Genomic DNA, 53,943 nt, shown 5'->3' on the forward strand with positions numbered 1-53,943 from the left:
AGGCATCTGGTCAGCATATTTTCAGATAGCTGCAACCACAAAGCCCTCCAAGGTTGAGCCGATGTTCCAGAACTTCTTCTATATTATGCTGATACTTCTGGTGCTTATGGTCATCGTATCGATCGCAGTTCTCTTCCTTGTCGGAAGACCTGAGAAAGATGAAAAGTTCGAGATGGAAACAAGGTTCAAACTTTTCCTGATGTTCCTTCCGTTCATAGTGCTGACCTTCGTGTTCTGCTATCTGCCTCTGTGGGGCTGGAGATATGCATTCTTCGATTACAAATCCGGAGATACGCTCAGCATGTCGAACTTCGTGGCCTTCAAGTGGTTTGCTCAGCTCGTTAGAAACAAGTCCACAACAAGAGACATTGTAAACGTTATGAAAAACACTCTTGCAATGAGCGGACTTGGAATTGCAACAAGCTGGATGCCCATGGCCTTCGCGATCTTTTTATCTGAAATTAAAAACAGCAGATTCAGAAGATTTGTACAGACCTTTACGACAATCCCCAATTTCATAAGCTGGGTTCTCGTGTTTGCAATAGCCTTCTGTATCTTTTCAACAGACGGATTCATCAGTTCAATGATGATCAACCTTGGCATATGGACCGAGGGTAAAAACTTCCTTATGAGCGGCTCTAACACATGGCTGAAGATGCTTCTGTGGGGCCTGTGGAAGGGACTTGGCTGGAGCGCAATTATCTACATTGCCGGTATCTCAGGTATTGACCAGCAGCTTTACGAGGCTGCAACAGTTGACGGCGCAGGGCGTTTTCAGAAGATGTGGCATGTAACTGTTCCCGGCTTGATGCCTACCTTCTATGTTCTGCTCCTGATGGCTGTGGCAGGAATCCTGTCCAACGGAATGGATCAGTACCTGGTTTTTGAAAACTCATCAAACACAACACAGATCATGGTTCTTGATCTTTACGTTTACAAGATGGGTATCGTAAAAGGAGCTATTCCGCTTTCAACTGTAGTCGGAATGCTGAAATCAGTAATAAGCGTAACGCTTTTGTATGTAGCTAACACAATCAGTAAGGTGCTCCGCGGTGAGACCATAGTTTAAGAATAAATCCTTCATGCCTTCCGAAGTGTCGGATGAGGGGAAAAGGAGTGAGAATGAGTAGCATGGCAAGTGCGGCAAGACTCGAGGCCAGGGCCGAGAGAGAGTATGAAAAAAGACGCAGCAGGATGATGAAAAAGACACCTGGAGACATAATCTTTAACATCGTCAACTATACAGTATTTGCGATTTTTACAATAATATGTATTTTCCCGTTTTACTATCTTTTCATAAACACGATAAGTGATAACGAGCTTGTAAGAAAAGGACTTATCAACTTCGTTCCGAGGGGAATACATTTTGAAAACTATATAAGACTTCTTCAGGTAAACGACCTCTTTGGAGCATTCGGAATAACCCTTGCGAGAACTATAATGGGAACACTTTTCATGGTTCTTGCATCAGCCTTCGTTGGTTATCTTGTTACGAAAAAAGAGATGTGGGGAAGAAGCTTCTGGTACAGATTCCTTGTGATCACAATGTACTTCAACGCAGGAATTATTCCCTGGTACCTGAATATGGCAATGCTTGGTCTGACCAATTCTTTCTGGGCATATATTATCCCGGGAATTGTGGCACCCTACAACATCATCCTGGTTAAGACCTATATTGAGTCAGCAATCCCCGGAGAGCTTGAGGAGAGTGCATCCCTTGACGGAGCATCACATCTTACGATTTTCGGTACAATAATTCTTCCGCTTTCAAAGCCGATTCTTGCAACCATCGCAATTTTCGGTGCGGTTGGACACTGGAATTCCTTCCAGGATTCACTGATCCTGATGCAGTCTGCGCCTAAGCTTTACACATTACAGCACAGACTTTACATCTACCTTAATACAACAAGTAACCTGTCAGCACTCATGAGCGCCGGCAGTACTTCCGGAATCAGTAAGAGCGTTCTCGACTCAGCGCTTAACGGAAAAGTTATTAAATACACAATAGCAATGGTAACAATCATACCGATTCTCATGGTTTACCCTTTCATGCAGAGATACTTTGAAAAGGGAATCATGATCGGTGCAGTAAAAGGTTAACTCACCCATATGGGTATAAAGGAGGAAAGTATGAAAAAGAAGGTATTATCAATCTTACTTGCATCCACTATGGCTTTTTCCATGGCGGCATGCGGAACAAGTAACCCTGCAGGAACAACAGATGCAGGTGCAGATTCAGCTGACGCAGAGGATGCTGATGACACAGCAGATGAAGCAGGAGATGCAGAAGGCGAAGCAGAGGATGCTTCAGACGATGCAGAAAGCACAGATTCTGAGACAGAATCAAATGATGCAGACAGCGCAGACAGCGCAGACGCAGGCGAGACATCAGGAGAACTCGAGGGAGATTTATCTGACATCATCCCTTCAGAGACAGTAACACTTGATGTTTATGATCAGCTTGCTAACTACTCAGGCGAGCAGACAGGCTGGTTTGCAAAAGTTATGCTTGATAAGTTCAATGTTAAGCTCAACATCATCCCTGAAAATGACGGTGTCTATGACACACGTATGGAGTCAGGAAACCTCGGTGACCTTGTAATCTGGGGTAGTGATGGCGATCAGTATCAGCAGGCAGTTGATAAGGGAATGCTCTTTGACTGGGAAGAGGATGACCTTATTAAGGAATATGGTCCTTACATCCAGGCAAACATGGGACCTGCACTTGAGAAAAATAAGGGCATTTCATCTGATGGAAAGCTTTACGGATTTGGTTTTGATGTAACAAGATCAGCAAAGGATCCCGGATCTTTCATGTATACATGGGATCTTCGTTATGACCTTTACGACCAGATCGGTTCACCTGAAATCAAGGATCTCGATGGACTTGTAGATGTTCTTGCACAGATGAAGGAAGCCTGCCCCACAGATGATAACGGCAATCCGACTTATGGCGTATCACTTTTCAATGACTGGGACGGCGACATGGTTATGTTCGTAAAGTCAACAGCAACAGCTTACTATGGCTATGATGAGTTCGGTCTTGGACTTTATGATTCTTCAACCCAGACCTTCCATCCTGTACTTGAGGAAAATGGTCCTTACCTTACAACTCTTAAGTTCTATAACACACTTTACCAGAAAGGCCTTCTTGATCCCGACTCACAGACACAGGGCTTCAATGGTATGCAGGAAGACTATCAGAACGGAACAGCTTTCTTAAATGTATTCAACTTCATGGGTTCCGCTCTTTACAATACACCTGATCACCTCGCTGACGGCAAGGGAATGTTCCCTGTAAAGCCCACAGATGCTACACCTATCAGATATGGTCTTAACATTTACGGCGGAAACAGAATCTGGTCAATCGGTGCAAACACAGAGTATCCTGAGCTTTGCATGGCTATCATCAACTGGCTTTCAACTCCCGAGGGACGCATGATTTCTGAGTATGGTCCTAAGGACGTATGCTGGTACTATGATGAAAATGGCAACACATGCTTTACAGAGACAGGTCTTGCATGCAAGACAGACATCTCAACAGAGATGGGCAACGGTTATGACGGAACCTATGATGACGGTTCATTCAAGATGAACAACTCTACATGGGCACTTGATGCTCCTAACCCTGACAGCAACGGTGAGACCTTCAACTATCGTAATTGGGCTAGCTACTCTACAGAGGCAGGCTCTGACATTGAGAAAAAGTGGAGAGAGTTCGCAGGCGCTAACACACCTGACGGATATCTTGATAAGCAGGATTACATCCTTGCACCCGGCACAATGTACACAGGCGGCGTTCATTCAGATGAGCTCCAGGTAGTTTGGGATCAGGTTTCAACCTGCGTAAAGGACAACTCATGGAAGGCTATCTATGCTGAGTCTGATGAAGAGTTCGACAAGATTGTTGCTGACATGATCCAGCAGGCTGAGGAGTATGGCTACGACGAGTGCATTGCTTTCCAGGAGAACGAGGCTAAGCTTCGCGCTGATGCAGAGAAGGCAGCTCTTGCAGAATAAAATTGTTAAACCCACCTCCTAATTTTGGTGTTTAGTTGTAGGAAAAGCTGCGGCTTAGTTGGTCGCAGCTTTTTCATTTAAAGCCTTCCCCTTGGGGGGAAGGTGGCACGAAGTGCCGGATGAGGGGATTTTTATACATATTTAACGAATAAACAGCATCCATTGTGATAGAATGTTAATTAGCAGACTGGAAACTAATCGGAAGGAGCTCTGCATGCAAACCGTACTAATTGCGGATGACGAAGAAAATATCAGAGAAGGCATAAAGCTGATAATAGACTGGGACGAGCTTGGTTTTGAAATCGCAGGCACAGCATCAAACGGCGAGGAAGCCCTCTCAGCAATAAAAAAGCTTAAACCCACACTTGTAGTGATGGACATGCAGATGCCCAAGATACACGGAATAGATGTAATAAAAAAGGCCAGGACCGAAGGTTATGACGGGTACTTCATTATATTATCGGGGTATTCCGATTTTTCCTATGCCCAGGACGCAATCAGAAACAGAGTAACCAACTATATCACAAAGCCCATCGACGAGGATGAGCTCTACGATACGGTTAAGAAGATAAAAGAAGAAATCGACAAAAACGCCAAGGAAGGTCGCCGCTCCGGTCAGATGCGAAACAAGGCCAAGAGCGTGGTGACGAGCGAACTATTACTTGGTACATATTTTGAAAAAGATGGAGCTGAAAACATCACTCTGACTGAGGACATCAAGGAAGAGCTTGATTCGATGCACCTTCTGGCACCTTTGTATCAGGTGGTGATCCACGAGACCTATCAGTCTGGATTAAAAAAGGAGAGCCAAAAGGATTATAAACTTACAGATTTGCTCTCGACTTTTCTTGATGAAAACAGCTTGGAAATTTTAAACGTCGAAGGCTACGACTGCATTCTTTTAAAGGGGAAGGCAGCGGTTTCGCGCTTCGAGGATTTTATATCACATTATGAAAAATCGCCGATAGAATCAGACAGCCCGCTTGATGAATTTTTCATAGCAATCGGGACTGCGGTGGATTCACCGGTTAATATAGAGGATTCTTACGAGTCCGCCAAAAAACTTGCAGGCAGAAGGTTTTTCTGCGACGAGGGCGAGCACTTTGTAAGAGCGAAAAATGAGTGCGTAGGAGATTCCTACGGCGCTGGAAATGACAGATACAAAGACTCGTTTGGCACAGATAAAGGGAGTAAAGATATTTCTTCCGGTGAAGAAAAAGATAATTCATCAAATTCAGATAGAACCGGAAAAGAAATTGATTCGAGCCCTGGAAGTTCCGGAAATAAAAAAGAATCGGGATCCGGAGGTTCCGGAAATAATTCAGGCAGCACGGACATCAAAGAGACGCAGCGCCGAATCACAGAAGATATTCTGGATGCTCTGATCTCCGGAAACCGAACAGCCATGATAAATTCCACCGAGGAATTGTACGATTATATAAAGGAAAACATCGCGGATAACTCGGATGCCTGCCTCTGTGCCACGGAGATTCTCCTTGGAATAAAGGACAGACTGACGAAGCAGTACCCGATGATTTCTGAGATTTTTGACACACATGCAGGGATAATCGAGTTCATAGAGGGGCGTTTTTACCTCCATGAAATCCTGCAATACATGGTCGAGACTCTGGACAAGGCGCTCGGAAAATTGCATGAGCACACTGCTTCGGAGAACATAATTGACGACATCATTTCCTATACAGACAGAAATTACGCGCAGCCACTGACTCTTGAAGATCTGGCTTCAAGATTTGGATATAACAGCGGATATCTGGGGCGACTTTTCACCAGGACCACGGGCACCGGCTACAACTACTACCTAAACGAATGCCGCATCGGCAAGGCCAAGGAATTCTTGTCCGAGGGTAAGTACAAGGTGTACGAGGTTGCACAGCTTGTGGGCTATAACGACGTGGACTATTTCAGTAAAAAGTTCCGCAAGCATGCCGGAATGACACCCGCAGAATTCCGCAGACAGAATAAAGATACTAACCACAATTAAATACAGCAAAGAAGAAACCACAACTAAATACAGCAAAGAAGAAACCACAACTAAATACAGCAAAGAAGAAACCACAACTAAATACAGCAAAGAAGAAACCACAACTAAAGACAGCAAAGAAGAAACCATAATTAAAGACAGCAAAGAAGAAACCACAACTAAAGACAGCAAAGAAGAAACCATAATTAAAGACAGCGAAGATGAAACCGCACATAAAGCCTTCCCCCTGAGGGGGAAGGTGTCAGCGTAGCTGACGGATGAGGGGAGCAAAGGAGGCGAAATGAGCTGGAATGACAATTTGAAAAAAGTACCCTACGGGGGCGACTACAATCCTGAACAATGGCCGGAGGACATCTGGGAGGAGGACATGAAACTGTTCAAGCAGGCAGGCATCGACACTGTCACGCTTAACGTTTTTTCATGGGCATCCCTTCAGCCCTCTGAGGACGAGTACAACTTCGAAAAGCTTGATAAAATTGTAAAGCTCGTCACGGAAAACGGCATGAACATAATCATGGCAACATCAACCGGTGCACATCCTGCCTGGATGGCAAAGCGCTACCCGGATATTCTGCGCACGGATTTTGAGGGAAGAAAAAGAAAGTTTGGCGGACGACACAACTCTTGTCCGTCGAGCCCAACCTACCGCATGTATGCAGGAAGACTCGCAGCAAGACTTGCCGAGCACTACAAGCATCAGGAGAACATCCTCGCCTGGCATATCTCCAACGAGTTCGGTGGAGAGTGTTACTGTGAAAAGTGCGAGCAGGCCTTCAGAGAATGGGTCAAGGACAGATACAAAACAATAGATGAAGTAAACAAGGCGTGGAACACCTCATTCTGGGGCCATACCTTCTACGATTTTGATGAGATAGTTCTACCTAATGCGCTTTCAGAGGAGAGCGTGTGGGGCGGAAGACTTCATACAGATTTTCAGGGAATCTCCATCGATTACAGGAGATTTAATTCCGAGGCGATCCTGTCCTGCTATTGCCTTGAGAGAGATGAGATAAAAAGGATAATTCCCGAGGCAAATGTGACAACTAACCTCATGGCATTTTTCAAACCTCTCGATTACCGCAAGTGGGCAAAGGAAATGGATTTCGTATCCTGGGATAATTATCCGCAGCCTTCGGATTCACCTGCAAGAATCGCCATGAGCCACGACCTCATGCGAGGTGTCGGTGACGGTGCACCCTTTGCACTTATGGAGCAGACGCCAAGTGTTACAAACTGGCAGCCATATAACTCACTTAAGAGGCCTGGAGTTATGAGGCTTTGGAGCTATCAGGCCATGGCACACGGTGCTGACAGCGTGCTCTTTTTCCAGCTGAGAAGGAGCATAGGTGCTTGTGAAAAGTACCACGGAGCTGTTATTGATCACGTCGGAACAGGTAATACCAGAGTTTTCCGTGAGGTTACGGAGCTTGGAAAAGAGCTTTGGGAAATTGGAAAAAGCTCGATTGGAATGGAAACAAAGTCTGACGTAGCAGTGATGTTTGACTGGGACAACTGGTGGGCTACAGAGCTTTCCGCAGGTCCGACCAACGACATGAACTACAAGGAAACAATTACCCAGTACTACGAGTCCCTGCGTAAGCTCAACGTAAATGTGGATATAATTTCACAGGATTCCGATCTTGGAAAATATAAAGTTGTCATTGCACCGCTTCTTTACATGGTTAAGGATGACCTTGATCAGAGGATCCGTTCCTTTATTGAGGGCGGCGGAAGCTTTGTGACAGGTGTGTTCAGCGGTTATGTTCAGGAGAGCGATCTTGTTATAACAGGCGGATATCCTGGAAAGCTTCGCGATATCCTAGGAATCTGGGTTGAGGAGACGGACGCTTTTCCTCCTGAAAAGCACAACCATTTCAGCTATCACGGACAGAGATACTTCGCAAGAAAAATGTGCGATCTGATACATCTTGAAGGCGCAAAAATGCTTGATGATTACGGTTATCTTGAGGACTTCTATCAGGGAATGCCGGTAATTACTTCACGGAAGCTGGGAGGCGGAAGAGCCTACTACGTTGCTACGGAGACGGATGAGGACTTCAGGGCAGTATTTTTAACAGATGTCCTTACAAAAGCAGGAGTTCACCCGCTCACCTTCACATCCAGCGAGGTTGAGGTCACCAGCAGAGAGAATGATGAGGAAAAAATCCTTTACGTCTTAAACCACGGTGACAGCGAAGGAATCTATGAACTTCATGAGGACGGCACAGAGCTTATAAGCGGCATCGAGCTTGCCTCCGGAATGCACAGAATCGCTGCGAAGGATGTACACATAATCAAAAGACCGAAATGAGGGCAAAACATGGAAGGATCAATACAAACACTAAAATACCGCGCAGAAGAAATACTTGAAGCGCTCACACTCGATGAAAAGCTTGGCATGATTCACGGCAATGAACTTTTCAAGACAAAGGGCGTTCCTCACATGGGAATACCGCCACTTGTTATGTCTGATGGCCCCATGGGAGTGCGTGCCGAGTTCCATCCCACTGAGTGGATACCTGTGGGCAACACGGATGACTACGTGACCTATCTTCCCTGCAACAGTGCAGTGGCAGCAACCTGGAACAGAAATCTCGCAGCCAGAACCGGTAGCGTTCTTGGAAGCGAGGCAAGAGGCCGAAGAAAGGATGTCATCCTTGCTCCCGGTATGAACCTAAAGAGATCACCTCTCTGCGGAAGAAACTTTGAATATTTCAGCGAAGATCCCTATCTGACTTCTGAACTTGCAACGGAGTATGTAAAGGGCGTTCAGAGCTGGGATGTGGCAGTGTGCCTTAAGCACTTTGCCCTTAATCATCAGGAAACTATGAGACTTGAAGTGGATGAAGAGATTGATGATGAAGTTCTTCGCGATTTATATCTTCAGGTTTTCAAGGATGTCATCGACAATGCAAATCCATACAGCATAATGGTTGCCTACAATAAGTTGAACGGCGAATACTGCAGCCAGAGCAAGTATCTGCTCAACGATATTCTCAGAAAAGAGTGGGGATACGAAGGCTTTGTGGTTTCAGACTGGGGCGCTGTTCATGATACAGTAGCTGCTGCCGAGGCAGAAATTGACTGTGAAATGTCTGTGACGGACGATTTTGATAATTACAAATTCGCGGATCCTTTAAAGGAGAAAATCCTTAGCGGTGAAATCGATGAAGCTTTGATTGATAAGAAGGTTATTCACATACTTATCCTTATGCTTCGTCTTAACATGCTGGATGAGGATGTGATGATAAGAAAAGATGCATCCTATAACTCCTTTGCAGCAAGACAGGACTGTCTGGATATCGCCCGTGGCAGCGTTGTTTTACTTAAAAACGAGGACAATACTCTGCCTCTTACACGCTACAATATTAAGAATAAACGAATTCTTGTTATCGGTGAGAATGCAAACAGAATTCATTCAAATGGTGGAGGAAGTGCGGAAATCAAGGCCCTTTATGAGATTTCTCCTCTCATGGGATTAAAGTCACGCCTTGGAGGCTCTGCAGAAATCGACTATCTGCGTGGCTATGCAAGCACAATCGTTGAGAATTCCACTCCTAACGGAACTAACTGGCAGGCGTTAAGCCTTGAGGATGGTGGCGGAAAAACCGCGGAGGATGTAGACGGAAGCGGAAGTGCAGATTGTTCCGTAGACGCAAGTGTTGATGGCAACAGCTGTGAAGACGGAAGTGCTGTTGGCAATAGTTGTGAAGACGGAAATGCTAATGTCAACAGAAATGCTGATGGCTCAGCTACCTGGAAGAATCTTGCAGAATACAGGAAGCATCTGCGTGAGGAGGCTCTTGCAGCCTGTGAGGAATACGACCATATTATCTTTGTAGGCGGCCTTAATCACGATATTGATTCTGAAGGAATAGACCGTAAAAATCTTGATCTTCCTTATGAACAGAACGAGCTTCTTGAGGCACTTTTAGAGAAGCGTCCTGATACAATAGTTGCTATGGTCGGTGGCGGAGCTGTAGACATGACAAGATGGCTTGATAAGTGCAAGGCTCTTGTCTGGATGTATTATAACGGCATGGAGGGTGGAAATGCCCTTGCAGAGGTAATCCTTGGTGACATCAATCCCTGCGGCCATCTTCCGGAAACCTTCTATTGTAAGGCTGAGGATTCATCAGCAATCAGTGTTGGTGATTTCGGAGATGAGAAGCTGGTACATTATCGCGAAGGCTTCCATATTGGTTATCGCCACATTTATAAGGAGAAGATACCTGTACAGTTCCCCTTCGGATATGGAATCACCTATTCAGACTTCGAGATTTCAAATCCTTCCTACAACACCGGAAGACATGCTGTTAAGGGTAAGCTGACCAATAAATCAGATGTGGATGGCGCTGAGATTATTCAGGTTTATCGTCTTCCTGACGAGCAGCATGATTATCTTGAGCTTGTTGGTTTTGACAAAGTATATCTTCGCGCTAATTCCGAGATCGATTTTGAAGTGAATGTCCGCGACAGAGTTGGAATCGGTAAGTACGCTGTGGGATTTAACAGTGCGGAGTTGATTGAGATTTAAATTTGTGCCTGTCTCTTAAGGGTTTTCCTTGATCAGACTAAATAGCTGCCTGTCACTCTTGAGTTTTTCATGAGGGGCAGGCATTTCTTATGCTTCTTGCATTTAATTACCAATGATAAGCAGGCACTGATAGATGGTTGTTATTCCAAGTAGTGCCCTATAGCTGGATTTGCTCATGATAGGGTAGCTATTAAGTGAGTGAGTTGTAGATGGTTATTCGGATTTAGTAATAATAAAGCAGATCGATGCAAGCGAGTTTTTGTAGGGTAGCCCGATATGGTTATATTAAGCTAGATTGACGTAAGTGATTTTGAGCCCGTAGCCCAATGGGGGTTAGATGGCGGAAATTGACTGATGCCATTTGGACTGCGGGAGCTTGCTATAGAAATGAATTCAGTCAATTCGCGAACAAATTAGTGAAAAGGTGTAACGGTATTTTAGGGTGGTAAAGCAATAACAAATTATTAGGGGATATAGACTGAAAAGTGCTAATACGCGGGAAATACCTAATTGAGAGAAATTAGTCAATTCGCGAACAAATTAAGAGATTGGTGTAAGGGCTGTTTTTTATGGTAGCCCAAAAAGCATTTTGAAGATAGGATTGACTGAAATGCCCTATGTACGATTGGAAATTAACTTTTTGTCATACGTCAAAGTTAATAAAAAAGAAAGCGTTGACGTAAGAGGTATTTTTCAGTTAGCCCAGAATTATCAAAATGGCAAGGATAGACTGAATTGTTCGCGAATCTCCCTGGCACAAACCGGAACTATAATCCCGCAGAGGAAGTAATATAGAATTGTTCGCGAACCTCCCTGGCACAAACCGGAACTATAATCCCGCAGAGGAAGTAATATAGAATTGTTCGCGAACCTCCCTGGCATAAACCGGAACTATAATACCGCGGAGGAAGTAATATAGAATTGTTCGCGAACCTCCCTGGCACAAACCGGAACTATAATACCGCAGAGCAAAGAAACAATAAGTTCTCTATACCTCAAAACTATAGATTTCCGTTTTCATGAGGAAAAACAGGAATCTATGGTAAATTCTCAAAAATCTGCTATCATGTAGTAGAAAAAACAGCAATTCAATTTGCTGGTTATTACTAAAACAATGTATCAGCAATAATTTGAATATCCAATCCAAGGGGGCTATATGCTAAGTATCAAATGTGATCTGCATACACATACGCTTTACTCTGCGCATGCATATTCAACAATAGAGGAAAATGTACGGGAAGCTGAGGAAATTGGGCTTGAGCTTCTTGCAAGCACCGACCACTTCAGCTCAATGGTAATTGCTGAGGATGAAGATCTACGCTCATATCAGTTCTTTACCAATCAGGGATGCTGGAAGAGAACCTGGCATGGAGTTAAGTTGCTTAGAGGTTGCGAAGTAGATATAGTAAATCCCGACGGATACCTGTTTGGAATGGGACTTCCAATAAAAAGATCAATAGTAGGTGATCCATACAAGGACGATAAGGATTTGTTCTCGAGGACCACTGAGAAACTTGATTTCATAATAGCCAGTGTTCACGGAAAATGGGGACTTCAGGGAATAACCAAAGCACAAGCTACACAGATGTATATTACAGTTCTTGAGGATCCAAGAATACTGATGCTTGGACATATAGGAAGAGCAGGAATTCCTTTCGAGACCGATGAGGTCCTCCTTAGGGCGAAGGAACTGAATAAACCAATAGAAATAAATGAGCACAGTGTAATATGGAGCGGAGACATTGCTGAAAGATGCAAGGAGATTGCAGTAAGATGCGCGGAGCTGGGGACTTCGATCTGCGTAAATACTGATGCTCATATTGCAACAGATATAGGAAGATTTCCTACAGCAATCGAAATGCTGGAGGAAATACATTTTCCGGAGGAGCTTATAATGAACCGCGACAGCGATAGCTTCTTAAAGCAATACTACGCTGCGGGATTCAGACATATAGAATTTGGCGAGGATTAAGGGGAGTATGAAAATAGTTTTAGAGAATCTTACAAAGAAATTCCCAAACAGAGATAAAAAAATGAAGGAAGATGTCATAGCCGTAAACAGCTTTTCGCATGAAATAACTGACGGAAAGCTGATAGGGCTTCTGGGCCCTTCCGGGTGTGGAAAAAGTACCGTTCTTAATCTTATCAGCGGACTTGAAAAGCCTACATCCGGAAAAATATTTTTCGGAGATGATGATGTAACAAATCTTCCTCCTGAAAATCGCGGAGTTGGACTTGTTTTCCAGAATTATGCGCTTTATCCGCACCTGAACGTAATGGAAAATATCCGCTTTCCTCTTGAAAATCTGCGCGGAAAGGATAAGCTCACAAAAGATCAGATGGAAGTCAAAGTCCTTGAGACTGCAAAGCTTGTACAAATCGAGGGTCTTCTTGACAGAAAACCCGGAGAAATGTCAGGTGGTCAGCAGCAGCGAGTTGCTATAGCAAGAGCACTTGTAAAAAAGCCCCGTGTACTTCTTCTTGATGAGCCACTTTCAAATCTTGATGCCAGACTTCGCCTGCAAACCAGAGAAGAGCTGAAGCGCATTCAGCTTGAGACAGGAATTACTACACTTTTCGTAACGCACGATCAGGAAGAGGCGATGAGTATCTGTGACTCAATCGTTGTGATGAAGGAAGGCCGCATAATGCAGCATGGTGCACCTCAGGAGGTTTATGATCATCCGCAGAATCTTTTCGTTGCAAAATTCCTTGGAACTCCTCAGATAAATGTATTTAAGGGGCAGATCCGTGATGGGGGACTTTTCATAGGAAAAGATCGTGTGATGGATGTGAATGCCACCGCTGCGAATGGGGCAAATGACAATCGGGTACAAAAGGAAGAAAATATCGACCGGGTACAAAAGAAAGAAAATAGCATCCGTATACAGAATAAAGAAAATGAAAAAACAGTAGCAAGAGATGTCTACGTGGCTGTGAGACCTGAGGGATTCGTTGCCGTATCGGATACAGATTTGAAGGATATCCTTCACTGCGATTTTATGAAAATGGAAGTCATGGGGCGTGACACCAGCATTATCTGTACCCACGAGGCTTTTGAAGGAACTGTCATCAGGGCAATTGTTCCTTCGGAATCAAGGCCACAATTCATAGGTGGTGAGGTTTGCTTTAAACTGAAGCCTTCCAAGGTGCATGTGTTTGATGCAGAGACGGAAGAGGTTTTGTAAATAACAGACATCTATACAAAATAAATGATTTGGGTTGGGGAGCCATGACTAATAAAAAACAAACTTTGACCGCTTGGCTGTGTTTACTGCCGGCAATTATTTTCCTGGGGATTTTCCTGGTCTATCCCATGATAGACGTTTTCATATATTCATTTGAAGAGGGGTATAACTTTGCTTCTCAGAGCTACTTTGGACTTGGTAGCTATAACTATTCTTATGTGCTGCATGATCCGTATTTTATACAGGCTCTGAAAAATACCTTCATAATAGTTCTTATTACAGTGCCACTGTCGACGGGAATTGCGCTTATAATTTCACTTGCCCTAAGTTCTATCACTAAGCTCAGGGAGCTTTTTCAGACGATTTTTTTCCTGCCATACGTAACAAATACTCTGGCTGTCGGACTGGTTTTCATGATTCTTTTTCAGAAAACCGCATACACAGACGGAATGGTAAATGTACTGATAAATCTTTTTGGTGGTGAGAGCATTGATTTCATTGATGGTCCTTACCCTGCGAAAATGTTTGTAATGTGCTTTTACACTATCTGGGTGGTGCTTCCCTTTAAGATTCTTATTTTGACAAGTAATCTTGCGTCAGTTGATCCGATTTATTACAAGGCGGCGCAGATTGATGCAACTCCAAAATGGCGTGTTTTCTTTAAGATTACATTGCCTATGATTTCTCCCATGATTTTTTATCTGGCAATTACAGGCTTCATTGGCGCTTTCAAGGCATACAGTGACGAGGTTGCCCTTTTCGGAACGGACTTGAATGCAGCCGGTATGAATACCATTGTTGGTTACATCTACGACATGCTTTACGGAAACAGCGGCGGGTATCCGTCATACGCGTCGGCAGCAGCTATCATACTGTTTGCAATTGTTTTCACGATTACAGTGATAAATCTTTTGGTCAGCGAGAAGACGGTATATTATCAATAAACCATTACTGAATAGAAAATATTATCAGCAGACTATGGCTGAATGAAAGTTTATTATCAGTAAACGGTTCCTGAATGAAAGGTTATTACCAGTAAACAATTGCTGAATGAAAGGTTATTACCAGTAAACAATTGATGAATGAAAGGTTATTACCAGTAAACAATTGATGAATGATATGCGAAAAATAGACAGTGGGAATATAAAAAGAATTATGCATATTTTTGAAAATGGAGTATAAAATGTCAGATACTAAAGACTTGGAAAAAATAGAAAAAAGGGATAAGTCCATAAAAATAGTCAGGGGAGCGGCGCGTTATCTTTTCCTTACATTTTGGGCCCTGATAGTGCTTTTTCCTTTTTACTGGATGATAATTACATCCTTCAAAAGTTACAGCTCCTACAACAGTGAGTATGTCCCAAGACTCATAATAACCTCACCTACACTACAAAATTACGTCAGTGCTTTTACAGAGGTTTCGTTAGGAAGATACCTTATCAATACATTTATTTTCACGGTGATTACAACGGCGATAATGCTCGTGATTGTTGTGCTTTCCGCCTTTGCTTTTTCACGACTGGAGTTTCCCGGAAAGAACATTGTGTTTGCACTCTTTTTATCACTGATGATGATTCCTAATGAGCTCGTTATCATCACCAATTACGTGACAATTACTGATCTGGGACTTCGTAATTCATTCCCCGGTCTCGTGCTTCCGTCCGTGATTTCGGTTTTTTATATTTATCTATTAAAAGAGAATTTTGAGCAGATTCCCGATGAACTCTACAAGGCTGCAAAGGTTGATGGAACAAGTGATATGAGGTATCTGCGCCGCGTCATGATTCCTATCGCAAAGCCGACAATTATAACTATCATAATCTTGAAGGTTATCGAGTGCTGGAATTCATACGTCTGGCCGCGCCTTATTACTGATGATGAGAGCTATTTTCTGGTATCAAACGGAATACAGGAGATTCGTGAAAACGGATTCGGTCGTGAAAATATTCCTGCCATGATGGCTGCTGTTGTGGCAATTTCAGTGCCGCTTATGGCATTGTTCCTTATTTTCAGAAAAAAGATAATGGCCGGTGTTGCAAGAGGAGGCACCAAGGGATGATTGTGAATTTATTTGCGGGGTCTTTATGTAGGAAAAAAGATGCAAGAGTGCATAGAGATAAAGGATGGACAAGAGGCAAGGATAGCGACATAAAATGGCAGATGACTGGAAATAAAGATATTGTTGTATCTCAAGGTAGTGACAGAGAAAAAGATAAAGGATTATCCAAGTGTGCTGACAGAGATAAAGGATTATTCAAAGGTAGTTATATAGATAGAGAATTACCTAAAGGTAAGATAAGAGATGAGAGGGTACGGAAAAGACTCATGGCAATTGGAGTGGCTTTAACTCTTGTCTGTAGCTCCCTATCACTTACCGGATGCCATGGGAGTAAGGAAGAGCGAGGCTTTGACATACCCGGGCAGTTTGATGAATCCGCTAAATACGAAATAACCTTCTGGGCGAAGAATGATACAAATAAAACCCAGACAAAAATCTACGAAAAAGCGATTAGCGACTTTGAGAAGCTTTACCCGAATATTGACGTAAACATCAGATTATACACTGATTATGGCAAGATATATAACGACGTAATTACAAATATTTCTACAGATACCACGCCAAATGTTTGTATAACTTATCCGGATCATATTGCGACATATCTGACAGGGGCTAATACGGTTGTGCCGCTTGATGATCTTTTCATGGATGATAAATACGGGCTTGGCGGATCAGCGCTTAAGTATGAGGCACCCACGAAGGAAGAGATAATACCTGAATTCCTGTCAGAGTGTATGATTGGTGAGAATCATTATGCTGTTCCCTACATGCGTTCCACAGAAGGCTGCTATGTTAATAAGGATTTTGTAGAGAAGCTGGGGTTTGAGATGCCTGAGGTTTTGACCTGGGATTTTATATGGGAGGTCTCTGAGGCTGCAATGGCGAAGAATGAGGATGGGACATTTAAGCTAAACGGGCAGAAGGTCCTGATTCCTTTTATCTACAAATCAACTGACAATATGATGATTCAGATGTTAAGGCAGCAAGGCGCAGATTACTCAGATTCCCTGGGGAATATCCTTCTGTTTAATGATGTAACCAGGCAGGATCTTAAGACCATCGCGGGGCATGCTAAAACCGGTGCGTTTTCAACTTTCAAGATTTCCGGATATCCTGCTAATTTCCTAAATGCAGGACAGTGCATTTTTGCTGTGGATTCTACTGCAGGCTCTACCTGGATGGGCACTAATGCACCCCTTTCAGACATAGCAGCGGATAAGATTGTTGATTTTGAGACGGTGGTTTATCCAGTACCGCAGTTTGTGGGCGCGGATGGAAAAGCTAATATTGCCATGATTTCACAGGGTCCTTCAATCTGCATTTTTAATAAGAAGGATCCTCAGGAGGTGCTTGCTTCCTGGCTTTTTGCGCAGTATATGCTCACAAATGAGGTTCAAATCGCCTATGCGGAGACGGAAGGTTATGTTCCTGTGACTTCTAAGGCTCAGAATTCTGCAGAATACCAGGACTATCTCTCAAGATCAGGGGAAGATAATTCAAAATATTACGATGTGAAGATAGAAGCTACCAAGATGCTTCTTGAGAATCAGCAGTACACCTTTGTTACAAATGTATTTAACGGCTCAGCCTCACTTCGCGACGCTGCAGGCCAACTTATTGAGAATGTCACCAAATCCGTTCGCAGAAAGAAGGAAGTTGATGATGCGTATATAGACAATCTTTACTCTGACACACGTAGTCTTTATCACCTTGACCAGAGCGGCGCTGTGAAGGCTGGCAAGGCTGAACTTGGACCACTCCCTGTGGAGTCACGGAGATTGTTGGAATTACTGGTATTAACATGGGTACTTATTGGAATTTATATTGTGCATTCAAGAAAAACCAAGGCGAGATGAGCCTTGGTTTTTCTCTTTCTTATGAAAATTTGCCGTGGGTAAATCATATTGTTCTATTGTTCATCCAGAAAATTGTTGCTGGTTATAATGGGTGACCTATAAGGATCCCTATATTCATCCATTAATATAATTATTATAATACTGAATGAAAACGTAAGTTGTCCTATTCATACTTTTTTTGATTTGTTCGCGATTAGGATGAATGACAACGTAAATGTATTTCCGCAGACTAAAGATAATTCACCTCAATATTAAAAAAGTATATATGTGTATGAACAGTCCATATAAATTGTACATACATGTTTGGGGAAGGTACAATTATGGATGAATAGATACTATATTTTTTTCATAAGAAAATGATAAAACTATAATAATGGGTGAATATACAGATGCTCATAATAAAAAAGGCGCCATCATAAGATGACGCCCTAAAGAAATTTAATTATTCAACTGTAACACTTGTGATGTGAGGGTTAACGCCCTGATACCAGTAAAGGAAACCTTCCATATTTACCTTATCACCAACATTGAGTGCCTCAACAGCCTTGTATACATCAGAATCCTTATCGCAAAGATAAGACTCAACAGTAAATGTATATGTCTTGCCATCAGCAGAAACGTTGAAGTAAAGGTCATCACCCTGAGAACCTGAACCATCATAGTTGTAAAGGAATGCAACATCGTTTCCATCAGCATCCTTAGAAGCTTCAACTACCATATCTTTGAAAGATACATATTCATTCTGGTGATCGATAAGTGAAGCATCAGCAAGAAAAGATGTTACATCTTCGGGTTCAGCAACATAGTTTCCATCCTCAATTTCAAAAGTAGCATCTGTGATTTCTACTTCACCTTCCCACTCTGACTTGTAACCTGTAACCTTGATCTTTGTACCTTTCTCAAGCTTGTCGTAATCTTCCTGTGAGCAAGGCATGTTGTAAAGGAAGTAAGCTCCATCCTCATCCTGTGTGTAGATAGTAGCGTTACCAACGCCTTCGTTCTCCCACCAGCCTTGCTTAGCCTGAACATAAGTCTCAACTGTAACTTCTGAATCAAGATCAGCTGCAACATATTCATCGTGGCTCATAACTTCACCGGTAGCCACTTCTGAGCTTTCATCATCTGCTGTTTCTTCTGCATTTTCATCTGCTGCATCAGCTACTTCTGAGCTCTCTTCAGTAGCATCAGCTTCTTCTGAATTTTCTTCAGTAGCATCTGCCACTTCTGAACTCTCCTCAGCAGCGTCTGCCTCTTCTGCATCAGAAGCCTCTGCTTCAGCAGTAGTCTCTGTCTCTGCAGTCTCAGTCTTAGCACCACATGCTACCATGCTAAATGCAAGGCCAAGAGCTAATAAAGTTGCGATAGTCTTCTTTTTCATAATTTTCATCCTCCTTAAAAATTGGTCAGCTGCCAATATCCGGCTCACTGCCATTTTTTGTTACCGTCGCTTATTATACCACAAATTAGAAAATTGCAAGAAAAAAGAGTATGATTAGCAGAAACTTTATAAAGAGGATTTGTTGTAAACACTCTGTCAATCTGGGCAGCTGAAAACTAATAAGCATTGGATTATGTCTGCATAAGATATTTTATAGCAGATAATGTTCTATTAGTCTTAAAACATGCTTGGTATTAAGCGGTCGGTCGCTTGTTTCGCGTGTAATAATAAGATTGTCTCCAAGAAAAATTCCATTTGATTCATAGTTATCGAGTTTATGCATGCTTTTACTCAGATAATCATGGTCATCTAAAAGTCCTAAATGTTCCCAGTAAATGATTTTTCTTTGGGGCATTTTCATTATTGTAAAATCCGGGTATATCTTTTGCTTCCCTAAAAAAGTCGGACATTCGTATTTATACGGTATTCCGGCCTTAGATAAAGCGTTGGCAATCATGACTTCTGACTTTGAGCGTACTCGCTCATTCTTGTTTGTGTAGTGTTCGGCCGTTCCTTCTTCAAAATATAAAGGCTCATATGGTTCTGAAAGCCAGGTTTCCAGAAAGATATCATCTGGAAGAAAGTGAGGCGTTATTAGAATTTTTCGTCCCGAAACCAGATGATCATATACTTCTTCATAAGTTATATCCGGCATGGATTTTGAATATCTGGATATAGCGGTCATCTCTTTTTTTATGGATTTCTGTATTTTTTGTTCATAATCTCGTTGTGCTAGTTTTTTTATAGTATCAATCTCTTTTTTCTGAATGTACTTATCTCGGATATCTTTCCCATTTCCCCGAATATAATAGTAGGGATTACCTTTTTTATGGATGATTTTTAGACTCCCGACGGGTAGATCGTTAATAGTACGGTCGCATTTTTCGAGAATGGCTTTTAGCTCCTTTTCCCTTTCGTCAAATTCTTTCTTCATATATGTCTTTTTGTCCTTTCATATGTAGTATTTATGATTGTGGTTGTAGATGTAGTTGCAGGTGCAGAAAATAGATATCAGTGCATAAAGCAATTACCTATGCATAAAGCAAATATCAATGCATATAACAAATAAGTACAAAATGGTTATTGTTCACAAATGCTAAATTATTAAAAAATGGAATGTATGCGAAATACGCATTTTTGGAATCAGTATTAAAAACATTAGAAGTGCTTTTAAGCACGGTTAAGAATAATATCACCAATCATAATAAATGTCAAATGTGAAAATGAAGGCTGACAATATGATAGCTTTGAGAGGCATAAACCTTTTGCATACGTGAATTTAGATTGGATTAGTCATATTTATGAGTATAGTTCTATAATATTCATCCAATATTTATAACTTCAATATTACGAATGAATAGTTTCATAATGATAGTTCATCCCTAAAATAGTAAAGGGAAATATTGAATGAATAATAATAAAATATGTTCATCTATATTTTGTGTGGTTTAATAATGGATGAATTTCTATGGCTTGCGGGAGTCAAATAAATTATGGAATTCACCCTAGGCGCGAACAAGTATTTATTATGGATGAACAGAGATACAATTAAGGTAATCCAATAGATTTAAAGAGGAAAATATGGGTGAATTACATAGCATAACAGGGAAACCAATATTCCAAAATGGTAATAACGGGTGAACTGTATACGTAACCTGGTATCCAAAATAAAAAAAGTAATATCACTGGATGAACCAAGTTTCAAAAAAGTACATTTTGCAGGACAAATGCCATAATAGTGAATGAAACAGACACAAATAATAATAGAGCAACATATACGAATAATAAATCAACAGATGAAAATAAGGGTAATTAATTGAAGATGATTGATAAGTAATAATAATACAAAAAATCGTTTAACAAAAACCATATCCATGGTATAATATTCGAGTACGAACTACTACATGTTGTGGTTGGTACGGGAGTGCAAATGGTATGATTTGAAGAGTTTTGTTGGGGTGAGTCATGGACTACGATTATCTGTCTTCAATAGTTTCCAATTACAGCAACCTGACATCACTGAGTACGCTTGGGGGAAGTGCACTTGGTGGTAGTACTGCTTTGAAGGGAGTGTCTTCATTACTGAATTCCGGAAGCGCGCTGGATTCACTTGATAACACTAGCTCTCTTGTGGGAGCCAATACCTTTTCAGCTATTCTTGAAGCTGCTATGAAGGCCGGCAGAACTGGGGATGACGCCGGAGATACAGCTTCAGGCAATTTGAGTTCAGTAGCGGAGATTGCGACAGGACTGCTGACGAAGGCTACAGAGGGGGATTCCACTGATGTAGCAACGAATCTGTCGGATGAGGCTGCGCAGAAGCTGGTAGGTATTGCCGGAGCAGGCACAGATGCTGCATTTGAGGGAGAGGCCAGAAGCAATATGATCCTTCAGAATTATCTTTACACAGCGATGATGAAGGATTCACTGGAGAACTCCCTGACTGAGAAGGCAGATTTTACGTCCGGACTTTTTTCAGAACTTGCCGTAGGCGGTGAGGACGAAGATGGTACTTCGGCGCTTAGCTCACTTAAGGACAGCACATTAGGTGCTATCGGTAACTATTCGTCATATAAGACGCTACTTGATAATACAAATCTTGATGAGCTTGCAGATGATGTGGTTTCATCATACGACGGACAGGGATCACTTCTTCGAGAGATGCTTAGCAGCTTATCTAGCGAACTAAAGAATACTTCAGCTTCTGAAGCAACTCAGGAACACAATAGAAGTTTCGACTCACATCTAAGGCTTCGATCCGCTTCATATCGTCGGGCGTGAGATGAATGTGCTCAAGGTGAATGTTCCTCTGAATATGATCAGGATTTGAAGATTTTGTTATGAAAACATGCCCCATCTGTTCATGCCAACGCAATATAACTTGCGGTACAGTTGTATGATGGGCTGTTGCAATATCCATTAGAATTTCATTATTTAATAAAAGTGGGTTTCCGTGACCAAGCGGATACCATGCTTCTAGCTGAATGTTTTTCTCATTCAGCTTTTTTTGTATGTGTTTTTGGTGTAAAAAAGGATGGCATTCTATTTGATCAATGACAGGACGAATGTTTGCAATGCTGCACAGCTCGTCTATGGATCTTTCTGTAACAAAATTGCAAACACCTATGGATCGCGCAAGTCCCTCATCTACTGCTTTCTCCATTTCCTTCCATGCATTCTGCCATTTTGCCATAATCGGAGTCGTGAGTAAAAGCAGGTCGACGTAGTCAGTTCTGAGTCTTTTTAGTGTGCGTTCAAGAGACTTGCGAGTGCGACATTTATTGTAATATGAAGGTGGTATTTTTGCGGTTATGAAAAGTTCAGATCTGTCCACCGGGGATTCAGATATAGCCAGGCCGACAGAGGCTTCGTTCAGATACATTGGTGAAGTATCAATCAGCCTGATGCCTGAGTTGATGGAGTACAAAACTACCTGCTCGCAAATATCAGGATCAGCCAGATTCCTGGTTCCTATTCCCTGAACGGGCATTTCTATTTGAGTGTTTAGAAGAACTGTCTGCATAATGTATCCTCTAGGGGTAATCAAACTGTATATGGAAGGATGATATTAAATATTTCTCACGGGTAAAAATTGTAGCAAGGGTACCACTTTTAGTTAATAGTTGCCGATATGAATATATTTGTTCGCGGGTATACTTATCGGTTCTATGTCAGTAATTCCCGCAGAGTTCAGAATTAAGTCTATACAACGCAGAATGATTTCGCTGATCTATTTATTGTCCCAAAATCGGTTAAATCTATGTTTACGCTTGTTCAGCATCAGTTAAGTCTATGTTGATGATTATTCAGGATTAGTTAAGCATATATGATTGTTCAGAAACAGTTAAGCATATATGATTATTCAAGAACAGTTAAGTCTACATTGATGCTTGTTCAAGGATCGACGTAATTGAAATTTAAGGGTTAGACCAATAAATCTTTTATTATACTTTTTGACTGATGCATTTCGGCTTGCGGCAATTATGCTTACTGCATGAGTTACGTCTGTTCGCGAACAATTATGAATTTAGACGTAAGCAAAATTTAGTTGGTGAACCAACACTTGAATTCTGATAACTATTGACGTAAATGTATAGATTTGTAAAATTTATTATTCTATGCATTTTACGTCTATTCACAATGATATTATCTCATTGGTATATTACCCTTATTTTACGGTAGACCATAATCTATTTTTTTGATTCCGTTGACTGAATTACACTGGCTTGCGGTAACAAGCTCTCTTAATAAGTTACGTCTATTTGCGAACAAATCAGTCCTTGGGAATAACCATCATTTTCGGGTTAAAACAATTTGCTCTCAAATGCGCCTTCTGACGTAACCAATCTCTTCCTAAAACGTATAGTCCTTCGATTTTCCTCAGTAAATCAATAACCGGACATGGACCAATATTTTCTGTAAGAAAATATAATTTGTTCGGGAGTAGACGTAACTCATGCAGTAAGCATAATTGCCGCAAGTTGAAATGTGTCAGTCAAAAAGTGCACTAATCAAACTATCCCAGTACCTCCAACAACTTTTCTCTATCAACATCTGCCAGATACTTTCCTACAATTCGGTATTTCTCGACCATATCCTCAGGAATAGAGTAGCCTTCCAGCATCTTATAGATTACGGAAGCGTTATCATAATCGAAGGCTTCCATAAGCTCGCGGATGTTACTGAAAGCAGATTCCAACTCATCTGCAGGAATTTCAGGACGGGAGTCAGTATCATTCTGTTTGGAATTCTTTCCTTCAACACCAACTGGCAGATTCTCGGTAGTATTCCCTCCAACACCAACTGGCAGGTTCTTGGTAGCACTTCCTTCATCTCCACCAAGTAGTTTCTCATCAGCATTACCTTCACCATCATCACTACGGAGGTTCGAGGTAGAGCTTATTCCCAAGAAATCCATATAATCCTTAATCATCTTTATAATTACAACAGTTCCTTCATGAATTCTTGTGTCGTTATTACCAGCCCCATCACCGCTTGAATGGCCATCATCAGCCCCACTATTACTTGAATGAACATCACCGGAACCATCTGTACTTAAACCATCATTACTTAAACCATCAATACTTACGCCATTATAGCTGCCATTTTCCCCATTCCTTGATAGCCACTCATTTCCCTGCATCTCCAGAAGTTCTGCCTGTTTTGACAGTTCACCGGCGCCAATGATCCGCGCAGAACTCTTCAAAGAGTGAACCTGGATAGTGAAATTCTTTATATCACCGGCAGCCTCATACTCAGTAATCATCCTAAGCTTATCAGGAAGATGTAGCTTAAAATCCTCAATAACTTCAAGTGCAAGATCTTCACCGCCGCAATTACGTACGGCTTCATCTACATTTATTCCCTTGTAGGACCTGAGCTTTATCATGCTTTCAGACATACGCTCGCCCAAATCTATAATCCCAGAAGATGCATGGTCAGAAAGTCTACTATCGGAACCTTCCACAATCCCGAAAGCAGCACCATTAGAAAGTCTACTATCGGAACCTTCCATAATCTCAGAAACATTATTAGAAGCCATAAACCCAGCATTATCTGCAAGCCTACTGCAATCATCCTCAAGCCTACTACCACCATCCCCATCAGAAGCTTCTGACAACACAACCTTCTCTGAAGGCAGATACTGAATCAGCATGTTCTCTAATCTACCTGGATCTATGGGCTTTGAGAGATAGTCAGCAAAGCCTGACTCCAAATAGAATTCACGGGCACCTGCGACAGCATTAGCAGTAAGCGCAATGCAGACAGTATCAGTATTGAGATTGCTATCCAGATTCTTCATGGCAGCAAGTGTCTCTATTCCGTCCATTTCAGGCATTCTGTGATCCAGGAAAATAAGATCATATTTTTCCTGCTGTACAAGTCTCAGCGCTTCTTTTCCGCTTTCCGCAGTTACCACCTGCACGAGAGTCTGCTTCAGAAGTCCCTTTATTACAGTAAGGTTCATGCTTGTATCATCCACAACAAGAATCTTTGCATCAGGTGCGGTAAAGCTTTCGTGATATTGCTTCTTTATGTTGACGGATTCTTTATAGCGCTTCTCGAAATCGCCGATGGGTTCAGGGTCGCAGACCTTTTGCAAAACGGTGAATGAAAAATCGGAACCTTCTCCATACACGCTTTTGACAACAAGTCTTGTATTCATCATGGCAAGGAGCTTCTTAACTATACTCATTCCCAGGCCGGTACCCTCGATGGTACGATTTCTGATTTCTTCAATCCTCTCAAAGGGAGAGTAGAGCTTCTGGATATCTTCCTCCTTGATTCCAATTCCTGTGTCAGCAACCCGCACGGTCAGAGCTATGAATTTCGATTCCTCGGCGCAGGCAGGTTCAACGCTACCAATTACACCACTATCGACTACATCACCTTCATTTGCTGAACTATCAGTCATGATAACTGAACAATTAATGGACGTCTGATCAATCTCTTCATAGGAAAATTCCAATGTGACGCTACCCTTTTCCGTATACTTCACCGCATTAGTCAGAATATTAGTTGCACACTGCTTAATCCTGATCTCATCACCAAAAAGAAGGTCAGGGATATTCTCATCAACCACAACCTTCAGCTCGAGATTTTTGTCTTTTACACGGGTAATGATCATATTTACAAGATCGTTAATAACAGAGCTTAGGTTGTACTGAACAGGCAGAATCTCCATCTTTCCGGCTTCAATCTTGGAGAAATCAAGAATGTCATTAACAAGCGATAAAAGAGTATTCCCCGCGCGCTGGATAGTACTTGCATACTCAAGAGTATGAGCCTCATTGCTCTCGCGCAGAATCATCTCATTCATTCCAAGTACGGCATTTATAGGCGTACGTATTTCGTGGGACATATTTGATAAAAAGGATGACTTTGCCTCGCTGGCAGCCTCCGCGATACGAAGGTCTTCCTTAAGCTTTTGCTCTTCCTGAATTCGTTCGATATAACCTGTCACCTCATTTAATGTGATCAGTAGTGAATAATACAAATCTGTAATCTCATCATGTGTGTTTATGCGCTCGCTTTTAATAGTCTGCAGATACTCGGTGCGGTTGTCGTCAGTAGTGTCCGTAAATTTAAGCAGGAAATTAGAAAGTCGACCAATAGTTCCACCGATTTTTGTTTTTGCATAGAAATTAATGGTGGAGGCAATAGGAACTGCAATACTGAGCTCCATGAAAAGCATTTTCACTGAAAAGGCTATGCCATAATCATTGTAAATGAATACAGCATCTTTGCTTAGCTGCTGCGTTTTTAATAAACCATCATTCATCATCATTCGCAGATCAGGGAAAAGAATCCGCGTATAGAAAATTGAAAACGCACCAAGAACAATAGCTTCTGAAATTGCTATAGCAGTAATTTTTACGCTAAGACGTGTCTTTTTTATCGCATTCTGGAAGATGAGATTTTCCACATATTCCCTTGTGTACAAGTATCCGAGAGGGAATATGCCTTTTATAAAATCGGGAGCATAATTAAAAAACAGATATAAGGACAGGCATCCTAAAAAACAAGAAATTGCAGGATCAGTAAGGTGACTGATCATTTTAAAAAATTGACCGGAATTAAAGTCATATTTAATCATCACTTCGATGTTAAGGAATTCAAAAAACAGAAGGACAAAATAGCTAATAAAAAATGCAAGAATTGTCCGTATACGGGTCCTAAACCACCTGTATTGTGAAAACATTGAAAACATAAAGCTTGCAAGCATAAACGGAGTCAGAAGATAGGCATCTTCACCACGTAGAAATAATGCCACAATAAAAAGGAGCTGATACGCATTAAGTGCAAGGAAATATCCAAATAGAGCGCCCATGAAAATGAAGGACAGGGTGGCCATATTAAATCTTAAATTGTGATAATGAATAACAAGGAAATCGGTTACAAAATAAGAAGCCATCATGAGATACAGAAGACCCAGCATAATTAAGATATATATAATTTTGACTATCCATTTGTTCTTGATAAATCTGTAAGGCATAAGCATGAGTCCTCTTAAAGTAGGTCCTAAACAAAGACCGCCTCAGTCTCCACCCTAATCTTAACAGACCGCGATTTTGCCATTCAATTATAGAAATATGTACTTTCCTTAATTTTTTATAAAATCGGAGAAGTATGATAAAATACGTATGTTTAATTTATCGCTCTCATTTTTGGCGCTTAACATACGAGGGGAACCAATGAAAAAGCATCCACTAATCCTGAACGGAAAGATATTTACCCAAAGAGTTACCGGAGTTCAGCGCTACGGCATTGAGATAATAAAACAGATTGATAAACTTGTTCAGCCGGGAGAGGTTATTTTAGCTGTCCCGCGAGATGAACTTAAGACAAGGATTGAACTTAAAAATATAAAAACTGAAATAGTTGGAAAACGGAACGGGAACCTTTGGACGCAGATAGATCTTCCGCTATTTGCATATAAAAGGAGTGGAGAAATACTCACGCTTGGTGGAATTGCGCCGGTAATCAAGCCTGATTATGTGACCGCACATGACATCTCATTTGTGAGGTATCCTGAATCTTATAATAAAATTTTCCGGCTAATGTACAGGTTGGGATACAGACTGACCTTGCCCGGAAGTAAGAGGATAATCACTGTTTCAGAGTTCAGTAAAAATGAACTTATGAGTTATTACAAACTGGAAGAAAAGAAATTTGTAATAGCAGGTAATTCTGCAGAACATATTCTTTCTAAAGAAGAAACAGGTATTTACATAGATGAACAGGAAGTTTTATTAAGGCTTGGATTAGACCCTGATGAAAGGTACTACCTGAGTGTTGGCAGTACGAATTTTCATAAAAACCAGGACTTTATTAGTAAACTTGCAAAACTGCATCCTGAAAGGAAATTTGTTGTTGCAGGTTGTAGCAGTTCAAAATCATTTGAGAATGACTATCTGAACCATGACAAGAAAAGGGATTCTCATAAAGAAAAACGACACGATGAGGTGCTTCAGGATTCAAACTTTCCTAACCTGATATATACCGGTTATATCTCAGATAATGAGCTGCGAGTTTTATATAAAAATGCCCGTGCCTTCATTTTCCCTTCTCTATATGAAGGCTTTGGAATACCGCCGCTGGAAGCAATTGCCATGGGAGTTACCCGCATCGCACTTGCAGACATTCCGGCATTAAGAGAAATATATTCTGAGGGCTGTTTGTTTTTTGATCCGTATGCCTCTGAAAAGTTTGATTTCGATAAACTGGAGAGGGAGAGCTTTAATTCTGATTCGAAACAAAGAATAGTGAAGAATGATCAGATAAAAGAAACGGATACTGATCTAAGAGATTACTACATGAATAAATACACCTGGCAAAAATCCGCCATAAATATATTGGAAGCAATAAGATAATTTGCGATATTTAGCGTAAATCAGCTAAAACATCGTATAAAGAGGAAACAGATTTTAATGAAAGTTGCAATAGTACATGACTGGTTACCCTTCATGGGTGGCGCGGAGAATGTAATAATAAATATGCATGAGGTTTTTCCGGAGGCACCCATATACACGACCATGTGCAACAGGATGAACATGAGGGGGGCCCTTCGTGATGCTGATATACGCACTACTCACCTTCAGAAGACAAATAAAAAAATGCTTAACCACAGAAGACTTTTTCCTTACATGCCCACTGCCATGGAGAGCATAAATCTTAACGGATATGACGTGGTCATAAGCAGCAGCACCAGCGTTGGAAAAAGCGTAATCACAGGACCTGACACATTGCATATCTGTTACTGCAATACTCCCATGAGATATGCGTGGGAGCAGCGCCACAACTACATCGGATCTCTTACCGGAAAAGGCGCTATGAAAAACAGGATGATATCTTACTTCATGACCTTTATGCGTGTATGGGACTACGCTGCAGCCGCACGCGTGGATGTTTTCGTCGGGAATTCCGTAAATGTGGCAAGGCGCATCCGCAAGCACTATAGAAGAGATGCTTATGTCATTCATTGTCCCGTACGTGCGGGCATGTTTCATATTTCTGAAAATGATGGCGAGTTCTATCTTTGTGTATCAAGACTGCAGGAATACAAGGGAATTGAGCTTGCAGTGAAAGCCTGTACAAAGGAAAATCTCCCCTTATATGTTATAGGGACCGGTCCTATGAAAGAAAAGCTTGAAGCTATGGCAGGCCCCACGGTTACATTTCTCGGCTTTGTAAAGGACGAGGATTTAAGTGACTACTATGCAAGATGTAAAGCCCTCATTTTTCCCGGGGTAGAGGATTTCGGAATCACACCCCTTGAGGCACAGGCCAGCGGAAGACCTGTAATAGCTCTTGGAAAAGGTGGAATACTTGAGACTGTTGTGGAAAATGAAACCGGAGTTTTCTTTAATGAACCTACACCGGAATCCCTGACAGAAGCGATACACAAATTTGAGAAAATGACTTTTGATAAAAAGAAAATCCGCGCTCATGCCATGGAATTTGATGAGAGCGTCTTCAAGGACAGACTGAAAAGATTTGTCGAGGAGCAATACGCCGCCTTCAAAGAAAAGCAACTTGAAGGCATAACTATTTATAAATAAAAAAGCCTTCCCCTCGGGGGGCGCTCAACGTCCGGGGGACGTTGGCTTAGCGTGGACCGAAGTGGAACGTAGACAGGTGGTCCGAAGGACCGGATGAGGGGATTAAATGGAATCAACCCTAGACCGCTTACAAGAAATATATGACTACCGGGAAATGATTTTTACCCAGGTGCACAGAAACATCAGGGGCAGATACAAAGGCTCTGCCCTTGGTTTTTTGTGGACTTTTTTAAATCCTTTATTCCAGCTGATCGTATATACAATCCTCTTTTCCGTAATCATGAGAAACAACATAGAGCAGTACTCTCTTTTTCTATTCGTTACACTGATTCCCTGGATATTCTTTGGAACCTGCATGAGTGAGGGCTGCGGCTGCCTCAGGGATACTGAGGACATGATAAAAAAAGTATACTTTCCAAGAGAAGTAATACCGATTTCATATGTTGTAAGCCAGTTTATAAACATGCTCCTATGCTTCACCATAGTGTTTGCAGCACTGTTTATAGCAGGAAGAATCACGAATCCTGCAGTATTCATATATCTGCCGCTTATCATGATGATAGAATTCTCCCTTGCGCTGGGACTTGTGTTTATATTCAGCGCCTGGGCGGTGTACCTGCGTGATGTAAAGTATATGCTTTCAATTATTACCATGGCATGGCAGTTCATGACACCCGTTATGTATTCTGTGGACATGATTCCCGGAAATCTTGTAAAGATATTTTACTTAAACCCCATGACATCGGTGATTGTGGCATACAGAGACATCCTCTACTACCAGCAGACACCGGAGATCGATACGCTTGCCATCGCCTGCGTCATGGGGGCAGGATTCCTCATCATCGGCTGGCACCTATTTAACAAACTAAAGCGCAAGTTTGCCGAGTATCTGTAATTACAACAGGAGCCAAAATGCAAGACGAATATTCAATAGAAGTAGACAATATAAAAAAGAGTTTCAAGGTCTTCTATGACCGGGGCTTTACCCTGAAGGAAGCCTCTCTTTTCAAGAAAAGGCGAAGCTACGAAACACGCACCGTAATTGACGGTCTTAGTTTCAAGGTGAAAAAGGGCGAAGCAGTCGCGCTCATAGGTCATAACGGCTGCGGGAAAAGCACAACTCTCAAAATGTTGACGCGAATCCTTTATCCCGATTCCGGAACCATAACCATGCATGGCAGGGTATCCAGCCTTCTGGAGCTTGGGGCCGGTTTTCATTCGGATATGACGGGAAGGGAAAATATCTTCATAAACGCAGCTATATTCGGGCTCACACATAAGGAAATCAAGGCAAGAATGGATGATATCATAGAGTTTTCCGAGCTTGGGGAGTACATCGATAATCCGGTCAGAACCTACTCCTCGGGAATGTACATGCGTCTTGCATTTGCGGTTGCCATAAACGTTGACGCAGACATACTTCTCATTGATGAGATACTTGTTGTGGGTGATGCGGCTTTTCAGGAGAAATGCTTTTGCAAGCTGGAAGAGATCATAGAACGCGGAACGACAATAGTTCTTGTGTCTCATGAACAGCAGCAAATTGAGAGAATCTGCAACAGATGCATCTGGATATGTGACGGAAAAGTTAAGGCAGAAGGAAAACCAAGTGAGATAAATCCTATGTATCTGGAGTATCTTGCAAAGAGAGAAAAAGACCTGAAATGAAACAAAGGATCAGATTAACAAAAAAAGAGAAAATCGTTTTTATGGTAGTTGTTGCAATACACACATTGCTACTGTATCTGTTGTCCAATTACAGCAAAGCCATGGAAACCTATGCAGACGAACTTGTCTATTATGATATAGCGAAAAGTATCTTTGAGGGGACAGGCTTTTTGCTTCATGGAGTGGACCTTAATTTTTCCAAGCTTGCTTACTCATTTGTGCTTCTGCCAACTTTCCTTATCAGTGATGTGTCCCTGCGTGTTCATTCGATAATGCTGATTAATTCTCTTCTTATGTCTGTTCCGGTTCCGCTTACTTATCTTATGTGCAGAGAACTGAACGTGAAGAAAAACTATTGCATCATGGCTGCAGCACTGATTTGCTTCTGGCCTGATATAGTTATCTCCGGAACCTTCATGTCGGAGAATCTTTTTTTTCCGCTTTCGGTTTTGTGTTTTTATTACATACTGCTTTCTTATAAATATAAAAAGAGAAAGTTCTTCCTGATGATTATTATCCTTTCCATTTTCGCATATTTCACCAAGGAAATCGGAATCTGTGTGATATTAAGCTATGTGGCAGCGGAGATGATATCTGTTATAATCAGCCGGGTATCAGACAAGAAAACGCAAAGCATGCATAAACATGAGATGCCATCGGAGTCAAAGAAAAAGACTCTGCCGGGTGCAAGAAAAATATACGGAGTATCTCAAATTATCTTTGCCATCATGGCGGCTATAATTGCATATTTCACCATACGACTTATATTCTTCGGAGGACTGTCCAATTCATATATTGCAAGCGGCGCGATGGACTTCTCGTATTATGCTGACGGCCACGCGGTACTTTATTTGGTATATGCGATTCTGTATTATCTGGCTGCAGTCACACTTGCGTTTTTTGTCCTTCCTGTCATCATGCCGGTTTTAGGATATAAGAGACTTACCACTGAAGCCAGGAAATTCCTGCTATACACAGTACTTCTCTACCTGGGATCAATACTTGTGATAACAGTGACAATCACTGCAAGAGAGGACTTTGGAAAAATTGTTCCGGCAGTACATTTAAGGTATCTTTCGCAATTATTCGTACCTTTTGTATGTATTTTCTTTGCAGGTTTGTCTAATGATGATAAACTTGAGTCTGGAGATTTAAAGGTGATCATAACTGTTATGATTGCGACAGGCGCTGTTTTTAAGGGCGTATACAATACATGCACCACCGGAAACATAGCGCTTTTGTACATTTATCCGTTAAGGAAGCTTGTACCTGATATGAAAATTGCTTCCGGAGATTTCAAGTTATATCCGGCGGGTGCTGTTACGGCTTGCATTTTTTTGGCAGCGATAATTCTTTTTTTCTGTATCGGAAGAAAGAATAAGCCCGGTGCAATTATGCTCTTTTTTACTGGAACGCTTCTCTTATCTGCTGTAAACATAGGCGTGGGATTAAGAAATGTCTACGACACCTATAACGTGGATGATGAACTGATTGCAGAGATGGTAGAGATAGATGATTATTTCAGGAAAAATGATCTGGATAAATCTAAGGTCGCTTTTGTGGATGACAGTCAGTTTTCAAAGGAAACTAAGGTGTATGATCTTTATTTCAGGTCGGCTGATAAGGAGTATATGATCCTTGGCGAAGACATAGGAGATGTATTGGAATACCAGGTGCAGCAGGCTTTGAAGCAGGATGAAAATATGTCCGGCGAGATTGCTTCTATAGTATTAACAGAACCTGTCTGGAGAAATACATACACGCCGGAGACTATTGACTATATAATTATTAGCAGAAATAATGAAGCGATACTACAGGAAGTATTGGCTGATATGGAGTTTACAAATGATACTGAATGTGAAAAAACAGAACTGACCCAATCAGGTTCTCTGGATTTTACATTAATTCCGGAAATATCCGGCAGCAGGTATGCTGTTTATAAAATATCAAGATAGGCCTGCTCTTTTTATAATAACAAGTTACAGAAGGAAAATAATGGGAACAACAAACAAGAAATCCGATGTGCTGATAATTATTCCGGCATATAACGAAGCGGAGAATATTGAAAATATCATAGATGAGATTACCACCGGATATCCGCAGTATGACTACGTGGTCGTCAACGATGGCTCTTCTGATGGCACTGCGAAGATTCTGAAAAAACGTGGATATAATCATATTAACTGTCCTATAAACCTTGGAATAGGCGGAGCAATACAGACAGGATACAGATATGCCAAGGAGAAGGATTACAGGATTGCGGTTCAGATTGATGGTGACGGACAACACGACCCCGCATATATCGAAGAAATTATTACACCTATCATTGAAGGAAAAGCTGATTATGTAATCGGATCAAGATTTGTCAACAAAGAAGGCTTTCAGAGCTCCGTAACAAGGAGAATGGGAATTAAGTTCCTGAGCGGACTGATAACAGTGCTCTGTTTTCACAAGGTGAAGGATGTAACCAGCGGTTTCAGGGCAGTAAATAAATTTTTCATAGATGTATTTGCTGATAATTACCCGATTGATTATCCGGAGCCGGAGGCTATAATGGATGCCGTGATGCGAAGGAAAAGAATCCTTGAGCTCCCCGTCATCATGCGCGAGCGTGAGACAGGAAAAAGCTCCATAAATTTCAAAAGATCCATATATTATATGATAAAAGTAACCCTCGATATTATTGTTTGCCGTATCAGCTATGGTATAAGGAGATAGTATGAACCAAATAATACCAACAAGACTGACGATTGTACTCATTGTTGCCATCGTCAGTTATTTCATCATAATTCTTTCACTGCTTAAGCACAGGAAGCTCAACATGAAATACACACTTCTGTGGTTGTTTACAGGTGTGGTATTTCTGGTTCTGGTCCTGCATCCGATGATTCTCGTATACTTCCTTAGGTTGTGCGGAATTACCGGAACGATGAACGGATTATTCATTTTGCTTATTGGGTTTCTTATTATGCTTGTGTTATCACTTACAAGCATAGCATCCCGTCAGGCAGGAAGAATAACCAAGCTCATCCAGACGCAGGGACTTCTGGAGAAGAGAGTGAGGGAATTGGAGGAAAAGTTGGAGGAAAAATAAACTGTCAATTGCCGACAAGGCGCAAAACGAGGAGAGAGAAAATTTGTCTAACACTAAAAATGTAATCGTTGCACAGTCAGGCGGTCCCACTTCCGCAATAAATGCCAGCCTGGCAGGAGTTTTACAGGGAGTTATTGATTCTTCTGAGTACTCTGTTTGCTATGGTGCAGTAAACGGAATAATGGGTGTGCTTGGTGAGAACTATTTAGACCTGACAAAAAAGGCTGGAGAGAATGAAGGATTTATTGATGTCCTGAAAAAGACTCCGGCTATGTACCTTGGAAGTTGTCGTTTTAAGCTTTCTGACTATAAGGATGATGATTCCCAGTATGCTTTCATTTTTTCCCAGTTTGAAAAGCTGAATATAGGAGCATTTTTCTATATTGGCGGGAACGACAGCATGGATACAGTCCTGAAGCTGTCGGAGTATGCAAAAAGGATCGGATCCGATGTCAGGATAATTGGCATTCCGAAGACTATAGATAACGACCTGTGTGTAACAGATCACACACCTGGCTTTGGTTCTGCAGCAAAATATATTGCAACCTCTGTACTAGAGATTGCACATGACACGGCAATATATCCTATTAAGTCGGTAACCATTGCTGAGATTATGGGACGTGATGCAGGGTGGCTGACTGCTTCGGCTGCGCTTGCCCGTAATGAATATACAAAGGCTCCGCACCTCATATATCTCCCTGAGGTGAGCTTTGATAAAGAGGCATTTTTGGATGATGTGAGACGAGAGCTTGAGGCTAACGACAATGTTGTCATTGCTGTCTCTGAAGGAATAAGGGATAAGGATGGCAATTATATTACAGCCAGTGAGTCTGCTATCGACAGCTTCGGACATCAGCAGCTTTCAGGAGCAGGTAAGGCACTGGAATTTTTAATAAAAGAAAATATTGAAGTTAAGGCAAGATCAATAGAGGTTAATATTCTTCAGCGCTGCGCAGCTCACTGCCTTAGTGCGACAGATATTGACGAATCCTTTAAGCTTGGACAGAAGGCAGTCGAGCTTGCGGGAAATGGTGAGACAGGATGCATGGTTGTACTTACGCGACTCAGTAATAGCCCATACACCGTTGAGTATGGTTTTGAGTCAATTAAAAATATCGCGAACGAAGTAAAGGCTGTTCCGAGAGAATGGATTAATGAAGCAGGTAATGACATAAAAGAGGAGCTTGTGGAATATCTTAAGCCCCTTATTCAGGGTGAGGTCTTGGTTGAATATAAGGATGGACTTCCCCGATATGCAGACATAATATAAAACGTATACGCAATTTTATTGTTTATAAAATGATTATAATTGTTTTGTCTTTTGCATGATATAATATACATGTTAACGTAATTTTGCATTTTTTCTTAGGGAAGGAGCTTTTCTATGAAGTATGTATGCGGTACATGTGGTTATGTTTATGATGAGGCAGCAGGTGATCCCGATAACGGAATAGCACCCGGAACAAAGTGGGATGATCTCCCTGCAGATTTTGTTTGTCCGCTCTGTGGAGTAGGTAAGGACGAATTCAAACCTGAATAATAAGTTTCAGAAAAGGTATGTAGTCAGTAGATGGCATACCTTTTCATATTATTTTGGAAAATCCAATGGAGAACATGCACCGGGAAAGGAGCTGGGATTATGGCAGAGATGAATACCAAGGCTATGTTTAAGTTATCATACGGATTATATGTATGCACTGCAAAACGTGGTGATAAGCTTAATGGCTGTATAATTAATACTGCGATTCAGGTTGCTTCAGAGCCTAATCGTATTTCGATAGCAGTGAATAAGGCTAACTTCACGCATGATATGATTAAGGAGACCGGAGTTTGCAATGTTTCGGCGCTTAGTACGGACGCAACCTTTGATATTTTCAAGCATTTTGGCTTCCAGTCGGGCAGGGATGTGAACAAATTTGAAGATGCAGATAATTCCGGTAAAATTGCAGAGGGTAAGATTTCATACAAGATTGCTGAGAATGGAGTTCCGTATGTTGAAACCGGAACTAATGCGTACTTTTCATTAAAGGTAGAGCAGATGGTGGATCTTGGTTCACATACACTGTTCATCTGTGAACCTACAATGATGGATGTACTTGCAGATACTTCCTCCTGCACCTATGATTATTATCAGAATAATATTAAGCCAAAGCCTCAGGCAGTCGGTACTACCCCTAAGGGCGAGACGGTATGGCGCTGTGTCATCTGCGGCTATGAGTGGGTAGGAGAGGAGCTTCCGGACGATTTCATCTGTCCTATATGTAAGCATCCTAAAGCAGATTTTGAAAAAATAGTCAGATAATAAATAGTGCCTGCCACTATTAAGCTTTTTAATGGTGACAGGCATTTTTATGGAATAAGAGTGGAAAATGATTAACGTACTAATGTGCACATATAATGGGGAAAAATACATAAGGCAGCAGCTGGACTCAATACTGGGGCAGACTTATCAGGATTTTTGCCTGTATATAAGAGATGATGGCTCAACTGATTCAACGCCTCAAATAGTGGATGAATATGTAAGATTGAATCCGAACAAGGTAAAGATAATTCGTAAAGCGGAGCACCTTGGTTATCCGGATTGTTTTTGGGATATACTTGAAAAATGTGATGATGCTGATTATTATGCATTTAGTGACCAGGATGATGTGTGGGATGAGCACAAACTTGAATATGCTGTAGCGAAGCTGAACGGATCCGGTAACGGTGATCCGCATGCAGAGACGGATAATGGAAAAAAATTGCCGCTGCTTTACATACACGACTATGATAACTGCAACGGAAACCTTGAGCTTATCAGTAACCACCGCCTTGGGAGCACATCAGTATTTGATAAAATGAGCGTCTTGTTTTACACCTATGCATCAGGCTTTTGCATGGTTATAAATAACGGGATGAGAAAACTTCTCCTAAGTCAGAATCTTGTGGGGAAAGCTATGTACCATGATGAGCTTTGCATCTGGACTGCGTTTTTTCATGGAAAGATCATATACGATGACAGGAATCTTACGAAGTACAGGCGCCATGAGGCCACCTACACAGAGTATGGAAACGGCGTAGGGACACTTATTTCAAACTGGCTCAGAAGAGAGATATTCGGAGACGAATTTTTATTAAAATGCAGGAGAATACGTACTTTCCTTTCTTTGAAGGAAATACGCCCTTCTGAAAAGAATATATGCAGGGACTGGCTGCTTCTTTCCGGTGGCAGAATGACACCAATAAGATATGTTAGGAGGCTGTGCTGGCCTCATAGACTAAGACCATCCCTTGGAGGAGAGGTGGCTCTGAGAATAATGTTTTTCATGAACCGCGGAGTAAAATGAAGAAAGTTTCAGTAATAATTCCAATTTATAAAGGGAAAAAATACGTAAACAAAATATTTGAGCAGATTGAGCAGCAGACCTGTAAAAATCTGGAAGTTATTTTTATTGATGATGGTTCTGGTGATGGCTCTGCGGAAGTAATTGCTGATAAGATAGCAGAAATAGAAGATAAAGCAGCTTTAAATACAGAGAGTTCTGGCAGTTACACTTCCGAAAACTGTTATAAGATTATCTCACAGTCCAACACGGGACAGGGCGGTGCGAGAAACCGTGGTATAGAGGAGTCAACCGGAGATTATCTGCTTTTTATGGATCAGGATGACTATATAAAAAGTGATTATATTGAGAGGCTTCTTGAAATTGCGGAGCGGGATATGTGCGACATAGTTATTTCAGGCTATGAGCATGTGACGCCGGAAGGTGGGATCCGCGAACATGTCGAACTTGTAAATAATGATTGGTGCCGCTTTATGAACATCACACCCTGGGGTAAAATATACCGCAGGGATTTTGTTGTTCGTGAGAATATCAGATTTCTTCCGGTTCCCCTCGGCGAGGATATTTACTTTAACGTTCTTTCCTATTCTCATGCCGGGAAGGTATCCTACACTGACTATGTGGGATATCAGTGGGTCATAAACGATGCATCCGTATCAAATACCGTCCATAAATCTGTCAGCGAGGAGTCAGATATTCTGATACTTTTTGACGAGCTTGCTAAGATGGATACGTCAGGTAAATGGATGAGAGATGAGACCTTTAGATTTTTTATGTTGAAAACCGGAATCTTTCATATTCTGTATGCTGCAAAGGCTACGCCCTATAAGCGCCTTTTGCAGTACCGTACCGACATTTTTAAATGGCTGAATACTCGTATGCCCGGGTCGGAGAATAATAAGCTTGTAAGCTGGAACGGTCCCGAGGGTGAGCGTGCAGGAGTGCGCCATGCGATATATATATACATGCTTCTTAGGAAAATGCATTTGGATGGAGCTTTTCTTTGGGCATTTCATTTGATTTAGGAGGCTGAAAACTGTTTATAATATGAATAAACAATTTTTTACTGCGCAGGATCATACCTTTACAATCTGCGCGTATGGACAAAGTGAATATATTGAGGAATGTATAAAGTCTGTCATTAGTCAGTCACTGCAGACTAATGTGATAATGTGTACCTCTACTCCTTCGGAATATCTGGAGCTTTTGGCAAAGAAGTATGACATTCCCTATTATATAAATGAGGAAAAGAAGTTTAACAGTGATATCGCTTCCGACTGGAACTTCGCGATCAGCTGTGCCAAGACAAGGCTTGTTACTATAGCGCATCAGGATGATCTTTACAAGGCTGATTTTACAAAAGAGGTAATCGGTCATTTTAATGGAACTGACAGACCACTGATAGCATATACTGATTACGCCGAGCTTCGTAATGGCAGAGAGGTAGCAAATATAAGAAATCTCAAAATCAAGCGTATAATGCTTTTTCCGCTTAGGCCGAGATTTATGTGGAGTTCCAGATTTATGAGAAGAAGAATGTTATCTCTTGGCTCTGCAATATGCTGTCCTTCGGTTACATATGTTCCCGAGAATCTTCCGAAACAGCTTTTTATTCCGGGGTACAAAGGGGGAATAGACTGGCAGGCCTGGGAGAGGTTTTCCAAACTAAAGGGTGAATTTGTTTTCGTAAATAATATACTGATGGTTCACAGAATTCACGATGATTCTGAAACTACCGCACTTATAAACGGGAATACCAGAACTCAGGAGGACTTTGAGATGTTCTGCAAATTCTGGCCCAGGTGGATTGCCAGGATAATAGAACACTTCTATAAAAAGGGTGAGGATTCCAATGAGCTTTAGGTGTGGTATAATAGTGAAGATATTCATAAAGTACTAAATATGAAAGGATTTTTTATGGCTAAAAAAGCGCTTATTACAGGAGTTACAGGACAGGACGGTTCATATCTTGCAGAGCTTCTTCTTGAAAAAGGCTATGAAGTTCACGGCATGATCCGTCGTTCATCTGTTGATTATAGAGAGAGAATTGCACACCTTGAGGGAAGAGAAAACTTCCACCTCCACTATGGAGATCTGGGCGATTCCATGAGTATTGTTGATGTTGTCAGCACGGTAAGACCTGATGAGATTTATAATCTTGCAGCACAGAGTCACGTTCAGGTGTCCTTCAACTCACCTGAGTTTACAGCTGACGTTGATGCTATCGGTGTTCTCAGAGTTCTTGAGGCGGTTCGTCTTTGCGGACTCACCAAGACCTGCCGTATTTATCAGGCATCAACTTCCGAGCTTTACGGAAAAGTTGAGGAGGTTCCTCAGAATGAGAACACTCCTTTCCATCCCTATAGTCCTTATGCAGTAGCTAAGCAGTACGGCTTCTGGATTGTTAAGGAATACAGAGAGGCATACGACATGTTCTGCTGCTCAGGTATTCTGTTTAACCATGAATCCGAGAGAAGAGGAGAGACCTTTGTAACAAGGAAGATTTCTCTTGCAGCTGCACGTATTGCGCAGGGTAAGCAGGATAAGCTCTATCTTGGTAATTTAAGTTCACTTCGTGACTGGGGATATGCTAAGGATTATGTAGAGTGTATGTGGCTTATCCTTCAGAATGATAAGCCTGAGGATTTCGTTATTGCAACCGGTGTACAGCATTCTGTACGTGAGTTTGCAACTCTTGCCTTCCACCATGCAGGAATTGAGCTTGAATGGCAGGGTGAGGAGATGGATGAGAAGGGCATCGATAAGGCTACAGGTAAGGTTGTAGTTGAGGTAAGCCCTGATTTCTACAGACCTACAGATGTCGTTAACCTCTGGGGAGATCCTTCCAAGGCTAAGAAGGAGCTTGGCTGGAATCCTACAAAGACGAGCTTTGAGGAGCTTGTAGAGATTATGGTTAAGCATGATATGGAGAAGGTTGCGGTTGAACGTGCCAGTGAGAGAATAAAAACTAACCTCGCCGAGTATCTTGAGAAGGGCGTTGTAAAGTAATATTTCCATGCAGACGTAGTAAAAATTCCCAACATTTGATATGTTGGGAATTTTTTGATAAATTTCTGATTTGGGGACAAATGATTTACCTGCAGATAGATGTATAGGAGCTGGGAGTGGAAGAAACTAAAAGAAAAAAGCTTTTGGGCTTTGCTATCTTTACAATATTCATAATAGTATCTCTGATTATGACCTATAAGGCGGAGCCTGAGACAAATTTTTATGATCCCGTGAAGGACACCTGGAGCTGGGCTCATAAGCATAATGCCGAAAGCAAGCTTATACTTGACGCGAATAATAATCAGCTTGAAGAGATTTTTCTATGTACTGTTCCTGACCTTAGCAGAATATCTGTGTATATGAAAAAACAGGATACAGCTCCCGATACGGCAGTCAATGTATCCTTGTGGTATGCGGATAATGACGAGCTTGTCAGTTCTAAGTCTTTTTTATCATCAGAGCTTGAGACGGATTCATTTACATCTTTGAAAATGAAGTTTGAAGAGCCTGCTGATTCGGAGAATAAGCTTTTCAGACTTGAAATAGCAGCAGAAAATCTCACACAAGGATATCTGCTTGTTAACGCCAATGTTAAGTATGGACTTGTTAAGTCCTTTAACGGCAATGAATCGGACAGAACAAATATTGTCTATGATATAAAATACGGAAATGCAGAGGGTATAAAGACGCTGTTTGTGCTGCTTGCAGTGTTGTACCTTCTGTTCACGCTACTCGTATATTATTTCTTTATTATCAAAGGATATGATATTGAAAAGGTATTTTGGCCCATTGCCGTATTATATGGAATAATCATGCTTGTTGTGGTGCCTGTAAACGGAGTTCCCGATGAGAGCTGGCATATGGACACAGCATACAAATATTCCAACTACATCATGGGAATCGGAACTACCGGTAACGAAGGGACAATTTTCAAGAGACATTGTGATATTATGCTGACGGATATGCTTCCCAATGATATCGAGACCGGGTCATATTATCAGATGGTATCCGGACTCTGGACTAAGCCGGAAAATACAGAGTTGCAGGAAGTGTCATATTATGACTCCGGTAATCAGGTCACTTTCCTGAATTTTCTTCCTGCGGCGTTGGGACTTAGTTTTGGCAGGCTTTTAGGATTTTCTCCGGTACTGACTTTTCAGTTTGCAAGGTTTTTGAATTTTATCGCCTATGCGCTTCTGATATTTATTGCAGTGAAAATCATTCCCTATGGAAAAGAGCTTATGGCCATGAGTGCGCTTTTGCCTATTCTGGTTCAGCAGGCAGCCTCTTTTTCATATGATGGAGTCCTCATGGGAATGATTTATCTGTTTATCGCTGTATGCATATATCTCATGAAGACTGAAAATGCCGGGATAAAATGGTATGTGCTCTGCACTCTTCTGGTTTGCTATTTAGTGCTTACAAAGGGAGCTGTTTACTCCCCTATAGCTTTACTGCTACTTTTGATAAAACGTCCCACAGCGCTTTCAAAGGTGAAGATATCAGGGAAAAAGGTAGTGGCTATCGTTTTGTTTGCGGTGGCGCTGGTGTTTGCTGTTGTGATCATCAGATTCATGCCGATTCTTGGAAGGATAATACAGGCAGGGGGTGTTTCCACAGGTCCTGAGGATTCTCTTAGCCTTGGCTTTATTTTGGGTAATCCCCTCCATATCCTTATACTGATATGGAATACGATATTTGAGAGTGGGGACAAACTTTTCTTTGGAGCCTTTGGAGGTGTCCTTGGATGGAACAACAGAGAGGTTGTGGCCTTTTTGCCGGTTATGGATTTTGTCGGACTATTGGTTCTGGCAAATTGTATGGGAGGAAAATTTGTAACACCCAAGGTTAGAAAAGTTTTCTTTGCAGGCGGAATTCTTTCCACAGGACTCATTGTATTTGCAATGCTCCTTGCGGAAACAACGTATTCATCGACCTTTGTTGATGGACTTCAGGGAAGATATTTTGTTCCCCAGATATTTATGCTTATTATCAGTATCATATCTGAGAGAATTGATTTAGACAGGACAAATGCAAAAAGTGCTATGACCATGATGCTGACTGTTGATGCAGTTATCATGCTACAGGTATTTGCCGGAGTTGTTGGATAAGAGGAGATATTTTTTTGAACAGAGTTACAGTGGTTTGCTGCTACAACGATTTACAGCAGTTTGAAGATTTGAAAAATGCTTTGGAAAAGCAGTCAGAAAAAGCAGAGCTTTTAGGCATAGATAACAGAGCTTCCGCATTTTCTTCCTGTGCTGCGGCATATAACAGCATAGTAAAAGATATAACAACTCCATACGTTCTGTATTCGCATCAGGATATTATTTTTGAAGATGAGAATAATATAAAGCAGCTTGGTGATTATATTGAAAAAACCGGGACAGATGACATTGTCGGAGTGGCCGGGGTCAGGGTTAGTCCTAAAATTACCTATACAAACATCTTTGATGGACTTAATGAGAAAAAACCTGCCGGGAAACTTAGGGTTGAGGGTTTGGAAGAGTGTGATACTGTAGACGAATGTATTTTTGGCGGGCACTCTGAGTACTTTAAGAAGGAGCCCTTTGATGAAGAAATTTGTAATAACTGGCATTTATATGCCGTAGAGCAGTGTCTTAGAACTAAGCTCAAGGGCAATAAGGTCTGGGTGTGTGATGTGGTACTTTACCATCATTCAGACGGGGAACATAATTATAAGCTTCACGAGAATTTTCGGGAACTTTCCAAAGCATATCATGACAGACTGGATTATATAGTAACTCCGTGCTGCCGTGGATATACAGATGTTTTCAGAAGAAACTGGGGCTTTATTAAGCGAAACAGAAAGATTGGAATATACAGTAATTCAAGGATATTTAATGGCTTTGCAAAGCTTGTAGATAAGCTTGGACAGAAAAACAGAATTATTCATCGCTGCTTATATGGAAAAAGATTTTTTAAATAGGATTCCTGATATTGTGGATAATCATAAAAGAGTTTGCTTTGTAATACAAAGATATGGTGAAAAGGTTAACGGCGGTGCAGAGCTTTTGTGCAGAGAGCTTGCTGAGCGATTAACCCCTTATTATGATGTAGAAGTTCTCACCACCAAAGCAATAGATTATATAACCTGGAAGGATGAATATACGGATAGCTTTGAAATAATAAACGATGTAAAGGTTCATCGCTTTTCGGTAAGGAAAGAGAGACATCTTTGGTGGTTTAACAAGATAAACTGGTTTTGTGTACGTGGTATTCTTCCGGCATTTTTAGAGGAGCTCTGGCTTAAAATGCAGGGACCTTATGTTCCGGAACTTTTGGATTATATAAGAAATCATAAAAATGACTTTGATGTATTTGTTTTTGTGACATATCTGTATTATCCGACAGTGATGGGTATAAGGGAGGTGGCTGAGAAATCAGTTCTTCTTCCTCTTGCACATAACGAACCCTTTTTGGATCTTGGGATCATCAGACCGATTTTTTCTATGGCAAAGGGATTGTTCTATGAAACCAGGGAAGAGTATGAACTTGTCTGCAAAAAATATGGCGAGCTTACTGCAGATTACAGTTTTGGCGGTGCCGGGGTTGATCTGCCAGAGGTGGTAGATGCCGACAGGTTCTATCAAAAATATGGAATAAATAATTACATAATATACGTGGGACGCATAGACAGATGGAAAAACTGTGAGGAACTCTTCGATTTTTTCCGAAGATATAAAGAAGAAAATCCGGGGGATTTAACACTCCTTCTTTTGGGAAAGAGTGTTATTGATATTCCAAAATCTGAGGACATAATATCTCTGGGATTTGTCAGCGAAGAGGATAAGTTTGATGCGATTAAGGGGGCAAATGCACTTGTTCTTCCTTCAAAGTTTGAGAGTTTGTCGATTGTTGTTTTGGAGGCATTTAGCCTCGGAAGACCGGTGATTGTCAATAAAGCATGCGATGTCCTAAAAGGACATGTTGACCGCTCCGGGGGTGGATATGCGTACAGTGATTATGCCGATTTCAGAGTAGGGCTTGAACGTCTGCTTAGGGATAAGGAGCTTAGCGCCTCCATGGGTGATAATGGTAGGAAATATGTTGAGAAATACTTTACCTGGGATGTGATAATTTCAAATCTGAGAGGACTTATAGAAACAGTATGCTGAAAAAAATACTGAAAGCGATTTTTCCATATATATTTCGTGAAAAGCTTCGCGGCGTACTTTTTAAAATAAGATATTTTTTTGTTGGGAGAACGAAAACGGATTATAGTAAATATCCCAACGGAATTAGTCTTATTGGTCATGTGAGAGGAGATTTCGGACTTGGTGAGAGCTGCCGCCTGGTAGCCGGAACCATAGCTTCATCAGAGATTCCGTTTTCGATAAAAAATATTTTTCAGAATAAAAATGCGGCAGAGACTAATGTGTCTTTTGCTGATTTTGAGTCAGAAGAATTAAAGTATAATGTGAATCTGATTCATATAAATCCTAATGAGCTGCTGAGTTTTATTTTAAAAGCAGATAAAAAGGTTTTTGATAACAGATACCAGATTGCATACTGGCTATGGGAACTTCCGGAATTTCCTAAGGAATGGATTTATCAGATAGAAATGTTTGATGAGATATGGACTCCGTCAGAATTTGTGTCAGAGGCTGTCCGCAAGGTGACAAACAAGCCTGTTTATACAGTGCCTTATGCCATGAGTGAGCCGGTAACGGATGGGAAATATGACAGGAATTATTTTGGACTTCCGGATGATAAATTTTTGTATCTGATGTCTTACGACGGACTTAGTAATTCAGAACGTAAAAATCCCGTGGGAGCAATTTTGGCATATAAGGAAGCTTTTTCTAAAGAGTATTTGAATTCACTCTCTGAAGAACATTCGCAGGAATTAAAAGAGGCAGGGCTTATCATTAAGGCAACCCACGCAGAAGATAAGGAGCTTTCACATCTTCGGGAACTTATGGAAGGTTACAAAAATGTCTACATCCTGACCGACAGCTACAGCAAAGAGGAATTTAACAGCCTTATCAAATGCGCGGATGTGTACATTTCCCTGCATCATTCTGAGGGCTTTGGACTTGTCATGGCAGAGGCTATGCTCCTTGGAACACCAACGGTTGCCACTGGCTGGTCGGCCAATGCTGAGTTTATGTCAGAAGATGCATGTTGTATGGTACCTGTAAAAATTGTTGAAATTAAGAAGGAAACTCCGCCTTACCACAAAGGAAATCACTGGGCTGATCCTGATGTTCATGCTGCGGCAAAGTATATAAGACATCTTTACGAGGATAAGGATTTTTATCAGTACAAGAAAGAAGCTGCAGCCAAATATATCAGGGACTGCATGTCTCAAAAGAAAGCGGTATCAGTTATTTGTGAGAGATATTTAAATATAATAGGGATCTTGGATGCGAGGTCTGAGAATTGATACCTGAATCAGGAAAAGGAATGAAATTATTAAAAAAATTCAGAGCGGTAATGTGCTTTTTTATCGCATATATATGTATTGTGGCGTTTAGTCTGGCAGCGACTAACAGAGCGCCTGTAAGAAATAACGAGAGTCTGATACTGACTGACTACTCAAACGGATTTGAAATTGAGAATATTCCGTATGGAAATCACAGCCTGAGAATGACAATAAAGGACAGATATGTACTTCATGCTCCGGTGTCATTTATGTCCGGAGAAAGTTTTCATATAAAATATGAGGCCAGTCTGGCTGGGGCAGCAGAGGCTCAGGTAACAACAGACCTTTCGGCAGGTGAATATGATATGTCAGCGTGTTCATTTGACGTAGCACTTAAGGAAGGCGATAATGTGGTAGAGGGAGATCTGGTCTTTGAAGGAGTAAATCATCCTGAATCAGGAGAGATAAACATATATACCAATACTCCGGGAGTCGAGATCACGGTTACAAAGCCACAGTTTACGAGAGTAGAAAAAAATAAAGTGGGATATCTTGCCTGCACAGCTTTGGCGCTGGCGGTTATATTCCTTGTGATTGGAATAGTCCTGCTTTTAATAGATGTCTTGTGTATTTTTAAAAAATGAATATAATATGTTGGTAAACTAAACACAAAAACACAGTTTATATAAAGAGGAAAAAATATGTGCGGAATAGTTGGATATGTAGGTAAAAAACAGGCAGCGCCCATTCTGTTGGATGGTCTTTCAAAGCTTGAATATCGTGGATATGACTCAGCAGGACTTGCTGTAAGAGGAACTGACGGCAAGGTTAAGGTTGTTAAGGCTAAGGGAAGACTGAAGGTTCTTGCTGAGAAGACCAATGACGGAGCATCTCTTCAGGGAATGATCGGTATAGGTCACACAAGATGGGCTACACATGGTGAGCCTTCTGAGACTAATGCTCATCCGCATGTTTCAGCCAATCAGTTCGAGCATGGTGCTACCGTAGAGGAAGCTAATGTTGTCGGTGTACATAACGGTATCATCGAGAACTATCAGGAACTTAAGGAAAAGCTTCTTCGCCATGATTATGAGTTTTACTCACAGACTGACACAGAGGTGGCTGTTAAACTTGTAGATTATTATTATAAAAAGTACAACATCGGACCTATCGATGCTATCGCTAAGACAATGGTTCGTGTTCGTGGTTCTTACGCCCTTGCACTTATGTTCAAGGATTATCCGGACGAGGTGTGGGTAGCACGTAAGGATTCACCTATGGTTATTGGTATTGCAGATGGAGCAACCTATGTTGCATCAGATGTTCCTGCAATTCTTAAATACACCAGAAATGTTTATTACATCGGTAACCAGGAGATGGCCCGCCTTGGAAAGGGTGAAGCGCACTTCTATAACCTTGATGGCGACGAAATCCAGAAGGAAAAGGTTGAGATCAAGTGGGATGCTGAGGCTGCCGAGAAGGGTGGTTTCGAGCACTTCATGATGAAGGAGATCCACGAACAGCCCAAGGCAGTTGAGGATACTCTCAGCTCAGTTGTTAAAGGTAAGAAGATTGACCTTACAGAGTGCGGAATTACTGATGAAAAGATAAAGTCATTAAGACAGATTTATGTTGTTGCCTGCGGTTCAGCATGGCATGTTGGCATGGCGTCTCAGTACGTAATCGAGGATCTCACACGTATTCCGGTGCGCGTAGAGCTTGCTTCTGAGTTCAGATACAGAAAGCCTCTTCTTGATAAGGATGACCTTGTAATAGTGATTTCACAGTCTGGTGAAACTGCCGATACACTTGCTGCACTTCGTGAAGCCAAGAACCAGGGAGTTGCAACTCTCGGAATTGTCAACGTAGTCGGTTCTTCAATTGCAAGAGAAGCTGACCATGTACTATACACTCTTGCAGGTCCCGAGATTTCTGTTGCTACAACTAAGGCATACAGTGCTCAGCTTGTTGCAACCTATGCGCTTGCTGTACATTTCGGATTTGTCAGAGAGCTTATTGATAAAAAGAAGTACGAATATTACATCTCTGAAATGAAGACCATACCTGAGAAAATTCAGAAGATTCTTGAGGACAAGGAGAGACTTCAGTGGTTTGCTGCCAAGTATTCCAATGCAAAGGATGTATTCTTTGTCGGTCGCGGAATTGACTATGCTGCCTGCCTTGAGGGAAGTCTTAAGATGAAGGAGATTTCCTATATCCACTCTGAGGCTTATGCTGCAGGAGAACTTAAGCACGGCACCATCAGCCTTATTGAGGATGGAATTCTTGTAATAGGTGTTCTTACTCAGAACGACCTTTATGAGAAGACTATCAGCAACATGGTTGAGTGTAAGGCAAGAGGAGCATACCTCATGGGTCTTACAACCTATGGACATTACGAGATAGAGGATACTGTAAACTTTGCAGCCTATGTTCCCAAGATTGATGAGCACTTCGCTGCTTCACTTGCAGTTATTCCGCTTCAGCTTCTTGGCTACTACATCAGCGTTGCCAAGGGCCTTGATGTAGACAAGCCTCGCAACCTCGCCAAGAGCGTTACTGTAGAATAAAGCCTTCCAAAGGGAGTGAAATAATATATAGCTTCCTAAAGGGAGACGGATAATATAAAGCCTTCCCAAGGGAGTGAAGGAAAATTTAGAGCCTTCCCCTTGGGGACGTCGGTTTAGCGCGGACCGAAGCGGAGCGTAGACAGGTGTCACCGTAGGTGACGGATGAGGGGACAGAAAGGAACAAATTGAATATAATTTTACTCTCCGGAGGATCAGGTCAGCGTCTTTGGCCTCTTTCCAACGATGTCAGATCAAAACAGTTTATAAAAATCTTTAAGGACAAGAACGGCGAATACGAGTCCATGGTTCAGCGTGTCTATCGTCAGATAAGAGAAATAGACCCTGATGCAAATGTAACCATTGCAACCAGCAAGACTCAGGTTTCAGCCATAAACAACCAGCTTGGTGAGAATGTCGGAATTTCAATTGAGCCCTGTAGAAGAGACACTTTTCCTGCAATTGCTCTTGCAAGCGCATACCTTCATGATGTTCAGGGCGTAGCTCTGGATGAGCCTGTGGTTGTTTGTCCTGTTGATCCTTATGTTGAAAAGGATTACTTCCTTGCTCTTGAGAAGCTCTCAAATCTTGCAGCTAAAGGAGATGCCAACCTCACACTAATGGGAATTGACCCTACCTATCCTTCAGAGAAGTACGGTTATATCATTCCTGAGGACAAGAATGACGTATCAAAGGTTGTATCCTTCAAGGAAAAGCCTGACATAGAGACAGCAAAGGATTACATTTCTAAAGGCGCGCTCTGGAATGGTGGTATTTTTGCATATAAGCTTTCATACCTTCTTGAGAAAGCACATGAGCTGATAGATTTCAAAGAATATCAGGATCTATTTGATAAGTACGATACTCTTGAAAAGATATCCTTCGACTATGCAGTAGTCGAGAAGGAATCAAAAATAAGTGTAATGCGTTTTGGAGGACTCTGGAAGGACCTTGGAACCTGGAACACTCTTACCGAGGCCATGGAAGAGAACGTAATCGGAGAAGCTCTCCTTAATGAGAAATGTGAGGATACTCACGTAATAAATGACCTGAATATTCCCGTAATCGTAATGGGTATCAAGAATGCTGTTATAGCTGCATCTCCTGATGGAATTCTTGTTTCAGACAAGGAACAGAGCTCATACATCAAGCCTTTTGTTGAGCAGATTGAGCAGCCCATCATGTTTGCAGAAAAATCCTGGGGAAGCTATCGTGTTCTCGATGCTGAAAAGGATTCTCTTACAATAAAGGTGACCTTAAATCCCGGTCATTCAATGAACTACCACAGCCATGAGAGACGTGATGAAGTTTGGAGCGTTGTCCGTGGAACCGGAAGAACAATCGTTGATGGTGTAGAGCGCAGCGTCCATGCTGGCGATATAATTTCCATGAAGGCCGGAGAAAAGCACACTGTTATCAACAACAGCAATGAAGAACTTCAGATAATTGAGGTTCAGCTCGGAAAAGACATATCTGTCGATGATAAAATCAAATATGATCTATAAAACAAGAGCTTCGCACACGCGAAGCTCTTTTCACATATAGCGGAGTCGGAGGGATTCGAACCCTCGTGCCCAAAAGGACAAACGCATTTCGAGTGCGCCTCATTACGACCACTTTGATACGACTCCAGGATATTTATCCAGATCCGCAGGAACTTTTGCGAATCACACAATGCGCGCATCAACGCGCTTTTTTATTATACGAGTACTAATTTCTTAAGTCAATAAAGTATTGTTGCCTCGCTCCTAATTGAGTATAATTAGGTGATTGGAGTATGAAAAATGCCGGGGGTTTTTAATGGCGTACGTAGCTTTATATAGAAAGTTCAGACCGCCTGTCTTTGACGATGTCAAGGGACAGGATCATATTGTAACAACGCTGAAGAATCAGATTAAATCTGACAGGATAGGACACGCATATCTGTTTTGCGGAACAAGAGGTACTGGTAAGACCTCCGTTGCCAAGATTCTTGCCAGGGCAGTTAACTGTGAGAATCCACAGGACGGAAGCCCGTGCGGTGAGTGCCCGACCTGTAAGGCAATCGAGTCCGGTGCTGCAATGGGGAATGTCATAGAGATAGATGCTGCATCGAATAATGGCGTAGATAACATCCGTGAGATCATTGACGAGATCTCATATTCACCCACTGTAGGAAAATATAAGGTATACATAATCGACGAGGTTCACATGCTCTCCACAGGCGCGTTCAACGCTCTGCTTAAGAGTCTTGAGGAGCCACCGTCCTATGTTATTTTCATACTTGCAACGACCGAAGTTCAGAAGATTCCCATCACAATACTGTCGAGATGTCAGCGATACGATTTTCACAGAATTACCATTGACACTATTGCAGACAGACTTCGTGAGGTTGTGGATAAGGAAGGAATCAAAGTTGAGGATAAGGCTCTTCGCTATGTTGCTAAGGCCGCCGACGGTTCCATGAGAGATTCTCTGAGCCTTCTGGATCAGTGCATTGCCTTCAACTATGGCGAGGAACTGACATATGACAGAGTTCTTGGAGTTCTAGGTGCTGTGGACACAGAAGTCTTCGGAAGACTTTTTTCGTATCTGATAAAGCAGGATGTGAGCAGTGCGCTGAATTTATTGTCAGAGATTGTAATACAGGGGCGTGAGCTATCGCAGTTTGTCAGCGATTTCATATGGTACCTGAGAAATCTGATGTTGGTCAGCACTTCTGACAACATGGAGGATGCGGTGGACATGTCCACTGACAATCTGAATTCGTTAAAAGAGCTGGCGAAGAACTCGGATATCGATACCATAATGCGATATATCAGAGTATTTTCGGAACTGTCACAGAGCTTGCGCTTTGCCGCTCAGAAACGTATTCTAATAGAGGTTGCTTTGATCAGACTCTGTAAACCGCAGATGGATGAGACCAGTGATGCGCTTCTCGACAGAATCAGAATTCTGGAACAGCGAAGCGAGGAGATGGACGGAGTTCTTGGTGGCATAAAAAGCGGACAGATAGTTGTTAATGCCCAAGGAGCAGGTGCTTCGGCCGGTGGCGGAGCCGCAGTAGGCGCTGGTGCCGGTACTACCGGAGCTGCACAGCGAACGAAGGTGCTGGAGTCTGCAGTTGCCGAGGATGTCAAACGTGTCGTGAATGATTGGGGCAGAATTCTTGTGCAGATGCCCAATCCCATGCGCACATATATGGAGAAGGCAGTTCTTAGTCAGGGTAATGACAATAAGCTTTTCATAGTCCTTGATAACAAGGAACGCGTTGCGAAGTACAATGAGGACCCCGGAAAGGAAGAGCTCTCAGCAGTTATTGATGGTATTATTGGTAAGCATGTTGATTTCGAGATGCGCTATGCTGACCGTAACAAGCCTATGGAAGAGCAGTATGTCAGTCTCAACAATATCCATTTTGATATTGTGACAGAGGAAGATGAAGAAATGCCTGACTTCCCAGAGGAGCTGACTATGCAGGAGAACGGTGCTTCCCAGGATGGAAATGTGTCACAGGAGAATCTGACTCCTCAGGAAGGAAACTTGTCTCAGGAAAGTCAGACTTCACAAGGTGAAAATGTGGCACAGGAGAGTCAGTCTTCACAAGACAGAAATGTATCACAGGAGAACCAGTTTTCTGAAGCTGTAAATATGTCGCAAGAAAATCTGAATTCTTCGGAAGAGAATCATTTGAGCAATGGATTTGAGGAAGATGTTTCTATTAGGCAATCCGGAGTGGGTGATTCTTCTAAAGGTTCTATGGAAGAAGCAATTCCGCAAGGAAAAGATACTTTTGAAGAATTCGAGAATTCCGGAGGCGATATTATTTCAGGCCTAAGTGAGGATGAGTACTACGCCGGAATGGCTCAGGATTATGTAGCCTATGATGAGCAGCAAGCCATGGACGAAGAAAACGCATTTGAAGAGAACGACCATGACGATGACTGATGATGCTAATTAATTAGCAATGAGTAATATACAAACATTTGTAAATATAAAGGTAAAATTGCAATTTTGGTATACTTTTTGTAAGGTTTTTGCCATAGAAAATAGAGAGTTTGGAAATAAAATGAACTTTTTAAAGATTTGGTATGCCTAAATTCGCAAAATAGAGATACCAAATTAAGAAAAAAGACAGTATAGTTAAAAATGCTGATTTTTTATCCCGTAAAACAGTTAAAAACTCATACCAAAATGAAAAAACAGGAGGATTTGTATAATGGCAAAAAGAGGTGGATTTCCTGGCGGAATGCCGGGCAACATGAATAATCTAATGAAACAGGCGCAGCGTATGCAGCGTCAGATGGAAGAAAGTCAGAAGGAACTTGAGACCAAGGAATTTAAGGCAAGTGCAGGTGGTGGTGCAGTTGAGGCAACCGTCACAGGCTCTAAGAAGCTTACAGCAATCACTATTGCTAAGGATGCAGTTGATCCTGATGATGTTGAGATGCTGCAGGACATGATATTGGCAGCAGTTAATGAGGCTATGGAACAGGCAGAAAAAGCCCAGGGTGATATGATGGGCAAGATGACCGGAGGTCTCGGAGGTCTTGGAGGACTTTCATTTTAATGGATTTGTACAGCGGACATATAAACAGACTGATAGACGAGCTATCATCCCTTCCGGGGATTGGCGGAAAATCAGCTCAGAGATTGGCTTTTTATATTATAGGCCTTCCCAAGGACAGAGTGGAGAGACTTGCAAAGTCCATAACCGACGCCAGGGAGAATGTGCATTACTGTAGTAAATGCTGCACACTGACTGACGATGAGATCTGTCCAATTTGTGCTAATGACAAGCGAGATCACAGAACCATCATGGTGGTTGAAAACACAAGAGATCTTGCAGCTTATGAAAAAACGGGAAAATATGAGGGCGTATACCATGTTCTTCATGGGGCAATTTCCCCCATGCTTGGTATAGGTCCCGGAGATATAAAACTTAAAGAATTGGTTCAGCGACTTCAAACCGATACAGTTGACGAAGTCATTATTGCGACCAATTCCAGCCTTGAAGGCGAGACTACCGGAATGTACATAAGTAAGCTGATAAAGCCTACGGGGATCAAGGTTACAAGAATTGCCAGCGGAGTTCCTGTGGGCGGTGACCTTGAGTACATCGACGAAGTCACATTGCTGAGGGCGCTCGAAGGCAGGACAGAATTGTAAGTTTATATATATGACAGAATTATACTAAATTAAGATGTGCAGGATTATCTCCTGACATACCAAATCAAGATGTGCAGGATTAT

41 protein-coding genes and 1 tRNA gene (1 of these 42 cut by a window edge) are annotated in these 53,943 nt (G+C 41.8%); 37 read left to right on the forward strand and 5 right to left on the reverse strand.

What is annotated here, in order from left to right; all coding sequences use genetic code 11:
- From G602_RS0123110 to G602_RS0123165, 11 genes are all read left to right on the forward strand, one after another.
- Positions 1-1,069, forward strand: the 3' portion of a protein-coding gene (locus tag G602_RS0123110) for an ABC transporter permease subunit (protein WP_081676144.1). 368 nt of this gene lie to the left of the window's left edge; the window shows 1,069 of its 1,437 coding nt (coding positions 369-1,437); the start codon falls outside the window, past its left edge; the stop codon is at positions 1,067-1,069.
- A 62-nt stretch (positions 1,070-1,131) separates the two neighbouring features.
- Positions 1,132-2,100: a carbohydrate ABC transporter permease gene (locus G602_RS0123115; RefSeq protein ID WP_081676145.1), complete on the forward strand. Its 969-nt coding sequence runs from the start codon at positions 1,132-1,134 to the stop codon at positions 2,098-2,100.
- A gap of 30 nt (positions 2,101-2,130) precedes the next feature.
- On the forward strand, positions 2,131-4,020 hold the full coding sequence (locus G602_RS0123120) for a cytochrome c oxidase subunit IV (RefSeq protein ID WP_026661168.1): 1,890 nt from the start codon (positions 2,131-2,133) through the stop codon (positions 4,018-4,020).
- Positions 4,021-4,234: 214 nt separating this feature from the next.
- Positions 4,235-6,022, forward strand: coding sequence for a response regulator transcription factor (locus tag G602_RS29585; protein WP_026661169.1), 1,788 nt, complete (start codon positions 4,235-4,237; stop codon positions 6,020-6,022).
- Between the two features lie 280 nt (positions 6,023-6,302).
- Positions 6,303-8,333 carry a beta-galactosidase gene (locus tag G602_RS0123135; RefSeq protein ID WP_026661170.1) on the forward strand — a complete coding sequence of 677 codons (2,031 nt, stop codon included), beginning with the start codon at positions 6,303-6,305 and terminating at the stop codon, positions 8,331-8,333.
- Between the two features lie 9 nt (positions 8,334-8,342).
- On the forward strand, positions 8,343-10,559 hold the full coding sequence (locus tag G602_RS28190) for a glycoside hydrolase family 3 protein (RefSeq protein ID WP_049945442.1): 2,217 nt from the start codon (positions 8,343-8,345) through the stop codon (positions 10,557-10,559).
- Between the two features lie 1,156 nt (positions 10,560-11,715).
- Positions 11,716-12,531, forward strand: coding sequence for a phosphatase (locus G602_RS0123145; protein ID WP_026661171.1), 816 nt, complete (start codon positions 11,716-11,718; stop codon positions 12,529-12,531).
- A gap of 7 nt (positions 12,532-12,538) precedes the next feature.
- Positions 12,539-13,747 (forward strand): ABC transporter ATP-binding protein, encoded by a 1,209-nt coding sequence (locus G602_RS0123150; RefSeq protein ID WP_026661172.1) that lies wholly within the window; start codon positions 12,539-12,541, stop codon positions 13,745-13,747.
- Between the two features lie 44 nt (positions 13,748-13,791).
- Entirely contained in the window at positions 13,792-14,691 is a 900-nt protein-coding gene (locus tag G602_RS0123155) for a carbohydrate ABC transporter permease (protein ID WP_026661173.1), read from the forward strand.
- A gap of 239 nt (positions 14,692-14,930) precedes the next feature.
- On the forward strand, positions 14,931-15,806 hold the full coding sequence (locus G602_RS0123160) for a carbohydrate ABC transporter permease (RefSeq protein ID WP_026661174.1): 876 nt from the start codon (positions 14,931-14,933) through the stop codon (positions 15,804-15,806).
- A complete protein-coding gene (locus G602_RS0123165; RefSeq protein WP_330369250.1) occupies positions 15,803-17,662 on the forward strand; it encodes an ABC transporter substrate-binding protein in 1,860 nt (619 codons plus the stop codon). Before G602_RS0123160 ends, G602_RS0123165 begins: the two co-directional genes overlap by 4 nt.
- Before the next feature lie 442 nt (positions 17,663-18,104).
- On the opposite strand, the gene G602_RS0123170 is transcribed toward G602_RS0123165, so the two are convergent.
- Positions 18,105-19,040: a hypothetical protein gene (locus G602_RS0123170; protein WP_242835708.1), complete on the reverse strand. Its 936-nt coding sequence runs from the start codon at positions 19,038-19,040 to the stop codon at positions 18,105-18,107.
- A 211-nt stretch (positions 19,041-19,251) separates the two neighbouring features.
- Entirely contained in the window at positions 19,252-20,034 is a 783-nt protein-coding gene (locus G602_RS0123175; RefSeq protein ID WP_026661177.1) for a hypothetical protein, read from the reverse strand.
- 1,031 nt (positions 20,035-21,065) lie between these two features.
- On the opposite strand from G602_RS0123175, the gene G602_RS0123180 reads away from it, so the two are divergent.
- Positions 21,066-21,881, forward strand: a complete 816-nt coding sequence (locus tag G602_RS0123180; protein WP_026661178.1) for a hypothetical protein — start codon at positions 21,066-21,068, stop codon at positions 21,879-21,881.
- On the opposite strand, the gene G602_RS32280 is transcribed toward G602_RS0123180, so the two are convergent.
- The gene (locus tag G602_RS32280; RefSeq protein WP_442855927.1) at positions 21,778-22,482 is read right to left on the reverse strand and encodes an aldo/keto reductase; all 705 of its coding nucleotides are present in this window, start codon (positions 22,480-22,482) and stop codon (positions 21,778-21,780) included. The genes G602_RS0123180 and G602_RS32280 overlap by 104 nt on opposite strands.
- Between G602_RS32280 and G602_RS31625 the strand changes: the two genes are divergently transcribed.
- The gene (locus G602_RS31625) at positions 22,412-22,582 is read left to right on the forward strand and encodes a hypothetical protein (protein WP_242835709.1); all 171 of its coding nucleotides are present in this window, start codon (positions 22,412-22,414) and stop codon (positions 22,580-22,582) included. The genes G602_RS32280 and G602_RS31625 overlap by 71 nt on opposite strands.
- Positions 22,583-23,616: 1,034 nt before the next feature.
- Here the strand turns inward: G602_RS31625 and G602_RS28195 are convergent.
- Complete coding sequence (locus G602_RS28195; RefSeq protein ID WP_196808761.1) at positions 23,617-27,096, reverse strand: response regulator; 3,480 nt, start codon at positions 27,094-27,096, stop codon at positions 23,617-23,619.
- Between the two features lie 199 nt (positions 27,097-27,295).
- Between G602_RS28195 and G602_RS0123195 the strand changes: the two genes are divergently transcribed.
- The 21 genes from G602_RS0123195 (at position 27,296) to G602_RS0123295 (ending at position 50,217) form a co-directional block, all read left to right on the forward strand.
- Positions 27,296-28,474, forward strand: a complete 1,179-nt coding sequence (locus G602_RS0123195) for a glycosyltransferase family 4 protein (RefSeq protein ID WP_026661179.1) — start codon at positions 27,296-27,298, stop codon at positions 28,472-28,474.
- Positions 28,475-28,531: 57 nt separating this feature from the next.
- A complete protein-coding gene (locus tag G602_RS0123200) occupies positions 28,532-29,662 on the forward strand; it encodes a glycosyltransferase (RefSeq protein WP_026661180.1) in 1,131 nt (376 codons plus the stop codon).
- A gap of 106 nt (positions 29,663-29,768) precedes the next feature.
- A complete protein-coding gene (locus G602_RS0123205; RefSeq protein ID WP_026661181.1) occupies positions 29,769-30,557 on the forward strand; it encodes an ABC transporter permease in 789 nt (262 codons plus the stop codon).
- Between the two features lie 17 nt (positions 30,558-30,574).
- A complete protein-coding gene (locus tag G602_RS0123210) occupies positions 30,575-31,330 on the forward strand; it encodes an ABC transporter ATP-binding protein (protein ID WP_026661182.1) in 756 nt (251 codons plus the stop codon).
- Positions 31,327-33,285: a hypothetical protein gene (locus G602_RS0123215; RefSeq protein ID WP_026661183.1), complete on the forward strand. Its 1,959-nt coding sequence runs from the start codon at positions 31,327-31,329 to the stop codon at positions 33,283-33,285. The genes G602_RS0123210 and G602_RS0123215 overlap by 4 nt, the downstream gene beginning before the upstream one ends.
- Positions 33,286-33,325: 40 nt before the next feature.
- Entirely contained in the window at positions 33,326-34,048 is a 723-nt protein-coding gene (locus tag G602_RS0123220) for a glycosyltransferase family 2 protein (protein WP_026661184.1), read from the forward strand.
- Between the two features lies 1 nt (position 34,049).
- The gene (locus G602_RS0123225; RefSeq protein ID WP_026661185.1) at positions 34,050-34,424 is read left to right on the forward strand and encodes a DUF2304 domain-containing protein; all 375 of its coding nucleotides are present in this window, start codon (positions 34,050-34,052) and stop codon (positions 34,422-34,424) included.
- A gap of 43 nt (positions 34,425-34,467) precedes the next feature.
- Positions 34,468-35,694 carry a 6-phosphofructokinase gene (locus tag G602_RS0123230; protein ID WP_044933427.1) on the forward strand — a complete coding sequence of 409 codons (1,227 nt, stop codon included), beginning with the start codon at positions 34,468-34,470 and terminating at the stop codon, positions 35,692-35,694.
- 114 nt (positions 35,695-35,808) lie between these two features.
- Positions 35,809-35,964 (forward strand): rubredoxin, encoded by a 156-nt coding sequence (gene rd / locus G602_RS0123235; protein WP_026510194.1) that lies wholly within the window; start codon positions 35,809-35,811, stop codon positions 35,962-35,964.
- A 108-nt stretch (positions 35,965-36,072) separates the two neighbouring features.
- Positions 36,073-36,726, forward strand: coding sequence for a flavin reductase (locus tag G602_RS0123240; RefSeq protein WP_026661187.1), 654 nt, complete (start codon positions 36,073-36,075; stop codon positions 36,724-36,726).
- Between the two features lie 67 nt (positions 36,727-36,793).
- Positions 36,794-37,750 (forward strand): glycosyltransferase, encoded by a 957-nt coding sequence (locus G602_RS29590; RefSeq protein WP_049945444.1) that lies wholly within the window; start codon positions 36,794-36,796, stop codon positions 37,748-37,750.
- Positions 37,747-38,772, forward strand: a complete 1,026-nt coding sequence (locus tag G602_RS0123250) for a glycosyltransferase (protein WP_026661188.1) — start codon at positions 37,747-37,749, stop codon at positions 38,770-38,772. The genes G602_RS29590 and G602_RS0123250 overlap by 4 nt, the downstream gene beginning before the upstream one ends.
- 22 nt (positions 38,773-38,794) lie before the next feature.
- Complete coding sequence (locus G602_RS0123255) at positions 38,795-39,610, forward strand: glycosyltransferase (RefSeq protein ID WP_026661189.1); 816 nt, start codon at positions 38,795-38,797, stop codon at positions 39,608-39,610.
- Positions 39,611-39,664: 54 nt separating this feature from the next.
- A complete protein-coding gene (gene gmd, locus G602_RS28205; protein ID WP_044933472.1) occupies positions 39,665-40,756 on the forward strand; it encodes a GDP-mannose 4,6-dehydratase in 1,092 nt (363 codons plus the stop codon).
- A gap of 116 nt (positions 40,757-40,872) precedes the next feature.
- Complete coding sequence (locus G602_RS0123265) at positions 40,873-42,867, forward strand: DUF2142 domain-containing protein (RefSeq protein WP_026661190.1); 1,995 nt, start codon at positions 40,873-40,875, stop codon at positions 42,865-42,867.
- 14 nt (positions 42,868-42,881) lie between these two features.
- Positions 42,882-43,706 (forward strand): glycosyltransferase, encoded by an 825-nt coding sequence (locus G602_RS0123270; RefSeq protein ID WP_026661191.1) that lies wholly within the window; start codon positions 42,882-42,884, stop codon positions 43,704-43,706.
- A gap of 13 nt (positions 43,707-43,719) precedes the next feature.
- A complete protein-coding gene (locus G602_RS0123275) occupies positions 43,720-44,895 on the forward strand; it encodes a glycosyltransferase family 4 protein (RefSeq protein ID WP_207638186.1) in 1,176 nt (391 codons plus the stop codon).
- A complete protein-coding gene (locus tag G602_RS28210) occupies positions 44,889-46,166 on the forward strand; it encodes a glycosyltransferase (RefSeq protein ID WP_049945445.1) in 1,278 nt (425 codons plus the stop codon). The genes G602_RS0123275 and G602_RS28210 overlap by 7 nt, the downstream gene beginning before the upstream one ends.
- A gap of 20 nt (positions 46,167-46,186) precedes the next feature.
- Positions 46,187-46,789, forward strand: a complete 603-nt coding sequence (locus G602_RS0123285) for a hypothetical protein (protein ID WP_155830061.1) — start codon at positions 46,187-46,189, stop codon at positions 46,787-46,789.
- 57 nt (positions 46,790-46,846) lie between these two features.
- Positions 46,847-48,715: a glutamine--fructose-6-phosphate transaminase (isomerizing) gene (gene glmS / locus G602_RS0123290; RefSeq protein WP_026661194.1), complete on the forward strand. Its 1,869-nt coding sequence runs from the start codon at positions 46,847-46,849 to the stop codon at positions 48,713-48,715.
- Between the two features lie 185 nt (positions 48,716-48,900).
- Complete coding sequence (locus G602_RS0123295) at positions 48,901-50,217, forward strand: sugar phosphate nucleotidyltransferase (protein WP_026661195.1); 1,317 nt, start codon at positions 48,901-48,903, stop codon at positions 50,215-50,217.
- 40 nt (positions 50,218-50,257) lie between these two features.
- Here the strand turns inward: G602_RS0123295 and G602_RS0123300 are convergent.
- Positions 50,258-50,343 (reverse strand) — tRNA-Ser (locus tag G602_RS0123300).
- Between the two features lie 169 nt (positions 50,344-50,512).
- Between G602_RS0123300 and dnaX the strand changes: the two genes are divergently transcribed.
- The 3 genes from dnaX to recR all read left to right on the forward strand — a co-directional run bounded on the left by dnaX (position 50,513) and on the right by recR (position 53,860).
- Positions 50,513-52,639, forward strand: a complete 2,127-nt coding sequence (gene dnaX, locus G602_RS28215; RefSeq protein ID WP_081676150.1) for a DNA polymerase III subunit gamma/tau — start codon at positions 50,513-50,515, stop codon at positions 52,637-52,639.
- A gap of 271 nt (positions 52,640-52,910) precedes the next feature.
- Positions 52,911-53,261 (forward strand): YbaB/EbfC family nucleoid-associated protein, encoded by a 351-nt coding sequence (locus G602_RS0123310; protein WP_026661196.1) that lies wholly within the window; start codon positions 52,911-52,913, stop codon positions 53,259-53,261.
- Positions 53,261-53,860, forward strand: a complete 600-nt coding sequence (gene recR / locus G602_RS0123315; protein WP_026661197.1) for a recombination mediator RecR — start codon at positions 53,261-53,263, stop codon at positions 53,858-53,860. Before G602_RS0123310 ends, recR begins: the two co-directional genes overlap by 1 nt.
- Positions 53,861-53,943: the final 83 nt, after the last annotated feature.

This window comes from Butyrivibrio sp. AC2005 (assembly GCF_000424145.1).
Lineage (GTDB): Bacteria > Bacillota > Clostridia > Lachnospirales > Lachnospiraceae > Butyrivibrio.

Bases quoted from the DNA above. Each gene is read 5' to 3' on its own strand.
- G602_RS0123255 (WP_026661189.1), top strand. From the start codon at position 38,795: ATGAATAAACAATTTTTTACTGCGCAGGATCATACCTTTACAATCTGC.
- G602_RS0123155 (WP_026661173.1), top strand. From the start codon at position 13,792: ATGACTAATAAAAAACAAACTTTGACCGCTTGGCTGTGTTTACTGCCG.
- G602_RS0123310 (WP_026661196.1), top strand. From the start codon at position 52,911: ATGGCAAAAAGAGGTGGATTTCCTGGCGGAATGCCGGGCAACATGAAT.
- G602_RS0123175 (WP_026661177.1), bottom strand. From the start codon at position 20,034: ATGAAGAAAGAATTTGACGAAAGGGAAAAGGAGCTAAAAGCCATTCTC.
- rd (WP_026510194.1), top strand. From the start codon at position 35,809: ATGAAGTATGTATGCGGTACATGTGGTTATGTTTATGATGAGGCAGCA.
- G602_RS0123205 (WP_026661181.1), top strand. From the start codon at position 29,769: ATGGAATCAACCCTAGACCGCTTACAAGAAATATATGACTACCGGGAA.
- G602_RS28210 (WP_049945445.1), top strand. From the start codon at position 44,889: ATGCTGAAAAAAATACTGAAAGCGATTTTTCCATATATATTTCGTGAA.
- G602_RS0123200 (WP_026661180.1), top strand. From the start codon at position 28,532: ATGAAAGTTGCAATAGTACATGACTGGTTACCCTTCATGGGTGGCGCG.
- G602_RS0123165 (WP_330369250.1), top strand. From the start codon at position 15,803: ATGATTGTGAATTTATTTGCGGGGTCTTTATGTAGGAAAAAAGATGCA.
- G602_RS0123225 (WP_026661185.1), top strand. From the start codon at position 34,050: ATGAACCAAATAATACCAACAAGACTGACGATTGTACTCATTGTTGCC.
- G602_RS0123145 (WP_026661171.1), top strand. From the start codon at position 11,716: ATGCTAAGTATCAAATGTGATCTGCATACACATACGCTTTACTCTGCG.
- G602_RS0123210 (WP_026661182.1), top strand. From the start codon at position 30,575: ATGCAAGACGAATATTCAATAGAAGTAGACAATATAAAAAAGAGTTTC.
- G602_RS0123170 (WP_242835708.1), bottom strand. From the start codon at position 19,040: ATGAAAAAGAAGACTATCGCAACTTTATTAGCTCTTGGCCTTGCATTT.
- glmS (WP_026661194.1), top strand. From the start codon at position 46,847: ATGTGCGGAATAGTTGGATATGTAGGTAAAAAACAGGCAGCGCCCATT.
- G602_RS0123120 (WP_026661168.1), top strand. From the start codon at position 2,131: ATGAAAAAGAAGGTATTATCAATCTTACTTGCATCCACTATGGCTTTT.
- dnaX (WP_081676150.1), top strand. From the start codon at position 50,513: ATGGCGTACGTAGCTTTATATAGAAAGTTCAGACCGCCTGTCTTTGAC.
- recR (WP_026661197.1), top strand. From the start codon at position 53,261: ATGGATTTGTACAGCGGACATATAAACAGACTGATAGACGAGCTATCA.
- G602_RS0123180 (WP_026661178.1), top strand. From the start codon at position 21,066: ATGGACTACGATTATCTGTCTTCAATAGTTTCCAATTACAGCAACCTG.
- G602_RS31625 (WP_242835709.1), top strand. From the start codon at position 22,412: ATGAAAAGTTCAGATCTGTCCACCGGGGATTCAGATATAGCCAGGCCG.
- G602_RS32280 (WP_442855927.1), bottom strand. From the start codon at position 22,482: ATGTATCTGAACGAAGCCTCTGTCGGCCTGGCTATATCTGAATCCCCG.
- G602_RS0123215 (WP_026661183.1), top strand. From the start codon at position 31,327: ATGAAACAAAGGATCAGATTAACAAAAAAAGAGAAAATCGTTTTTATG.
- G602_RS0123220 (WP_026661184.1), top strand. From the start codon at position 33,326: ATGGGAACAACAAACAAGAAATCCGATGTGCTGATAATTATTCCGGCA.
- G602_RS28190 (WP_049945442.1), top strand. From the start codon at position 8,343: ATGGAAGGATCAATACAAACACTAAAATACCGCGCAGAAGAAATACTT.
- G602_RS0123135 (WP_026661170.1), top strand. From the start codon at position 6,303: ATGAGCTGGAATGACAATTTGAAAAAAGTACCCTACGGGGGCGACTAC.
- G602_RS0123160 (WP_026661174.1), top strand. From the start codon at position 14,931: ATGTCAGATACTAAAGACTTGGAAAAAATAGAAAAAAGGGATAAGTCC.
- G602_RS0123150 (WP_026661172.1), top strand. From the start codon at position 12,539: ATGAAAATAGTTTTAGAGAATCTTACAAAGAAATTCCCAAACAGAGAT.
- G602_RS0123250 (WP_026661188.1), top strand. From the start codon at position 37,747: ATGAAGAAAGTTTCAGTAATAATTCCAATTTATAAAGGGAAAAAATAC.
- gmd (WP_044933472.1), top strand. From the start codon at position 39,665: ATGGCTAAAAAAGCGCTTATTACAGGAGTTACAGGACAGGACGGTTCA.
- G602_RS29590 (WP_049945444.1), top strand. From the start codon at position 36,794: ATGATTAACGTACTAATGTGCACATATAATGGGGAAAAATACATAAGG.
- G602_RS0123240 (WP_026661187.1), top strand. From the start codon at position 36,073: ATGAATACCAAGGCTATGTTTAAGTTATCATACGGATTATATGTATGC.
- G602_RS0123115 (WP_081676145.1), top strand. From the start codon at position 1,132: ATGGCAAGTGCGGCAAGACTCGAGGCCAGGGCCGAGAGAGAGTATGAA.
- G602_RS28195 (WP_196808761.1), bottom strand. From the start codon at position 27,096: ATGCCTTACAGATTTATCAAGAACAAATGGATAGTCAAAATTATATAT.
- G602_RS0123195 (WP_026661179.1), top strand. From the start codon at position 27,296: ATGAAAAAGCATCCACTAATCCTGAACGGAAAGATATTTACCCAAAGA.
- G602_RS29585 (WP_026661169.1), top strand. From the start codon at position 4,235: ATGCAAACCGTACTAATTGCGGATGACGAAGAAAATATCAGAGAAGGC.
- G602_RS0123285 (WP_155830061.1), top strand. From the start codon at position 46,187: ATGAAATTATTAAAAAAATTCAGAGCGGTAATGTGCTTTTTTATCGCA.